The organism is Vibrio sp. 704 (assembly GCF_033339295.1).
This window is the reverse complement of the sequence record NZ_JAWOUH010000023.1, coordinates 1-57,671: the sequence shown is the minus strand read 5'-3', so window position 1 is coordinate 57,671 and position 57,671 is coordinate 1. Positions and strand designations below refer to the sequence as shown.

The following is a 57,671-nucleotide window of genomic DNA, read 5'->3' as shown; positions in this document are numbered from 1 at the left end:
ATTGTCGCAGGTGGCTTACCAGAAATGTCGTAAACAACACGAGAAATGCCATCAACTTCGTTGATAATACGGTTAGAAACCTTACCTAGGAAGTCGTATGGTAGGTGTGCCCAATGAGCAGTCATGAAGTCGATAGTTTCTACCGCACGTAGAGACACAACCCAATCGTACTTACGGCCATCGCCCATTACACCAACAGAACGAACTGGTAGGAATACCGTGAACGCTTGAGATACTTTGTCATATAGGTCTGCAGCGTGAAGCTCTTCAATAAAGATAGCATCAGCACGACGTAGCAAGTCACAGTATTCTTTCTTGATTTCACCAAGAACACGAACACCTAGACCTGGACCTGGGAATGGGTGGCGGTAAAGCATGTTATAAGGCAGGCCTAGCTCTAGACCAATCTTACGTACTTCATCTTTGAACAGCTCACGTAGTGGCTCAACAAGACCCATTTCCATGTCATCTGGAAGACCGCCCACGTTGTGGTGCGATTTGATCACGTGCGCTTTACCAGTCTTAGATGCAGCTGACTCGATTACATCAGGGTAAATCGTACCTTGAGCTAGCCATTTCGCGTTTTTCAGCTTCTTAGACTCTTCATCGAATACATCTACGAATACGTGACCGATAGTCTTACGCTTCTCTTCTGGGTCAGACTTGCCTTCAAGTGCTTTGAGGAAGCGTTCTTCAGCGTCAACTTTGATAATGTTCAAACCAAATTGGTCGCCGAACATATCCATAACTTGTTGACCTTCGTTTAGACGAAGTAGACCGTTATCAACAAATACACACGTTAGCTTGTCGCCGATTGCGCGGTGAACCAGCATCGCAACTACCGATGAATCAACACCACCAGATAGACCTAGGATAACTTCGTCGTCACCCACTTGCTCTTTAATACGAGCAACCGCATCTTCGATGATAGATTCCGATGTCCATAAACGCTCACAGCCACATACGCCAAGAACAAAGTTCTCAAGCATTTGTAGGCCACCTTTTGTGTGTGTCACTTCTGGGTGGAACTGAACACCGTAGTATTTCTTCTCTTCATTCGCCATCGCAGCGTAAGGACAAGTGTCTGTCTCACCAACTTTTACGAAATCGGCTGGGATCTCTACTACTTTGTCGCCATGGCTCATCCAAACGTCTTGAGTTGCTTCAAGGTCTTTAAATAGAGCACATTCACCAGAAACTTTAACCTGAGCGTAGCCAAACTCACGTTCGTTAGAGCCCGCTACTTTGCCTCCTAGCTGTTCCGCCATGGTTTGCATGCCGTAACATACGCCAAGCAAAGGAACACCAGAATCAAACACATATTGAGGCGCGCGTGGAGAGTTCTCTTCCGTTACGCTTTCTGGACCGCCAGATAGGATAATGCCATCTGGGTTGAATTCGCGAATATCCGCTTCTTCTACATCCCAGCTCCATAGTTCACAGTAAACGCCGATTTCACGTACGCGGCGTGCTACTAATTGAGTGTACTGAGAACCGAAGTCCAAGATCAGAATACGTTGGTCATGGATATTTTTAGTCATTTTGAGCAGTCTTTTTAAGGCTAAGTGATTAAAACCGAGGCGAGTGTACTCGCCTCTTCTTAATGCTTCAAGGAAAAAGCAAACGTTTCCGTTGGGTAATTAGTTCCCTAGACGGTAGTTCGGCGCTTCCTTAGTAATTTGAACATCGTGTACATGAGACTCTTGCATACCTGCACCAGAGATACGTACAAATTCAGCTTTCGTACGCATATCTTCGATAGTTGCAGAACCAGTTAGACCCATGCTTGAACGTAGACCACCCATTTGTTGGTGTACGATCTCTTTTAGACGGCCTTTGTATGCGATACGACCTTCAATGCCTTCTGGTACTAGCTTGTCCGCTGCGTTGTCAGACTGGAAGTAACGGTCAGAAGAACCTTGAGACATAGCACCAAGAGAACCCATGCCGCGGTAAGACTTGTAAGAACGGCCATTGTATAGAATCACTTCACCCGGCGCTTCTTCAGTACCAGCAAACATAGAACCAACCATCACACATGATGCGCCAGCTACGATTGCTTTACAGATATCACCTGAGAAACGGATACCACCGTCAGCAATAACCGGAATACCATAATCATTAGCCACTTCTGCCGCATCTGCGATTGCAGTGATTTGTGGAACTCCCACACCCGTTACAATACGAGTTGTACAGATAGAACCAGGGCCGATACCAACTTTCACTGCGCTTACGCCAGCTTCGATTAGTGCTTTAGCACCAGCACCTGTTGCTACGTTACCACCGATGATGTCTAGATCTGGGTAAGCAGCGCGAGTTTCGCGGATGCGGTTTAGTACACCTTCAGAATGTCCGTGTGAAGAGTCGATAAGTAGAATGTCAACGCCTGCTTCAACTAGAGCAGCAACACGCTCTTCGTTACCAGCGCCAGCACCAACGGCTGCGCCAACACGTAGGCGACCACGCTCATCTTTACATGCGTTTGGTTTACGTTCTGCTTTGTGGAAGTCTTTCGCAGTAATCATACCGGTTAGTTGGAACTCATCATTCACAACCAATACTTTCTCTACACGAGCTTCGTGCATTTTCTCTTGCACTTCTTCTCGTGTTGCACCTTCTTTAACTGCTGCCAACTTCTCTTTTGGCGTCATTACTGAAGATACTTTCTTAGAAAGGTCCGTCACAAAACGAACGTCACGACCAGTGATAATACCAACAAGCTCATTGCTCTCAGTGACAACAGGGAAACCTGCAAAACCATGCTTTTCAGTGAGTGCAACAACATCAGCGATGGTCGCGTCAGGGTTTACAGTAACCGCGTCAGTTACCATACCAGCTTCGAACTTCTTAACTTTACGAACTTCGGCTGCCTGCTGCTCAATAGACATGTTCTTGTGGATAAAGCCAATGCCACCCTCTTGCGCTAGCGCAATTGCTAGACGAGCTTCAGTAACAGTGTCCATAGACGCTGAAATCATTGGGATGTTTAGGGTGATGTTCTTAGTTAGCTGAGTGCGAAGATCAGCTGTGTTTGGGAGAACGGTGGAGTGTGCTGGCACAAGTAGTACGTCATCGAATGTCAGCGCTTCTTTGGCAATTCTTAGCATTTGCAATATCTCACAATTATAGGAGTAAAAAGAACAATCCAATCTCATCGTTTCGCATAATGAGGGTAACCTGCGTTAGCAACTAGCTACATTTGGATTAGATATTGCGGAGGGATTATACGGTTAACGCAATCGCTTGACCACAAATTTTTTAATTTTTTTCTTGCAATTACCCCCTTGCTATGTATTATATTGCCGCTAATTTCCATACTCACGTCTAAGAGATTAGCTGTGCTCTCCAAGACCAATCAAAACATCTTTACTGTTTCTCGTCTCAACGCGGAAGTTCGTTTACTCCTTGAAAACGAAATGGGGATCGTTTGGCTCGTCGGAGAGATATCCAACTTTTCAGCTCCTGTCTCTGGTCACTGGTACCTCACTCTTAAAGACTCTCGCGCTCAAGTTAAATGTGCCATGTTTCGTGGTAACAATCGCCGCGTTACTTTCAAACCCGCTAACGGTAATCAAGTCCTAGTAAAAGCTCGTCTGTCTCTTTATGAGCCTCGCGGTGACTACCAATTGATCATCGAAAGCATGCAACCGGAAGGTGATGGCCGTCTTCAACAAGAGTTTGAAGAGCTGAAAATGAAGCTTGCAGCAGAAGGGTTGTTCGCGCAAATCAATAAGCAATCTTTGCCTGAGCACCCTAAACGTGTTGGCGTCATCACATCGAAAACTGGTGCCGCGCTTTACGATATCTTAGACGTATTGAAACGTCGTGATCCTTCCCTACCTGTTGTGATTTATCCGACAGTGGTACAAGGTGAGGACGCAGCCATTCAAATTGCACAAGCCATTGGTCGCGCTAACAGCCGTGATGAATGTGATGTGCTAATTGTGGGCCGAGGTGGTGGTTCATTAGAAGACTTATGGTGCTTTAACAACGAGATATTAGCTCGCACGATTGCAGCAAGCCAAATTCCTATTATTAGCGCCGTTGGACATGAAGTTGACGTGACAATAGCTGATTTTGTCGCCGACGTACGCGCGCCTACTCCATCAGCAGCCGCTGAGCTAGTAAGCCGTGATAACAGCCACAAAGATCAAGCTTTAGTTACCCGCCAGCATAAGTTAGCGAGCGCGATGCGTTACTACCTAGCACAACAAAAGCAGCAATCTGCTCAATTAGTGCACCGTCTAGAGAGACAGCACCCAAGCTATCGCTTGCAACGTCAGACGCAACAGTTAGATGAGTTGGACATGCGCTTACAGCGAGCGATGAGTCGTTTTATTGCCTTGCGTCAACAGCGAATCGAGCGTCAACATTATCGGCTGCAATTGAATTCTCCTGTAACACGCCTTGCCGAGCAGAAGTCGAAGCTAGAACGTGTTGAGCAAAAGCTCATGGATGCAATGGATCGCAAGTTACTGACTATGCGCCATCAACTCGCGATTGCTGCAGAGAAGTTAGACACCGTCAGCCCACTAGCGACATTGAAACGAGGTTACTCAATTACTCAAACTGAGCAAGGTAAAGTAATTACGCAATCTTCAGATGTAAAATCGGGAGATGTATTGATTACTCGATTAGCCGAAGGCGACGTTCGCTCTACCGTTAACTGAATACAAACTCTGGTTAACTGATTTTCTGGAACTCAAATCGGACACGTGATTTTGACTTGAGTTCATTACACACATTGCAAAAGTAACTCGCAGCACCGCATGCTTGCAGCTTCTCCAGCTCCGCCTCACAATCAGGGCAAAAACCTACTTTTTTAAAATCCGATTCACACTGTTCACAATGGTATTGTCCTGTCCATTCCAGTTCGACATTGCAAGTCGGGCAAATGTTCTGCTGCATATCCCGTTCCTCTCTCTAAACTAAGCAATTTCGAGTAACGCATGCTACTCAAAATAACGAACAAGTATGTTGATCTTCATCACCGCCCTAACAAGTTTCACGAGGCGATAACCATACTTGATACGTAGGATCTTATACTGATCGTCTGATATTTACTCCTTGATCAGCGATCACCCCTTAAAAGAATATTTATATAACCACACACCGAAAGCATAAGTTACATATTCTGCATTCCAATTTAAGGCAGAATAAAAAACCTTATAGCAATTTAATTAAACGTAAAATTAGAATTTAATAAAAAGATCTTATTCAGAAAGCAGTGTTTACATTGGTGTGCATTTCGATAGTTTGAGCGTCGAGCTCAACGAGTTTAACTTGGATAAAAGCAAACTCATTTAAATGGCTCGCATGCGTTCCACCACAAGGGATTACCGCTAATTGACCTTCCCCTAAATCGCACTTCCAATAGCGAGAATCCGTTAATCTGTCACCGTGGCATTCCATGGTGATCATCGCATCTCGTCGAAGCCATTCCACAAGTTGGCTATTCACTTTTTTTGCAATCGCCTGGAGGTCATTCAGCATATCTGCACTGTTTAATCCTCTTTTACGGAGTGTTTTGCCTAAACGGTACGTATCGAGGCACTTGTCTGGAGTAACATAACTCGTAACTTGTGCATAGCTATTAAAGTCATAATAACCATGTGGGTCTTTGCGGTCTGCGTCTTTTCGCCAATAGTCTTCCGCTAGTACTTTATTCAACGCCAAATACGCTAAGTGTCCTGCAGTGTGGCCTCGACTCAAAGCGCGTTGGTAATCCTTATCTACCGCCAATGTCACCAAATCATCAGTAACAAGTGATTCCGTACGTGATAAAACATGCACGACGACAAACACCCAACCTTCAGCATCACGCTTTACAGGGATGTCACTACCCACATACAGAGCACCACTTTCCTGCTCCACTGCCCCAACTTGGCAATCTACTACGTCATGCTCAGCCCCATTCACCTTCAACGTTCCTTTGTCTGCAGGGTGATCCGGCCATATGTGACTAACGGGATGGAACGGCGTGACATCTGTAATAACGTAAGTCACTTCTTCCGTATATTGAACGAGCTGTATTTGTGCTTCTAATTGCCATGTTTGATGACAAAAACGAGTCTTTGTTGCTGTGATAGTCATTTTTACGATTACTTTTGATAAAAAAATACCCAAGTAGAAACTTGGGTATTCGAATTTCATTATTTATTGCGGTTTTTCACCATCGACATCATACGCTTACGTTTACGCTCTTGTGATAGCGTAAGCTTATTCGTACGGTTCTCGTATGGGTTATCACTGTTGTGGAAGTTAATGCGAATCGGTGTTCCCATAATTTCCAGAGACTTACGGAAGTAGTTCATCAGATAACGTTTATACGAATCTGGCAATTCACGAACCATGTTACCGTGGATAACAACGATCGGTGGGTTGTAACCACCTGCGTGTGCGTATTTGAGTTTGATACGACGACCACGAACCATTGGCGGTTGGTGATCATCCACAGCCATCTTCATGATACGCGTCAGTACTGACGTACCCACACGCGTTGTCGCCGAGTTATATGCTTCTTGGATAGATTCAAACAAGTGACCAACGCCAGTACCGTGCAGCGCAGAGATAAAGTGGATACGCGCGAAGTCGACGAATCCTAGACGGCGGTCCAGTTCTTTCTTCACGCTTTCTTTCACGTCACTGTCTAGACCATCCCACTTGTTAACGGCGATGACAATTGAGCGGCCAGCATTCAGTGCAAAACCAAGCAAGCTTAGGTCTTGGTCTGAAATATTTTCACGAGCATCAATCACCAGTAGAACGACGTTTGCATCTTCTACCGCTTTCAGCGTCTTAACAACAGAGAACTTTTCAACCGTTTCATTGATACGACCACGACGACGAACACCTGCGGTGTCAATTAGTACGTATTCGCGTCCATCACGCTCCATCGGGATGTAGATAGAATCGCGCGTTGTACCAGGCATATCGTATACAACCACACGTTCTTCACCCAGAATACGGTTAGTCAGTGTCGATTTGCCTACGTTAGGACGACCGATGATCGCCAACTTAATCGGCTGCTCTTGAAGGCGTTTGAATTCAGCTTCTGCGTCTTCTTCAGTGTAATCTTCAACAAGAGGCTCTTCGTCTTCGAATCCAGTCAGGTCTTCAATCTCACCTTCTTCAGATTCACTTGTTAGTAGATCATCAAAGAATGGAGATAAAGCACGCTCAAGCAAAGCGGTCACACCACGGCCATGAGCAGCCGCAATCTGGTACATATCATCCACGCCGAGCTGCCAAAAGTCAGCACACGCCGCATCGGCATCAATACCATCGATTTTGTTTACTACCAGCATCGCTGGCTTTTCAATTTTACGCAGATGCGCCGCAATTGCTTCATCTGAAGGTGTCAGACCAGCACGACCGTCAACAAGGAACAATACAACATCAGCCTCATCAATCGCGGCTAATGACTGTTCTGCCATCTTTGTTTCCACGCCTTCTTCTGTGCCATCGATACCACCAGTATCAATCACAATGAATTCGTGCTCTTCACCAAGTCTCGCCTGGCCATATTTACGGTCTCGCGTTAGGCCTGGAAAGTCCGCAACCAACGCGTCACGAGTGCGAGTCAATCGGTTAAATAGTGTAGATTTACCTACGTTCGGACGCCCTACTAGAGCTACAACAGGTACCATAACAACCTCTACAATAATCTTTCTTCTGTAGTTATAGGTAACGACTTGCTCGATGCCAAATCAAACCAGCTTTTTACCTATAACCACGTCAGGGTTAATAAATTCAAACAACAAAACGGCTCCTAGCTGTCACCAGCCAGGAGCCGAATGTGAATTATATCACGATATTATTCGTTAATGGTTAGTTTCTTTACATCGCCGTTGCGAGTTGTAATCACATAACCATCCGACAATAACGTCGGGCCAACTGCCAAGCCACTATCATCGACAAACTGCTGCGCAACAAATTCGCCCGTTGAACGATCCATCCAGTGAAGGTAACCAAGCGTGTCACCGACAACGAGATAATTGCCAACAATAACTGGCGCTGTAAGTTGTCGGTGCTCAAGCAAGCTGTTTTCCCACAACTCAGTCCCGCTTCGTGAATCAACGGCAACAACATGATCTTTTTCCGTTATCACAAAGATGCGACTACCATCTGTAGAAATGTCTGTCGCAGATGAGTAATTACGCTTCCAAATCGGGTTCGCTGAACGCAAGTCAATGGCGATAAGTTGACCATTGTATCCAATGGTGAAAAGAGTACCGCCTAGCACAATTGGCGATGAATCAACGTCAACCAAACGATCAATTTCTGTCGCGCCTTTTGGCGTACCAACAGGCTGTTGCCAAATCAACTGACCACGCTCAACGATAGCAGCTGCGAGTCGGCCATTTGCCGTTCCCCAAAACACACCGCCGCCAATTGCAGTCGGAGTACTGTCGCCACGTAAAGTTAAGTTCGGCACTTCTGTACTCAATGCCCAGCGTTGCTCACCTGTACTCTCATTAAGGGCAATCAACATGCCTCGGCTAGTATTGATGATAATAAGGCCTGAATCTGCAACTGGCTTCGCCAGTACCTCACCACCAACTTTTACACGCCAAACAATTTCACCTGTTTCTTGGTCAAGAGAGATGACTTCACCATTCTCAGAGCCAATGTAAAGGTTTCCGTATGCCGCTGTGATACCACCAGAGAGACGAGCAATGACATCTTCTTCTAGGTCCGTTTGCCAACGTTGTTTACCATTCTCAGGATCCAGCGCTTTTACTAAGCCATCACGACTTGCCACGAACAATGTATCATTCGCAAATACAGGGGATAGTTTTGAAAAGTAATGACCAACACCATCGCCAACCGATGTGCTCCACTCACTACTGGTTGTAAACTGACTGTCTACCTGAGGTAGTGGCGCCATTACAATGGTGTCTTTCTCACCTGCACAACCGGCAAGTACTCCCATTGTTAACGCCCCTAGCAAGGCTTTCTTAAAGACTCTTTTCATCCAATGCGGTCCTTATTTCGCCAGATCGTCCAATTTCATTTGTAGTGTCGGGCTTGCATCTGCCGCTTGCTGAGCTTCAGTATACGCAGCGTACGCAGCATCTTTGTCACCTTGGCGAATCGCAATATCGCCACGAAGTTCAGCAATACGACCTGTCCATGCTGTATCAGTGACGTTACTTAGCTCTGCCGTTGCAGCGTCGAAGTTACCCATTTCCGTCTCAATACGCGCAATGCGGTAACTAATCAATGGTAACAACGCAGCATCTTGAGTGTTGCTTTGCGCCCACTTCAGTTGCTCCAATGCAGCAGAAAGGTCTTGAGCTTCAACTTGTGCTTTAGCAAGTTGTAGTGCAGCCAATACTGAATATTCTTTTACTTCATTTGACTCAATGAAAGCTTTCACGTCAGCTTGAGCATCAGTGCCTTTGTCTTGCAAAGCATTCATTGCTGTCGTGTAGCTTTGAGAAGCTGCTTCACTCGCCTGAATCACAGAATCCTGGTAGTAACGCCAGCCAAATAGACCACCTAAACCAACAACCGCACCGATGATGACGGCTTTGCCGTTTTCCTTCCACCAGTCTTTAATGGCTTCAACTTGTTGTTCTTCAGTATCGTAAAGTTCCACTTCCTGTCCTCTTAAAACATGTAAATGGTAGCTTAGCTGCCATTGTTCCTATTTCGTTTAAAGGCTCCACATTTGGGAGCCTTAGCTTACGAACTAGGATGTAATTTTGTTAGATTACTAAAAGACTTAAATCAGTGCTGCGATCTTTTCTGCAACTTCTGCTTGGTTGTAAGTCTCTTGCTCACCACCAGCTAAGTCTTTCAGTACTACGGTATTATCCGCAACTTCGTTTTCGCCCAGAACCAATGCTACAACAGCACCAACTTTGTCTGCGCGTTTAAACTGTTTCTTGAAGTTACCGCCACCGAAGTGATTCATCACACGAACGCCTGGAACAGACTCGCGAAGCTGTTCTGCTAGCTTCATTCCTGCCATCATGGTGCCTTCACCCGCAGTGACTACGTACACGTCAACACTGCGACGAACGTCTGTCAGTTCCAACGTTTCTAGCATCAGTACTAGACGCTCTAGGCCCATTGCAAAGCCAACCGCTGGTGTTGGTTTACCACCTAATTGCTCTACAAGGCCATCGTAACGACCACCGCCACATACAGTGCCTTGAGCACCTAGGCTCTCAGTGATCCACTCAAATACCGTGCGATTGTAGTAATCCAGACCACGAACTAGACGTTCGTTAACTGTGTATTTGATACCTGCAGCGTCTAAAAGTTCACATAGACCTACGAAGTGTGCTTTAGATTCTTCACCCAAGTAATCTGAAAGGCGAGGTGCATCACCTAAAATAGCTTGAACATCTGGGTTCTTCGTATCCAGAACACGCAGTGGGTTCGTGTGCATGCGACGCTTACAATCTTCGTCTAGCACATCAATATGTTGCTCAAGGAATGCAACCAGTGCAGTACGGTAGTCTGCGCGGTCTTCTTGAGAACCGATAGAGTTCAGCTCAAGACGGACATGTTCATTGATACCTAGCTCACGCCATAAACGCGCCGTCATCATGATAAGCTCTGCATCAACATCTGGACCATTTAGACCAAACACCTCAACACCACACTGGTGGAATTGACGGTAACGACCTTTCTGCGGACGTTCATGGCGGAACATAGGCCCCATGTACCACAGACGCTGTTCATCACGGTTGATCAGGCTGTTTTGGATACATGAACGTACACAACCCGCCGTACCTTCTGGGCGAAGTGTTAGGCTGTCGCCGTTACGGTCATCAAAAGTGTACATTTCTTTTGAAACGACGTCTGTCTCTTCACCAACAGCGCGGCTGAATAGGTTTGTTTCCTCAACGATTGGCATGCGCACTTCGTTATAACCGTATGCGCTAATTACATTTTTCACTGTGTTTTCTAGTTTTTGCCACAGTGGCGACTGAGTTGGGAGGCAATCGTTCATGCCTCGAATTGCTTGAATTGTTTTTGCCACAATACTTACCGTAATTCTCGTTGAGATTAATCTTGTACTTTAACTTCGATGCGGTTTTCGCCATTCATCATAGCTGCTTTCGCACGGATCTTAGCTTCTAGCTTATTCACAAGGTCATCGTTATTAAAGCGCTCTTTCTGGCGTTTACCATCTTCGTAGAATGCGCTCTTCTTGTTACTACCTGCTAGACCTAAGTGAGAAACTTCTGCTTCACCAGGGCCGTTTACCACACAACCGATGATAGACACATCCATTGGAGTGATGATGTCTTCTAAACGTTGCTCCAGTGCATTCACCGTACCAATCACATCGAATTCTTGGCGTGAGCAGCTTGGGCACGCAATAAAGTTGATGCCTCGAGAGCGAATGCGCAGAGATTTAAGGATGTCGAAACCGACTTTGATTTCTTCAACTGGATCGGCAGCCAAAGAGATACGCAGCGTATCGCCTATTCCTTCAGATAACAGCATACCTAAGCCAACAGATGACTTAACAGCGCCAGCTCGAGCACCACCCGCCTCTGTGATACCTAAATGAAGAGGCTGATCGATTTTCTTCGCCAGCAGACGATATGAATCCACCGCAAGAAAAACGTCTGAAGCTTTCACGCTAACTTTAAATTGGTCAAAGTTAAGACGATCGAGATGATCTACGTGACGCATCGCCGATTCAACCAAGGCTTCTGGCGTAGGCTCACCGTATTTCATCTGTAGATCTTTTTCCAAAGATCCACCATTGACACCAATACGGATCGGGATATTTTTATCGCGAGCGCAATCAACAACAGCGCGAATGCGCTCTTCATTGCCGATGTTACCTGGGTTGATACGTAAACAGTCAACTCCGTACTCCGCAACTTTCAGCGCGATACGATAGTCGAAATGAATATCAGCCACTAATGGTACAGAAACTTGCTGTTTAATCAGTTTGAAAGCTTCTGCTGCGTCCATCGTAGGCACAGAAACTCGAACGATATCTGCGCCGACTTTTTCTAGTGCTCGGATTTGAGCGACTGTCGCTTCTACGTCAGTCGTGCGAGTGTTAGTCATTGACTGTACTGCAATTGGCGCACCATCACCAATTGGCACATCACCCACATAAATACGCGTCGATTTACGACGAATAATTGGAGATTCGTGTTGCATAATTTTTTATAACGGTAGAGTGAATCTAGCTACTTTGCCTGAAGTATACCCAGAAAGGTCGACAGGTTCACTTGCAAATGTCATTGTAACCCCTTCCGGTGCGCCTAATATCACTTTAAATGGCGCTTTTCCGGTAAGTTCTACATCTTGTCCTGGCTTATGAGTACCACTTACCAGCGTTTTACCATTGGTGTCTTTTACTTGAATCCAACAGTCCGCTTTAAACTTCATAGTAAGAAGTGTCATGCCTTCAGGTACTACTGGCGCAGGCTGTTCCTCTTCCGCCGCTTCAATCACGGCAACAGGTTCTTCAGAATCTACGCTTGTTGTATTTTCAGTTTCAGTCAGCAAAGGATCCGCCCCTTGCTCTACGGATGCTTCAGTCGATTCAGCAACGCCTTCATTAGTTGAAGCAACTTCTTCAGGAGTGCTTGCGATTAACTCTTCAGCCGTCATCAAATCGATATCAGCTAATTCTTGAGCAGTGGGCTGCGGCGCTTCAACACTTGAATCCGTTACTTCCTTAGTTAGGCTATTCTCTTGTTGGTTTTGCCACCACCATGCCGCTGAGATGCCAATAATGACCAGCCCGATAACCCAAGTAAGGAGCATAATACGGCTATTGTGCTTCTCGTCTTTTGTTTTACGAGAGAAGCTTTGCATTTCAATTTCTTGCTCTTGAGGCTGAGCATCTGCAGTCTGCTCTAACGCCGTCAAAACCACCTTCTCATCAAGACCTACGAATTTAGCGTAAGAGCGTAAGTAACCACGCGTAAATGTCGCGACTTGTTGAGATTCAAATCGGTTATTTTCAATATCTTCAATCACAGAAATGCGAAGCCTCAGGCGATCGGCAACTTGCTTTTGGCTCATTCCCAAGGATTCACGTTTGTTTTTCAGTAATGTGCCAGCTTCAATAGAGAGTGGCACTTCATTCGTATTTTCGTGTTCTGTCATAATGGCGGTATTTAATCTGTTTTAGTGGCTAACGTGGTCATGTATTTTCGTTATTGTTCTTAAGCCGCTTTAAAGATAGCTAGCCTAAACGCGTTAACCAAAAATAATAATTTTAAGAAACTCTCAGCGATCTGAGTGCGAATACCCGTTTTGCAAAAATCAGCAAAACGTATGTGAGAAAGTGCTGAGAATTATCGGTGTCATCGTTAGTGTTACATATCATGATAAGCGAATGCGCAACGAAGACAAAAACTCTTTACACTCAAACTAACAGATAGCTCAAGCTTTTGTCCAAACTTTGACAAAGGAATTCGAAATTATACCCAAATAACCTTAGGTTGAAGAGTGATAGTCCCAAATCTTGGCGAAAATGTCCTAAACAATAAACAAAATAGCCAGAGCGAATGGCTCTGGCTATTTTTGAATTCCGGTCGTTTATACAGCTTTCACTTCAATGGTATCGGCACCGCGTGACGCTTTCAGCATTGCCGTACGTTTAGTTCGGTCAATTACATCACCGACCAACTGACCACATGCGGCATCAATGTCATCACCACGTGTTTTACGAACCGTAACTGTGTGCTCGTATTGCATCAATGTTTTTTGGAAGCGATCAATACGTGAGTTACTTGGTTTCTTGTAAGGTGAACCTGGGTACGGGTTAAACGGAATCAAGTTAATCTTACATGGTGTGTCTTTCATCAGCTCAGCCAGTTCACGAGCATGGTCCATGTCATCGTTCACATGATCAAGCAACACGTACTCGACTGTTACCTTGCCACGGTTTGCATTCGATGAAGCAATGTAACGACGAACGGATGCTAGGAAATCTTGAATATCCCAACGATCGTTAATTGGCATGATTTCACTACGCAGCTTATCGTTTGGCGCATGAAGAGAGATCGCCAACGCAACGTCGATTTTGCCCGTCATCTGATCAAGACCAGAAACCACACCTGATGTTGATACGGTTACGCGACGCTTCGACAAACCAAAGCCAAGGTCATCCAACATTAACTCCAATGCAGGAATCAAGTTCTTCATATTAAGAAGCGGCTCACCCATGCCCATCATCACGACGTTCGTAATTGGGCGACGGCCTGTTTCTTTCTCAAGACCAATTTCACGTGCAGCACGCCACACCTGACCGATGATCTCTGAAACTTTCAAGTTACGGTTAAAGCCCTGCTGTGCTGTTGAGCAGAACTTACATTCCAATGCACAACCTACTTGAGAAGATACACAAAGCGTTGCGCGATCATCTTCTGGAATGTAAACCGTTTCTACATCCTGATCACCAACCTTCATTGCCCACTTGATCGTGCCGTCTGAAGAATGCTGAGCTTCTGCTACAGTTGGTGCTTTAATTTCACACTTGTGTAAAAGCTTTTCGCGCAGCTTCTTGTTGATGTTTGTCATTTTTTCGAAGTCATCTACACCGAAATGGTAGATCCACTTCATAACCTGATCGGCACGAAACGCTTTCTCGCCAAGTTCTTCCGCGAAAAACTGACGCATGCCTTTGCGATCAAAGTCGAGTAGATTGATTTTTTCAGTGGTCATGTTGCCTCTCAATGACTGAAACAAGAATAAGGGCGCGAATTGTACAGCCTTTATTCAGCTACAACAAGGGGTGTAAGACCCTGAGTTTGCTAAGGCATTAAAATAAAAACGTTTAAATTTTAATCAGACTTTACGGTGAGAATAATGATTAGACAACCGACAGCAAAAGCGTAGAAGTGATACAGAGAAAACAGTGAGAACAAACACACTTAACTAAGCTTTCCCCCCTGTAAGATGCTCAAATTAGCCAACGTCTTCGCGAATAATTACGAATGAACTCGCCGGGGAAATGGAGAACGCGGAATAAAAAACCTCGGACAAATCCGAGGTTATTACGAACTAGATCATCACGCAAAAGTGATGCATGAACGAGTTAGCGAGAGAAAACTTCTGATTCAGGGAAGAAAAACTCAATTTCACGAGCGGCAGACTCAGGGCTATCTGAACCATGAACTGAATTGTGACGCATGCTGAGTGCGTAATCAGCACGCAAAGTGCCACATGCCGCGTCCTCTGGGTTGGTTTTACCCATTAGCTCGCGGTAACGTGCAATCGCATTTTCGCCTTCCAATACCTGAACCATAATAGGACCAGATGTCATGAACTCTTTTAGAGGAGGGAAAAACTCTTTACCTTCATGCTCTGCATAAAAGCCGCTTGCCTGATCTTCTGTCAGGTGAACCATTTTGGCAGCGATGATACGTAGGCCAGCCTTTTCAATACGATTGTAGATTTCACCAATTAGGTTTCGCTCTACAGCATCAGGCTTAATGATTGAAAATGTTCTTTCTAGAGCCATAAAATTTCCTTTCTGTACTTGTAATAATAGTTGTGCTTTTAAAGTGACTTACTGGGTAAGAGCAGCACTCAAACAAGAGAGTGCTGCAATCAATCTTATTTTCCAGCTTGCTCATTGAGGAAACGAGCAAGTGTACGAACACCCATCCCCGTTGCTCCCGCAGCCCATTTATCAGAAGCGGCTTTACGATACGTACCCGCACAGTCGAAATGTAACCAGCCTTTCTTGTAGTCCTCAACGAAGTAAGACAAGAATGCAGCAGCAGTACTTGCACCTGGAGAATAATCACCAGAGCTGATATTCGATAAATCGGCAAAATTAGATGGCAACATTTCTCGATGGAAATCAGCAAGTGGTAGCGGCCACAAGCCTTCTTTTTCCTGGTTTGCCGCCGTGAGGGCTTGATGCGATAGCTCATCATCAAAGCTCATTAGCGCATGGTAATCGTTACCTAACGCATTCTTCGCTGCGCCTGTTAGCGTCGCGCAGTCAATAATTAACTCAGGCTTTTGCTCACTGGCGTAGATAAGACCGTCTGCAAGCACCAAGCGACCTTCCGCGTCGGTATTCATAATCTCAACGGTTTTGCCGTTTTTGTAAGTGATGATGTCGCCAAGCTTAAGGGCACGGCCAGAAACCATGTTCTCAGCACAACACAAGATCAGTTTTACGCGCTTGTTTAAACCGCGCAAGATAGCTAATCCTAGGCCACCAGTGATAGTACCCGAGCCACCCATATCTGCTTTCATTGCACTCATGAAGGTAGAAGGCTTCAAGCTGTAACCACCGGAATCAAAGGTGATGCCTTTACCCACAAGACATGCGAATACAGGTGCGTTTTCGTCACCAGTTGGGTTGTAGTCTAACTGAAGCATCGCAGAAGTACGCTCAGAACCACGGCCTACTGCGTAAATACCTTCCCAACCTTCTGCCAACAAGTCTTTGTCTTTGACGATACGTGCTGTCACAGTGCCTTTCGGCGCAACAGATTTAATGAATTCAGCAGCCATTGTCGCTAGCTGACGAGGAGCAACTTCTTCTGCCGTTTTGTTGATAATATCGCGGGTAAAATCAGTCGAAGTAATACGAGCTTGAAGCTCTGCTTGATCTTCATCAGACAATGCTGCCCACTCAACTGAGCCATGTTTTTTAGGGTTACGGAACCCTTGGTGGAAAGCCCATACGCTCTCTAGATCCCAGTTATCACCAGAAAGAAAAATAGAACGAATTCCTTGGCCATCTAGCTGACGAGCTGCACGTTGAATTGCGCCGAGATCATGACCTTCACCTAAGTGAATAGTTGCGCCGTTTTCAGCGAATGAAAGCAGTGCTTTTTCACCCCAATGTGGTGCTGCCGACTCTTGACTTAAAAATACAGACATCTGTGTAGACATGGTTTCTCCTTGTCTTATAGCAGCGTTGCCTACGCTGCTTCTTTTTAATAACTCACGGATGTTAGCATTATGTAGGGCAAAAATGTCAATTGGATAAAAAAACGGACCTAAAGGTCCGCTTTTTTTAGTAAGAATTGTTAACTAGGCTGTGTTTTACAGACTTAGTCCGCTTCGTCCATCCAGCACATGATAACGGCTTCTAGAATCTTTTCATTAGAACGGTTTGGCTCATCGTCAAACTCATCTAACTCCATGATCCATTGATGAAGATCGGTAAAACGCACTGTTTTTGGATCGACATCTGGAAACTTGTCACAAAGTTCAATCGCGATATCGCGAGAATCTGTCCATTTCATTGCTCATCTTCCTTTTGCTTCTTCCCTATATTGGGAAGATAGTTTTAGTGATCTTCTGAAGCGTGGTTTAGTGTGTATTTAGGAATTTCTACCACCAAGTCTTCATCAGCAATTCTCGCCTGACACCCTAGGCGTGACTCAGGCTCTAGACCCCACGCTTTATCTAGCATGTCGTCTTCTAGTTCTTCACTTTCTTCTAGTGAATCAAAACCTTCACGGATGATTACGTGGCAGGTAGTACACGCACATGACTTCTCACACGCATGTTCAATACCGATACCGTTTTTTAGCGCTACGTCTAGAACGGTGTCACCAGAGTTTGCTTCCAACACTGCACCTTCTGGGCACAAATCGTCGTGTGGTAATACAATAATCTTAGGCATAACTACTTATCTCTTATATATCGTCTACTGATTGACCTGACAACGCAGCTCGAATCGATTTATCCATACGGCGTGATGCGAAATCTTGGCTCGCTTTATCGGTATCTTTAATGCCTTGCTCTATCGCATCTGCATCATCACCATTACGCAGCTCAATCAAGGCTTCGATGGCTTTAATCAAGTTTTGTTTCTCTTGTTCTGATAGTAAGTCATCACCATCAGCTTGCATCGCTGCAATCAAACCTTCTATCACTCGGTCGGCTTCAACACGCTGCTCAGCTAAGGCACGAGCTTGCATGTCTTCTTTTGCGTGCGTCATTGAATCACGCAACATATCCGCCACTTCATTGTCACTTAAGCCGTAAGAAGGTTTTACTTGAATCTCTGATTGAACACCAGTGCTCTTCTCCATTGCCGTAACAGAAAGAAGGCCATCAGCGTCAACTTGGTAAGTCACGCGAATATGTGCCGCACCCGCTGCCATCGGAGGAATACCTTTTAACGAGAAGCGAGCAAGTGAACGACAGTCATCAACCATTTCACGTTCACCTTGTACCACATGAACACTCATCGCCGTTTGGCCATCTTTGAATGTGGTAAATTCTTGCGCACGCGCAACGGGAATCGTAGTGTTGCGGGGGATGATCTTCTCGACCAAACCACCCATGGTTTCAATACCGAGCGACAGTGGAATCACATCAAGAAGCAACATTTCAGAGTCAGGCTTGTTACCCGCGAGAATGTCTGCTTGGATACCCGCGCCGATTGCAACAACTTCATCAGGGTTAATGCTTGTCAGGGGTGTGCGACCAAAAAACTCGCCTACCATTTCACGAACCAGCAATGTACGGGTTGAGCCACCAACCATGACGACCTCGAGTACTTCATCTGCGTCGACATCCGCATCTTTTAATGCGCGACGACAAGACATCAGTGTTTTCTTCACTAGCGGACGAATCAGATCTTCGAACTGCTCGCGAGTCACGGTGCCTTTCCAACCAAAAACGTCAACGTCAACACTGTCTTGCTCAGAGAAAGCAATCTTAGCTTCAGTAGCAATGTTCAACAGTGTACGGTTCTTTTCTGCAGAAAGCGGCGCTTCTAGACCCGCTTGCTCCATTAAATAATCGGCAAATAAATGGTCGAAGTCGTCACCGCCTAATGCAGAGTCGCCACCTGTTGCTAATACTTCAAATACGCCTTTCGATAAACGTAGGATAGAGATATCAAAAGTACCGCCACCTAGATCGTAAACCGCAATCACACCTTCTTGACCTGAGTCTAGGCCATAAGCAATTGCCGCAGCGGTTGGTTCGTTAAGTAGACGGAGAACATGAAGACCAGCTAATTTCGCCGCATCTTTTGTACCTGCACGTTGCGCGTCATCAAAGTAAGCAGGAACGGTAATAACGACACCTGCTAACTCACCACCTAACGTATCTTCAGCTCGCTTACCCAATACTTTTAGGATGTCCGCAGATACTTCAATCGGGTTTTTGTCACCTTGAGGTGTTTGCAAAATTGGCAGGCCGTTTTCACTCTCTTTAAAACGATAAGGAAGTGAAGAGTAACGGGACTGAATGTCCTTTAATGAACGACCGATCAAACGTTTTACAGAGATAATCGTGTTCTCTGGTTCAAACTCTGCTTTGGCTTTGGCTTCGTGGCCGACCGTTAACGTTTCCTCAGCGTAATTAACGACTGAAGGTAAAATAGTACGGCCCTGCTCGTCCGCAAGTGGAGTTGCATCGCCGCTACGTACAGAAGCAACCAAAGAGTTGGTAGTACCTAAGTCGATACCCGCTGCTAACTTATGCTCATGAGGTGCCGAGCTTTGGCCCGGTTCTGCGATTTGAAGTAGTGCCATGATAGGTCCTTGTCACGCTTACTAGCCGAGGAGTTTGTCTTCGACTAGCTCAATTTCGTTCTTTAGTTTGGCAATGAATTTTAGCTTACGAACTCGGTCTGCGGCTTCAGCCCATAGACCATCATCAAGCTCTTGCTCGACGCTTGCCAGATGCTGTTTGTACATTTTGCTGACCTTAGAGTCGAAGTCAAAAAGCGCCGATTCAGGATCGGACTTGTCAGCAATCTCTTCCAGTTCTTCGCGCAGTTCCATTTGCTCCATTAAGAACATCGGATCTTGCATTGTTTGCTGTTCACCTCGGATCTCAACACCTTGCTCTGCGAGGATATACTCGGCGCGAGAAATAGGATTTTTCAGAACTTGATAGGCATCGTTGATTTGCGCCGCCTTTTGCACCGCCATCAAACGGTCACGTTCTGAGCCCGTTGCAAAGTTATCCGGGTGGAAGCGTTTTTGTAGTTCTCGGAACTGAGAAGAAAGAAGGCTACCATCCAGCGTAAACTGACTTGGTAGCCCAAATAATTCAAAGTGATTCATTAAGTTCGGGTCCTAGTAAAGCCTTCCGGACTCGTTTGCCCAGAAGGACAATCAATTAGACGTTGAAGCTTTCACCACAACCACATTCACTTTTCGCGTTAGGGTTGTTGAATTCAAAACCTTCATTCAACCCTTCTTTCACGTAATCCAATTCAGTACCATCTAGGTACACTAAGCTCTTTTGATCGATGATAATTTTCACTCCAGAGAGTTCAAATACTTCGTCTTCTTCATTGAGCTCATCAACAAACTCAAGTACGTATGCCATGCCGGAACAGCCAGTCGTCTTCACTCCAAGACGTAAACCGATACCTTTGCCTCGGTTATCTAGGAATGCTCTTACGCGACTTGCCGCTGATTCTGTCATTGTGATGGCCATACTGCACCTTAGTCTGTCTAAATTTCGATTGGAATGGGAGCGTCAAAGCTCCCATTATATTACGGAATAATTATTCTTGGTGTTTTTTCTTGTAGTCAGCAACCGCTGCTTTGATTGCATCTTCAGCAAGAATAGAACAGTGAACTTTCACTGGTGGAAGCTCTAGCTCTTCAGCAATCTCAGAGTTTTTAATTGCTGCCGCTTCATCAACTGACTTACCTTTTACCCACTCAGTTACTAGTGAGCTTGATGCGATTGCACTACCACAACCGTATGTTTTGAACTTCGCATCTTCGATGATACCTTCAGGTGTCACTTTGATTTGAAGCTTCATTACGTCACCACACGCAGGAGCGCCAACCATGCCGCTACCTACTGATGGATCTTCTTTATCGAATGAACCAACGTTACGTGGGTTCTCGTAGTGATCAATTACTTTTTCGCTGTATGCCATGATAAATTACCTCGAATCCTCTATTTCAATCCCTGAGATTAATGGTGAGCCCATTCAACAGTGCTCAAATCAATCCCTTCTTTGTACATATCCCATAGAGGAGACATGTCGCGTAGCTTAGTCACTGCAACGCGGATTTGTTCAATTGCGTAATCAATTTCTTCTTCAGTCGTGAAACGACCAAACGAGAAACGAACCGAGCTGTGAGCCAATTCGTCATCCATGCCTAGGGCACGAAGAACGTAAGAAGGCTCAAGGCTTGCAGACGTACAAGCACTACCAGAAGATACCGCTAGATCTTTAAGCGACATTAGTAGTGATTCACCTTCTACGAATGCGAAACTGATGTTTAGGTTGTGTGGTACACGCTGCTCAAAGTCACCGTTTACCGTCACTGCTTCTAAGTCTTTCACGCCATCAAAAAGACGGTTACGAAGCGCTAAAGCATGATCGTAATCTTTTTGCATGTCTTCTTTTGCAATGCGGAATGCTTCACCCATACCTACGATTTGGTGAGTAGGAAGTGTACCAGAGCGGAAACCACGCTCATGACCGCCACCGTGCATTTGCGCTTCAAGACGAATACGAGGCTTACGACGTACGTAAAGTGCACCGATACCTTTAGGGCCGTATACTTTGTGAGCAGAAAGTGAAATTAGATCAACTTTCATCTCTTGAACGTCGATTGGTAATTTACCTGCAGATTGCGCAGCGTCCACGTGGAAAACAATTTTACGCTCACGGCACAGTTCGCCGATCGCTGTAATGTCTTGAACCACACCAATCTCGTTATTTACATGCATAATAGACACAAGCACGGTGTCATCACGCATGGCTGCTCTAAGCTTCTCTAGATCGATCAAGCCATTTGATTCTGGCTCAAGGTAAGTCACTTCAAAGCCTTCACGCTCAAGTTGACGACATGGGTCAAGAACGGCTTTGTGCTCTGTTTTACAAGTGATTACGTGCTTGCCTTTCTTCGAGTAAAAGTGCGCTGCACCTTTAATCGCAAGGTTGTCTGATTCCGTCGCACCAGATGTAAATACGATTTCGCGAGGATCTGCATTTAGAAGGTCAGCAATTTGCTCACGAGCAGTATCGACCGCTTCTTCTGCCTGCCAGCCGTAACGGTGCGAACGTGACGCTGGGTTGCCAAATGTGCCATCCATTGTCATGTACTGAACCATTTTTTCAGCAACACGTGGATCAACTGGACATGTAGCGGAATAATCAAGATAAATCGGCAGTTTCATTCTCTACTCCAATGTAAAAAGCTGACCGCTAAGAGCGGACGTTTACACCGATGGGCGCGGCGGTTGTATTTTTGTTTGATAGCCCATGGGTTACCGCCAGATCAATGTCCTGACGATCAGAAATTTCGAGTACTTCATTGTCTGTCATCAACTCACCAAGAGTGATGTTATTCAAAAAGTCACTAATGCGAGAGCTTAGGTCACGCCACAGCGTGTGAGTAAGGCAACGTGTTCCACCTTGGCAATCTCCTTTACCTTGGCATTTGGTTGCATCTACTGACTCATCAACGGCAGCAATCACGGTACCAATAGCGATACTGTGAGCGTCGGCACCAAGTCGGTAACCACCACCAGGACCACGAACGCTGGCAACGAGACCTGCTTTACGCAATTTTGAAAATAGCTGCTCTAAGTAAGAGAGCGAGATCCCTTGACGCTCTGAAATATCAGCCAGAGGTACAGGGTTTTGTTGCGAATGCAGTGCCACATCCAGCATGGCTGTCACCGCATATCTTCCTTTAGATGTAAGTTTCATACCACACCGTATCCACATGGTTTGTAATGGTTAAGATTTTTCCATACCTGAGTAATTTGGTCAAGTATTTATTTGACCATTTTACTCAGGTATTCATCCTTACACCTAAAGTGGTTATTGTTTACTCAGAACTTCTTTTCTATCGAAGTCAAAACGCCTCGTAGAATATTAAGTTCTTGGGTTTCTGGTCGAGCACGAGAGAACAAACGGCGCAACTTATTCATCACCTGTCCAGGTTGCTCTTTGTTAATAAACTGGGTCTCAACCATCACCTTTTCAAGATGCTCAAAGAACATTTCGAGTTCTCGATGACGCGGGTATTCTTCCGATTCATTTGGGGAAAACTGGCTTTGCTCTAAGTTCAAGTGTGCAACTCGCACTTCGTAACTGAGAGTTTGTACAGCCATTGCTAGGTTAAGCGAGCTGTACTCAGGATTAGCGGGAATACAAACATGGTAGTGGCACTTTTGTAGCTCTTCGTTTGTCAAACCAGTTCTTTCTCGGCCAAACACGAGCGCAACCGGATGCTTTCGGCCTTCAACTGCAAATTTCTCACCGCATTCACGTGGCTCGAGCATTGGCCATTCTAATGTACGAGAGCGGGCGCTAGAACCCACAACAAGGCCACAATCTTCAACCGCTTCTTCTAATGTGCCGACAATCTTTGCATTTTGAGCAATATCACCAGCACCCGCAGCTAAAGCAAGAGTTTGTTCATCCACTTCACATTGTGGATCGACTAATACTAGTTGGTTTAAACCCATCACTTTCATTGCTCGAGCTGCTGAGCCAATATTGCCTGAATGAGAGGTACCTACGAGTACAATTTTTACTTGATCCAACATCTGTGTTTGCTACCTAAATTAAAACCGCAGAATGTTATCATAGTTTTTTAAGACACCCTAGAGGCAAGCAGACCTCTCTTCTCATTCTTGGTTATTGTTCTCGTCCGCAGTATGCTCTGTACACTCAACTAGCCGCATTTAGAACAAAAAATAACCACTTCCCTTTTTAATTATCTCTGGTATACTCGCCGCCGCTTTCATTTGTTCTTTAACATCCGTTGGGAAATTCGTATGCATCCAATGCTAAACATTGCTATTCGCGCTGCGCGAAAGGCAGGCAATCATATTGCTAAATCATTAGAAAACACTGATAAAGTAGAATCTACTCTTAAAGGCACTAATGACTTTGTCACTAACGTAGACAAAGAAGCAGAATACATCATCATCGATACTATCAAGCAGTCTTACCCTGAGCACTGTATCGTTGCTGAAGAACAAGGTCTTATCGAAGGTAAAGATAAAGACGTACAATGGATCATCGACCCACTGGATGGCACCACTAACTTTGTAAAAGGTTACCCAACTTTCGCGGTTTCTATCGCTGTTCGTATTAAGGGCAAAACTGAAGTTGCTTGTGTTTACGATCCAATGCAAAACGAGCTATTCACTGCACAACGCGGTGCCGGCGCTCAACTAAACAGTGCACGTATTCGTGTTGCTCAACTAAAAGACCTTCAAGGTACTGTTCTAGCAACAGGCTTCCCATTCAAGCAGAAACAACACGCTGAGTCTTACATCAAGATCGTTGGTGCGCTATTCACTGAGTGTGCTGATTTCCGTCGTAGCGGCTCTGCTGCTCTAGACCTTTGTTACGTGGCTGCTGGCCGTGTTGATGGTTACTTCGAACTAGGCCTAAAACCTTGGGATATGGCAGCAGGTGAGCTTATTGCTCGTGAAGCTGGCGCAATCCTAACAGACTTTGCTGGCGGCACTGACTACATGAAGTCTGGTAACATCGTTGCTTCAAGCGCTCGTGGCGTAAAATCTATCCTTAAGCACATCCGCGAAAACGGTAACAGCGCGATCCTTAAGTAAGATTTGAAAGTCATATTTAGCCCGTCACGCTGATGACTTTAGAAAGCCCCGCTCATTGAGCTGGGCTTTTTTGTATCTACTGCTCCGTATCGACTTAGCTGTAGCTGAAGGCTCTTCATACAGAGATGCTCTACAAGCTCACTACTCTATTCAGATACAAAAAAACCGCTGATTGTTCAGCGGTTTTTGTTTTCGGTTTTCAATCTGCCTTATGGCATTTCGTCGAACTCTGCACCTTCTTTTTCTACTTGAGGTGGCATCAAGTGCTCTTTCTGGATACCCAGTTTTAGAGCCAGTGCTGATGCTACGTAGATAGAAGAGTAAGTACCTACAGTGATACCGAGTAAAAGTGCGGTTGCAAAGCCGTGAATCATAGCACCACCCTGCATGAACAGTGCAATTACCACGAACAACGTCGTACCAGATGTAATCAATGTACGGCTCAACGTTTGAGTGATTGAGGCGTCCATAATGTCTGAAGGTTCGCCCTTACGCATCTTACGGAAGTTTTCACGAATCCGGTCAAATACAACGATGGTATCGTTGAGTGAGTAGCCCACAACCGTCAGTAGCGCAGCTACGATGGTCAGGTCAACTTCAATTTGTAGAAACGAGAAGACACCTAGCGTGATAATAATATCGTGAGCCAATGCCATTACCGCACCAGCCGCTAGACGCCATTCAAATCGCATCGATACATAAAGCAGGATACAGATCAGCGATACCAAGATCGCTAGACCACCAGCTTCTGTTAGCTCATCACCAACGTTGGGACCTACGAACTCAATACGACGCATTTCTACGCTTTCGCCAGTACCATCTTTGATAGCACCAATGATTTGGTTACCTAGCGTTTCACCAGAAACGTCATCACGTGGACGAAGACGAACCATGACTTCACGAGCACTGCCGAAGTTTTGTACTGTCGCATCGCCAAAGCCTTTTGAATCTAGTGCTGCACGAATCTCTTCAAGGTTTGCTGGCTGTTCAAAACCGACCTCGATAAGCGTACCGCCAGTGAAATCTAGACCCCAATTAAGCCACTTGGTTGACAAAGTGAAGATAGAAGCAGCAATCATTATAATTGAAAAAACGAATGCTACTTTCGACCAACGCATAAAGCCGATCGTCTTCTCTGCTTTTAGAATTTGAAACATATTAATTCCCAGCCTTAGATCGACAATTTATCAACGCGTTTGCCACCGTAGATCAGGTTCACGATACAACGTGTACCAATAATGGCGGTGAACATTGAAGTTAAGATACCGATAGATAGAGTAACTGCGAAACCTTTCACCGCACCTGTACCGACCGCAAATAGAATGATTGCAGTAATTAGTGTTGTGATGTTCGCATCAGCAATCGTGCTGAATGCATTCGCATAACCTTGGTGAATCGCTTGTTGTGGACTACGTCCATCACGAATTTCTTCACGGATACGCTCGAAGATCAGTACGTTCGCATCAACCGCCATACCGACTGTTAACACAATACCGGCTATCCCTGGAAGCGTCATGGTAGCGCCTGGAATCATCGACATAACACCAATGATAAGCACTAAGTTTGCCATTAGAGCAATGTTTGCAATCAAACCAAAGCCGCGGTAGTAAAGCAGCGTAAATAGCATTACGGCAACCATACCCCAGATACATGCTTGGATACCCATATCGATGTTTTGCTGGCCCATTGATGGACCAATGGTACGTTCTTCAACGATAGAGATAGGTGCAATCAGCGCACCAGCACGTAGTAAAAGTGCTAGGTTGTGTGCTTCTGCAGCAGAGTCGATACCTGTGATACGGAAGTTACGACCAAGAGCCGATTGAATCGTTGCTTGGTTGATGACTTCTTCATGCTTATCCAGAATAACTTTGCCTTCAGGCGTACGACGGCCACTGTCTTTGTATTCTGCAAACACGGTAGCCATTAGCTTACCAATGTTCTTCTTAGAGAACGCAGACATCTTATTACCACCTTCGCTGTCTAGCGAGATGTTAACTTGTGGACGACCATATTCATCAACACTTGAGCTTGCATCTGTGATGCTTTGACCGCCAAGAATAACGCGCTTCTTAAGCACAACTGGGCGACCATCACGGTCCATCTTGATTTCACTACCTGCTGGCGCACGACCATTTGCCGCTGCCGATAGGTCAGCTTTATCATCAACTTCACGGAATTCAAGCGTTGCCGTAGCTCCGAGAATTTCTTTTGCACGAGCAGTATCTTGAACACCAGGCAGTTCAACTACAATGCGACTAGCACCTTGACGTTGAACCAATGGTTCCGCAACACCTAGTTCGTTGACACGATTACGTAAAATCGTAATGTTTTGCTCAACAGCATAGTTACGGATCTCTTGTAAACGTTGCTCAGTAAAGGTTGCAGTAAGAGCGTAACGGCCATTTGAATCAGAATCGACAAAAATCATGTCCGGGTGATTCTTTTCTAGCGTTGCTTTCGCTTCTGCTAATTGCTCTTCGTTACGCAACAACACTTCTACCGCTTCTTTTCCAGAAGGGCGGATTGCACGGTAACGAATCTTGGCGTCACGAAGTTCGCTACGGAAAGCTTCTTCTTGTTGACCAACAAGCTTTTCCATCGCTGCATCCATATCCACTTCCATTAAGAAGTGAACACCACCGCGAAGGTCAAGACCTAGCTTCAATGGTGACGCGCCAATCGCTTCTAGCCAATCGGGTGTAGAAGGTGCAAGGTTAAGTGCAACAATTGTGTCTTTGCCTAGCGCTTCGCTGATGACATCACGAGCACTGATTTGTGTGTCAGTGTCGTTAAAACGAACAAGAATTGATCCATCTTCGAGAGCAATGGATTTATGAGAAAGTTGCTCTTTGTTAAGAGCGGTAGTGACAGCATCCAGCGTTGACATATCTACAGAGGCGCCACGCGCCCCTGTAACTTGAATAGCCGGATCTTCACCGTAGATATTTGGAAGTGCGTATAACGCAGCGGTGATGATGGCAAAAAGCACCATCAAGTACTTCCATAATGGATAACGGTTTAGCACAGCGAGGATCCTTTAGCTGTTTTATAGAGACTTAAGCGTACCTTTTGGTAGCACTGCAGTGATGAAGTCTTTCTTGATTACTACTTCATTGTTCGCGTTAAGCTCAATTGAAATGTAGTCATTGTCTTCAGCAATCTTAGTGATTTTACCCACTAGGCCACCGCTAGTTAAAACTTCGTCGCCTTTGCCCATAGAAGCCATTAGGTTTTTGTGTTCTTTTACGCGTTTCGCTTGTGGGCGGTAAATCATGAAGTAAAAGATCACTGCGAACATGCCAAGCATGATTAGCATTTCAAAACCACCGCCTGCTGGCGCGCCTTCTGCTGCTGCGTGAGCCTGAGAAATAAACATTAAAACATCCTCATTATATTTTATTGATAATCAAACAAATTGGGCTTTCGCATTTTAGATTCAAGTCTGAGAGTAACTAATAGAGATCGCTCTCTCAAAAATAACGTGCGTTAGCCTACTTTATTAGCAAAAGCCTCTGGCGACATGCCAAAGGCTTTAATTCTTTTAGTTTTTCAATTACTGCTCTTTTGCTAGTGGTGGCACTTCACGGCCACGACGATCATAGAACTCAGTAACAAATTCATCGAAGCGATCTTCATCAATTGCTTTACGAATGCTTTCCATCAGACGCTGGTAGTAACGCAGGTTATGGATTGTATTCAAGCGAGCGCCTAAGATTTCATTACAACGCTCTAAATGGTGAAGGTACGACTTGCTGTAGTTTTGACAAGTGTAACAGTCACAATGCGGATCCAATGGTGTTGTATCCGTTTTATGTTTCGCATTACGGATCTTGATCACACCACCAGTCACAAATAAGTGACCATTACGTGCGTTACGCGTTGGCATTACACAGTCAAACATGTCGATACCACGACGAACACCTTCAACCAAGTCTTCTGGCTTACCTACGCCCATCAAGTAGCGAGGTTTGTCTTCAGGAAGTTGAGGACAAGTATGCTCAAGAATACGGTGCATGTCTTCTTTAGGCTCACCTACTGCCAAACCACCAACCGCGTAACCGTCAAAACCGATTTCCGTTAGACCTTTTACCGACACATCACGTAAATCTTCGTAAACACCACCTTGAACAATACCAAATAGGTTGTTCGGGTTTTCTAGCTTCTCGAAATGGTCACGTGAACGCTGTGCCCAGCGTAATGACATTTCCATCGATTTCTTCGCTTCATCGTGTGTCGCTGGGTAAGGCGTACACTCGTCAAAAATCATAACGATGTCAGAGCCCAGGTCTTTTTGAATTTCCATCGACTTTTCTGCGTCCATGAAAATCTTGTCACCGTTTACTGGGTTACGAAAGTGAACACCCTCTTCAGTGATCGTACGCATCTTACCAAGGCTGAATACTTGGAAGCCGCCTGAATCAGTAAGAATAGGACCGTGCCAGTTCATAAAATCGTGCAGGTCACCGTGCATTTTCATCACTTCTTGACCAGGACGTAGCCACAGGTGGAACGTATTACCTAGCAGAATTTCTGCACCAGTACCTTTTACTTCTTCTGGTGTCATACCTTTAACGGTACCGTAAGTACCTACTGGCATGAACGCAGGAGTTTGAACAGTGCCGCGTTCGAAAGTCAGTTGACCACGACGTGCATTGCCGTTTTTCTTCTTAAGATCGAATTTTAATTTCACGATGCCTCCGGGTGTCAGAGAAACAGTCTGACTGAGTGTTTAGGGCTCTACCCTACTTTAAGGAGCGGTCGCTTTTCCTTGCGAGAGACAAAGCAATGGATGCTTTATTTCCTAGCTTACTGCTAGCACTCGTAAATCTATTTTTAACTACGCCGTTTTCTTCTTGATGAACATTGAATCGCCATACGAGAAGAAACGGTATTTGTTTTCCACCGCATGTTTGTAAGCATTCATGGTGTTCTCGTATCCAGCAAATGCACTCACCAACATGATCAGTGTTGATTCAGGCAAGTGGAAGTTTGTGATCAAGCAATCCACCAACTGATATTCGTAACCAGGGAAAATAAAGATTTCTGTATCGCCAAAGAATGGGGCCAGCTCAGTCCCTTTTTGCAATGCGTCTTGCGCTGCACTTTCAAGTGAACGCACAGATGTGGTACCAACAGCAATAATTCGTCCGCCACGCGCTTTCGTCGCTTTAATTGCTTCGACGACTTCTTGTGGTACTTCTACGTACTCGGCATGCATGTGGTGATCGTTGATATTTTCCACTTTTACTGGCTGGAATGTACCCGCCCCAACGTGCAAAGTAACGTAAGCAAACTCTGCACCTTTCGCTTTGATTTTCTCCAAGAGAACATCATCAAAGTGAAGGCCCGCCGTCGGTGCCGCAACCGCACCTGGCTTTTGATTATATACCGTTTGGTAACGCTCTTTATCTGCATCTTCGTCTGGACGGTCGATGTAAGGAGGAAGCGGCATATGGCCGATTTCTTCCAGAATTTCTAGTACCGTCTTATCAGAACTAAATTTCAGTTCAAATAAAGCATCATGGCGTGCAACCATTTCTGCTGAATATTCATCATTCTCGCCAACAATAATGGTTGTACCTGGTTTTGGTGATTTAGAGCAACGAACGTGCGCTAGGATGCTTTTCTCATCCAACATGCGCTCCACCAGCACTTCTAATTTACCGCCCGATTCCTTGCGGCCAAAAAGACGAGCAGGAATAACACGAGTATTATTAAACACCACTAAGTCACCGGGTTGCACTTGGCCCAATACATCAGTAAATGTGCCATCAATGAGCTCTCCGGTATTGCCGTCCATTTGCAGCAGTCGGCTAGCGGTACGCTCTGGTTGAGGGTAGCGAGCGATGAGTTCATCTGGAAGGTCGAAATGGAAATCTGATACTTGCATGTTACTTGTCTTATCTATTGGTCAAATCACGTCTAGGCGACGATAAAATTGCGACGAGTTTTTCGCAGCAGACTAGTATATGTTTACATGCTGCAATAGCAAGCAAATCACCAGAATATAGCAGTAAAAGCCATGGTGAAGAGTGTAATAAAACGTGAAAAGCCTCGATTACTTGGCACTATTTTTAATTTGAGCCCAAAAGAGAGAACATGAAAAAAGCAAAGCAGCGTATACCGCTGCTTATTAGTTTGGCATTCCAATCGCCCTATCAAACCTCACGCTTTCGCCACAAGAATAACGGCACGAATAAACCCAATAACCAAAACCCTAGACTGCCACCTTCATCATCTGAGCCTTTGAAATCACAGTTATTGGTCGCAATGCCATCGTGACACTCTTTATTGTCACCACTTTCATTGTTAGCACTTTTGATAAAATTCGGCGCAATGATGTAACGACTTGGTGGCGCATCGGCAGTGATGTAAGACTGTACCCAGTCGTAATAGTGGCTCACCTTGGTGTAGAAACTTGGGATCGTCAAAGAGCCACACGTTGGTAGAATAAGGGGGCCGCCACTAACAATACCAATTTGTTTGCCGGTCGCCACATCGACCAACGGGCCACCACTGTCACCTTTACATGCAGAGTTGCCATATTGAGTATGGCTATCTGGCTCCAATACATGGTTTTGTGTTGGTAGCGTACAAATTTTGGTTTGGTTGTCTCTTGAATCAATGATCCCCGGAAAACTGCTGCCAATTTCTAAACGCTCATAACATTTGTCGATGGGTAAAAATGTGCTAATGGTGGTTTTGAGCGTATTAGAAGGTTCAGAAGCATCCGGCTGAGTAGTCCCCCATCCAAACACTTGCACATTTTCGACACGTTGATTGGTCAGGTAATTATCATTCCAATCCGCCACCAAACGTGCTTCGATACTCTCCATGTCAACTTTACTCGCTAGGTCAGCAAAGCTCGCGTTTGCCACTGGGCGCGTGAGATACAGCAACGCGATGTCTGAATCTAAACCGGTTTGGATAGGTTTCACGTTGCCATTACTGTCGGTCTCAGCTTTTGAAATCCGAGTGTAATCCGGATGAACCACAACGTGAGACACCGGATAGAAGTTATCAAGCCCTGCAGAATTAAGTTCATACACATTCGCATTCACCGACAGCTCACCCGGCGGGGTCACATAGTAGGTTGCTTCATTGGTTCCTTGTCCCATCACCACACAGTGCGCCGCAGTCAGTACCCATTGCTCTGTCAGCATCGTTCCCCCACACAGCGGAAACTCTGCCATATTACTTGCTCGCAAAGTAACGCGGTCAACAGGATCGGTTTGTTCATCTCCTAACACAATCGCCTGTGTTGATGGCACACTGAATGCCGCCACTGCCAGCGCAATAAGTTTGTTACACGTTGTTCGTTTCATCTAGGTTGCTGTCTTCAATTTGGTAAGCCTGGACGTATCTTCTTCGAGAGAAGAATCTTGGAAAATCCAGCGAATAAAAATGTGCGATTCAATTCATTGGATTACCTTGGGGACACATTCAATATCAACTAAAAATGCCAACTGACTCGCACACAAACCGACTTATTCAAATTAATAAAAACACCAATAAAACACAGATTACGCAGCCCATCAGCATTGTGCTATTTAATTGATGAAAAACGAGTTAGCTCCCAGATATACAGAAAAATATTCTCTATATTTAAGAGAAGGACGATGCCGCTGGAGGTCTCTATGATCAAGGTTGAAGACATGATGACTCGTAATCCTCATACCTTACTGCGCACGCACACCTTGCGTGATGCAAAAAGCATGATGGATGCGCTTGATATTCGACACATTCCGGTTGTTGATGCCAATAACCACTTACAAGGCTTGGTGACTCAACGCGACATTCTTGCTGCTCAAGAATCGAGCTTGCACCCAGATGAGGCTGAACAATCTTTTACTTTAGACACACCGCTCTACGAAATGATGCACACCAATATCATGACGGCAGAGCCTATCGCGGGGCTCAAAGAGAGCGCTATCTATATGCAAAAGCATAAAGTTGGCTGTCTACCTGTTGTCACCAAAGGTCGATTGGTCGGCATTATTACTGATAGTGACTTCGTGACGATTGCGATTAACTTATTGGAACTACAAGAAGAAGTGGAACCTGAAGAAATCGAGCAGGAAGAGTAGTACGCAAGCGTATTCTCTTTGTTGTAAGTTTCGTTTTTACACCGGTTAAACGAAAAAAGAGCGGCAGGGTTGCCGCTCAAAATGCCATTACTGACGCTGATTAAGGAAGTGTTTCTCTGCCAATTAGAATTGGTCTTCTTCGGTCGAACCTGTCAATGCTGTCACTGAAGAGTTACCACCTTGGATAGTATTGGTCATTCTATCGAAGTAACCTGTACCTACTTCTTGTTGGTGCGCAACAAACGTATAGCCTTTTTCAGCTGCTTGGAATTCAGGACGCTGAACTTTCTCAACATAATGACGCATACCTTCACCTTGAGCGTAAGCGTGCGCCAGTTCAAACATGTTGAACCACATGTTGTGAATGCCTGCTAGCGTGATGAATTGGTACTTGTAGCCCATGTCTGCAAGCTCTTGTTGGAACTTAGCAATAGTTTCTGCATCTAGGTTTTTCTCCCAGTTGAATGAAGGCGAGCAGTTGTACGCCAACAATTGATCTGGGTATTCAGCGTGAATTGCTTCTGCAAACTTACGTGCTTCTTCCAAACATGGCGTAGCCGTTTCACACCAAATCAAGTCTGCATATGGTGCGTAAGCCAGGCCGCGAGAGATAGCTTGGTCGATACCCGCGCGAACGCGGTAGAAACCTTCTTGAGTACGCTCACCTTCAATAAAGTCTTTATCATATGGGTCGCAATCTGAAGTAATGAGATCCGCCGCATTCGCATCAGTACGAGCAATAACTAATGTTGTTGTACCCGCTACGTCAGCAGCCAAACGAGCTGCAACGAGCTTTTGTACCGCTTCTTGCGTAGGAACTAATACCTTACCACCCATATGGCCACACTTTTTCACCGATGCTAACTGGTCTTCAAAGTGAACGCCCGCGGCACCGGCTTCGATCATCGATTTCATTAGTTCGTAAGCGTTAAGCACACCACCAAAGCCCGCTTCAGCATCCGCTACGATAGGTAGGAAGTAATCAATACCACCTTCATCTTCAGGCGTCTTACCAGCAGCCCACTGAATTTGGTCTGCACGACGGAATGAGTTGTTGATACGCTTGACTACTGACGGTACAGAATCTACTGGGTAAAGAGATTGGTCTGGATACATCGTCGAGGCGGTGTTGTTATCCGCCGCTACCTGCCAGCCTGACAAGTAAATCGCTTCAATACCTGCTTTAGCTTGTTGAACCGCTTGACCACCCGTTAGCGCACCAAGACAGTTTACGTAACCTTTTTTCGCACTACCGTTGACCAGTGACCAAAGTTTGTCTGCACCACGTTGTGCAATTGTGTTTGCAGGCACCATAGAGCCACGCAGTTCCACCACTTCCTCGGCAGTGTAAGTACGCTTCACATTTTTCCAGCGTGGGTTAGTTGCCCAGTCTTTTTCCAGAGCTTCAATTTGTTGGCGGCGAGTTAAGTTAGTCATTGGTCTATCCCTCTTTATAATTTGCACTTTATGCGTGTGCGTTGAGTTTCCGTTCTCAGGCAGTACTTCCCTATCTGCCTTGAAAATCCTTCACGTTATTGGTGTTACAGTTATTCTTTATTAATCCAGGTAGTCATAACCAGGAACTGTCAAAAAGTTGGTCAGTTCATCGCTCGTCGTCAGCCTTGCCATTAAGTCTGCTGCTTCTTCAAATCGACCCGCATGGTAGCGCTGCTCGCCAATTTCTTGCTTCACGACTTCAATCTCCTCTTTGAGATAGAGCTCGAACAGCTCTTTAGTGACCTTTAATCCGTTGTCTAGCGACTTGCCGTGTTGAATCCATTGCCAGATAGAGGCGCGTGAGATTTCTGCCGTTGCTGCGTCTTCCATCAGTCCGTAAATCGGCACACAACCATTGCCAGAAATCCAAGCTTCGATGTATTGCAGCGCAACGCGAATATTGTGGCGCATTCCGCCTTCAGTGCGCTCGCCTTCACAAGGCTCAAGCAGTTCAGCGGCTGTAATAGGCGCATCCTCTGCACGGCTCACATCCAACTGGTTGGTGCGTTCACCCAGCACAGCACTAAAGACTTCCATAGCAGTGTCAGCCAAACCTGGATGAGCCACCCAAGTACCGTCGTGGCCGTTGTTAGCTTCTAACGATTTGTCAGTCTGGATCTTGTCTAATACTTTTTGATTCTCTTTCGGGTCTTTAGCTGGGATAAATGCGGCCATTCCTCCCATCGCGAAAGCACCTCGTTTATGGCAAGTACGTACCAATAATCGCGAGTAAGCGTTTAAGAATGGCTTGTCCATCGTTACCACTTGGCGATCTGGCAGTACTCGGTCTGAGTGTTTTTTCAATGTTTTGATATAGCTAAAGATGTAATCCCAGCGACCACAGTTCAAACCAACGATGTGTTCTTTAAGCGAGAACAGAATCTCGTCCATTTCGAATACCGCTGGTAAGGTTTCAATCAGCACAGTCGCTTTGATGGTGCCTGTATCCAAACCGAAGTAGTCTTCCGTGAAATGGAACACTTCGCTCCACCACTTCGCTTCGTGATGCGATTGCAGTTTTGGAAGGTAGAAATAAGGGCCACTGCCTTTTTGAAGTAACGCTTTGTAGTTGTTATAGAAATACAGAGCGAAATCGAATAGCGCACCTGGAATGATCTGACCGTGCCACGTAACGTGTTTTTCTTTTAAATGAAGGCCGCGAACACGGCAGATCAACACCGCTGGGTCATCTTCCAGCTGATAATGTTTGCCATTGCCAGGATTGGTGTAACTGATGGTGCCATTAACAGCATCGCGCAAGTTAATTTGACCGTCCAGCACTTTACTCCATGCAGGAGACATTGAATCTTCGAAGTCTGCCATGAACACTTTTACATTCGCATTCAGTGCGTTAATCACCATCTTGCGGTCAGTTGGTCCGGTAATCTCCACACGGCGATCTTGCAGATCTTGTGGGATTCCTAGGATCTTCCAACTTCCTTCACGGATGTCTTGTGTCTCTGGTAGAAAATCTGGTAGCTCACCAGCATCAATACGTGCTTGCTTCTCTTCTCTTGCTTCCAGCAACTGTTCAACGCGTCCGGCAAATTTTTCACACAGTAGAGATAAAAAGGTTTGGGCTTCAACAGGGAAAATTGCTTGATGTTCTGGAGCAACGACTCCATTCACCTCAAGCATGCCTTGGGTTTGCTTTAGTTGTTGTGTTTTTTGTTCTGTCTGAGCAAGCATAATCATTCATCCTTAACGTGCTTTATCAATCTTGGGCAGTCAGCGTAAAGCTACATTTGTAAGTTATGAACAACAAATTACATCCTTTAACTTTGTGTTCAACTCGTCTAGCCATGCCGATAGATTGCGTAATGCTACGTGTATTTTCAATCTAGACATAAGTCGTATCGGCCTTTAAATAAGCTATATCAACAAAGGGTTTAGTGAAACCCCCAATATAAACAAAACAGAAAATTCAAAGTTTTATCCCGCAAGGTAAAAACCATCTATCAAGCGCCTTATTTTGTAAGTTATTACGTAATAAAATTACATTAAATTTAAAGTCGTTTTATCATTTCAAACAAGCGTATGAATATAGACTGGTAAACAAACACCTTGTATTCACAAGGGCTGAAGAGATGGATTTAAACAGGGGTCAAACAAGGTATGCAGGGCTTTGTGTAAAATTAACATTGTGAAATTTCACTATTTTATGAAAGCTTCATCAAAGAAGAGCTGTAAAATTTTACAAGTCAAAGTTTACCAACAGAATAAAATACTAGAAAGCGCACTGTTTCCAGTGCGCTTTTAGATAAATAATGGAGAAGTAAGGGCTAATACTAATAGCTAAAGCAGCTCTGAAACGACTTCTGCAAGTTGATTAAATGTTTTCGTTCTTGACGAGCTCGGACGCCAAACTAAGCCGATTTCGCGATAAGCTTGTTTACCTGGAGGATCGATCACGACTAAATTCTGGTTATGCAGCAAGCCATGGTCGATAGCCATTTGAGGAATGAACGTTGTTCCCAAACCATTCGCAACCATTTGCACCAGTGTATGGAGGCTGGTTGCCGTAAACGGATTGATTTTTTCTTTGTCTGTTAATTTACACGCTGATACCGCATGTTCCGTTAAGCAATGTTCTTTCTCTAGTAGAAAGACGGATTCGTCAGGTAAATCCGCGTAACGAATCGGCACAGGGACCGATTGGGCTTGATTAGCGCTTATAACCATTCGAAACGGATCCTTACCCACTACTCGGCTTTCCATCCCATCAATTTCGACTGGTAACGCTAAAATAAGCACATCCAGCTCACCATGTCTGAGCGCTTGAAGTAAGTTTGTCGTCGTGTCTTCTCTTAATAAAAGATTCAGTTGTGGAAAACGGTAGTTCACCTCTTGTACCAAATCACACAGTAAAAACGGAGCAATTGTTGGTATACATCCTACTTTTAGCTGGCCTTGCATATCGTCGCCTTGGCACATACGTCCAAGCTCGACCAAATCTTGCCCTTTTGCTAACAGCTCTCGCCCCTGCTTTACTACCATTTCTCCTGTTTGGGTAAAAACCAGTGGACTTTTCTTATCTTTCTTTTCATATAAGGGACAACCTATCAATTCCTCTAAGTTTTGAATACCCTTACTTAAAGTCGACTGACTGACAAAACAACGCTCTGCAGCGTCACTAAAATGTCTTGTTTCATGCAGTGTGACTAAATAGTGTAACTGCTTCAAACTGGGCCATTTATTCATAATTGTATTTGTATCTACCGCCGTTCCAGTGATCGAGTTAAGAGTTTTGTTATTATCGTTTTTTTCGATTAACTCAATCTATTTATTTCGCTTTTTTCAATACTACAATCTGTACTATAGTTTGTCTCGTACAAACACGAACCAAACCGACACAACTGAATTCGGTTTGGAGCTAACCATACTTTTTAGGAGCAAAAAAATGGTACTAGTAGGTCGTCAAGCCCCTGATTTTACTGCAGCAGCTGTTCTAGGTAACGGTGAAATCGTTGAAAACTTCAACTTTGCAGAGTTCACTAAAGGTAAGAAAGCAGTAGTATTCTTCTACCCACTAGATTTCACTTTCGTTTGCCCATCTGAGCTAATCGCATTCGACAACCGTCTAGCTGACTTCCAAGCTAAAGGTGTTGAAGTAATCGGTGTTTCTATCGATTCTCAGTTCTCTCACAACGCATGGCGTAACACTGCTATCGAAGATGGCGGTATCGGTCAAGTTAAGTACCCACTAGTTGCTGACGTTAAGCACGAAATCTGTAAAGCTTACGACGTTGAGCACCCAGAAGCAGGCGTTGCTTTCCGTGGTTCTTTCCTAATCGACGAAGAAGGCGTTGTACGTCACCAAGTAGTTAACGACCTACCACTAGGCCGTAACATCGACGAAATGCTACGCATGGTTGACGCTCTTAACTTCCACCAGAAGCACGGCGAAGTATGTCCTGCACAATGGGAAGAAGGTAAAGCAGGTATGGACGCATCTCCAAAAGGTGTTGCAGCGTTCCTATCTGAGCACGCAGCTGACCTAGGCAAAAAATAATAGACCTTCACCCTAGCTCAACGGGTGTGATGGTTGGATGTATATAAAGCAATAAGCTAATGCGGAAAACCGCAAACGCCAATCAGTCTAAGTAAAGTCCTATCAAAGCCCAGAGCCTCTGCTCTGGGCTTTCTTTTTCCTTCAGATAAACCGCCAAAATGAGGTAACGCTTTAGCGTAAACTTTACCTCTATTTATCATCCCCTCCATACAGATTCTGCTTACTGGCCCTGTTAATATCTTAGCCACAACACTTATTTGTAACGTTAGCAGGATGAATGAACGTGGTTACTCACCTAGAAGTCTGTATTGATAATATTGAATCTCTGCACTACGCCATTGCTGGCGGCGCCACTCGGATTGAACTTTGCTCCTCTTTGGCTTTAGGCGGACTAACACCCAGTTATGGCTTTATGCAGCAAGCGGCTAAGCTTTCTAGTGTTCCAGTTTATGCCATGATCCGCCCACGCCAAGGTGACTTCTTCTACAATGAAGAAGAGATCGAAATGATGCGTTGGGATATTGAAGCAGCTCACCAATCAGGCTTGAGCGGTGTCGTGTTCGGCGTGCTCACTCAAGACGGTGATATTCATATGCCTTACGCGGCTGCGCTGTGTGAATTTGCTCAAGCGCTTGGCTTAGGCGTGACCTTCCATCGTTCCTTTGACCAGTGTCGTGACGCTGAAAAAGCTTTGGAAGAAGTGATCAGCTTAGGTTGTGAACGTATTTTAACCTCCGGTCTTGCGCCTTCAGCACCACAAGGGATCGATGTGCTTAGAGCTTTGGTTAAGCAAGCCCAAGGACGCATAGCAATCATGGCGGGTGCTGGCGTTAATGCGAGTAACGTACGTGAGCTAGTAGAAGACACTCAAGTTCCTGAAATCCATCTGTCAGGCAAAACCACACGCCCTAGCCAAATGACCTTTGTTGCTGAACAAAGCAAAATGGGCGCATCCGATGTCGATGATTTTTTAATCCCCATCACAAGTACACAAGCCATTACCGATGTCGTAGCAGCTCTCAAATAGACCACCGTAACCTCACGCGCATAGCTTTTGAGTGCTAACATATTGTTTATCAAGGAGTGAGGAAATGTGTATGTCTAAATTGAAGAAAAAGGAATACGAAAAGGAGCTCAAAAACCTTCAAGTTGAGCTCGTAAAACTTCAAGAGTGGGTCAAACACAAAGGGTTAAAAGTGGTGGTTCTGTTTGAAGGACGTGATGCTGCGGGCAAAGGCGGAGTGATAAAGCGAATTACAGAAAAGCTAAACCCGCGTGTTTGTCGCGTAGTGGCTCTGCCTGCACCGACAGAAAAAGAAAAAACGCAATGGTACTTCCAACGTTACGTCGCTCATTTACCATCTGCTGGTGAAATCGTTTTATTTGACCGAAGTTGGTATAACCGAGCAGGTGTCGAAAAAGTCATGGGGTTCTGTACTCCAGACGAATACGAGGAGTTTTTACGCTCTTGCCCTGAATTCGAGAGAATGTTGCAACGATCTGGGATTATTCTGATTAAGTATTGGTTTTCGGTTTCAGACGAAGAGCAGGAAAAACGTTTTCTAGGTCGAATTAATACGCCGATCAAACGTTGGAAATTCAGCCCAATGGATTTAGAGTCACGTCATCGCTGGGCGGAGTATTCGGAAGCAAAAGATAAGATGTTTGCCTATACAGACACGAAAAACTGCCCTTGGTGGGTCGTCCCTTCTGATGACAAAAAGAAAGCGCGCTTGAACTGTATCAGTCATTTACTAAGCCAGATTGACTACAAAGCACTTGAGTACTCACCCATCGAATTACCTGAACTCAATAAAGAAGGTTACGTCAGAGCGCCCATTGATGATCAGACCTTCGTTCCTGATAAATATTGACGTGCTTTCCTTCTCTCTAATAAATAGGCCAGCCTAAAAGCTGGTCTATTTGTTGAAGTCAGTTACTTCAGTACGTCATCAATACTTTGATCACCTAGGTGGCGTACATCTTTCCCTTTCACAAAGTAAATAATGTATTCACAGATGTTCTGGCAGCGGTCCCCCACGCGTTCAATCGCGCGTGCAGACCACATCACTTGCAGAATATTAGGGATATTTTTTGGATCTTCCATCATGTAAGTCATCAACTGACGAATCACCGCTTCATACGCGGCGTCTAGTTTGTCATCTTGTTTGTGCACCTCTGCTGCCGCTTCTACATCCATACGGGCAAACGCGTCTAAAACCTGATGCAGCATATTAATTGCCTGACGGCAGAGAGGCTCTAACGACACTTGGAATTGTCGTTCTTTTGATGATGGGCTTTCAATGGCAACGTAAGCAATGCGTGTCGCCACATCACCGATGCGTTCTAAATCCGTGATCGTTTTGATGATAGCCATGATTAAGCGCAAGTCTTTTGCCGTTGGCTGACGCTTAGCAATAATGCGTGTACAGGCGTCATCGATCGAGACTTCCATCGCATTCACTTTATGATCGTCACGCACAACCTTACGCGCCAGTTCGATGTCTTCTTTATGCAAGGCTTGAATAGCATACGAAAGCTGCTGTTCTACCAAGCCACCCATGGTTAATACATGAGTACGAATCGATTCTAGCTCTACGTTAAATTGTCCTGAAATATGACGTCCAAAGTGCATGATGTTCCTTATTCCGTATAGAGTCGCGACTTAACCGTAGCGACCCGTAATGTAATCTTCGGTCTGTTTCTTCATTGGCGAAGTGAAGATCGAGTCCGCGTCAGAGTATTCAATTAACTTACCCATATGAATGAATGCAGTATGATCGCTCACTCTCGCCGCTTGTTGCATGTTATGGGTAACGATAACGACAGTATATTGAGTCTTCAGCTCATTGATAAGCTCTTCAATAGTTAAAGTTGAGATTGGATCCAACGCTGATGTTGGCTCGTCCAATAACAGGACTTCCGGCTCAATCGCCACCGCACGCGCAATGACCAAGCGCTGTTGCTGACCACCAGATAAACCAAATGCGTTCTCATGCAAGCGGTCTTTTACCTCATCCCACAACGCCGCCGAGCGCAAGGATCGCTCCACTGCGTCATCTAAACTGCGGCTGTTTTTTACACCTTGTAAGCGTAAGCCATAAACTACATTTTCATAAATAGACTTAGGAAATGGATTGGGTCTTTGAAACACCATCCCCACTCGGCGTCGAAGTGTCGCAACATCGACATTAGGATGATAAACATTCTTGCCATGGAGACGCACTTTGCCTGTGACTCGACACCCTTCCACTAAGTCGTTCATGCGATTGATGCAACGTAATAACGTCGACTTTCCACACCCTGAAGGACCGATAAAAGCGGTGACTCGCCCTTTGGGAATTCGCATCGAAATATCATGCAGCGCCTGAGTTTGACCATAGAACAGATTAAGGTTCTCGATTGAGATGGCTGTTTGTTCATCCGTTAAATTATGAACATCCAATGGTGGCTCATAACCTAATGTACTATCAAAATTAAACATACTTAATCTTGTCCTAACGTTCTGTATTTTTCTCGTAAATTATTGCGAATACTGATTGCTGTTAAGTTTAGCCCGACAATCACTGTCACGAGTAAGAAAGAGGTGGCATAAACTAATGGTCGCGCCGCTTCGATGTTGGAGGTTTGAAAGCCAACATCGTAAATGTGAAAACCTAAATGCATGAACTTTCTATCCAAATGCACATAAGGGAATTGTCCGTCAACCGGTAAACTGGATGCCAATTTCACGACCCCCACCAGCATCAGTGGCGCTACTTCGCCAGCTGCACGTGCAATCGCAAGGATCAAACCTGTGATAATAGCTGGCGTCGCCATAGGTAAAACCACACGCCATAGTGTTTCGAACTGAGTTGCACCAAGTGCCAGAGAGCCATGTCGTACGGAGCTCGGAATTCGAGTTAAACCTTCTTCTGTCGTCACAATCACAACTGGAAGCGTCAGCACGGCAAGAGTTAGTGCTGACCATAACAAACCCGGCGTACCAAAGGTTGGTGCCGGTAGCTTCTCCGCATAGAATACGTTGTCGATAGAGGCACCAATCGTATAAACGAAGAAACCTAAACCAAACACGCCATAAACAATCGATGGAACACCCGCTAGGTTTATAACCGCAATACGAATAACTCTGGTTAGAGCGTTATTCTTAGCGTATTCATGTAGATAGATAGCGGCGATCACCCCGAGTGGCATCACAATGATCGACATGATGAGTACTAAGAAAACCGTACCAAATATCGCAGGGAACACGCCTCCTTCGGAGTTAGACTCTCTTGGATCTTCAGATAAAAACTTCCAAACCTGTTTTCCCCAATGCATGACTTTATCAGGCAGTGACATTTGGTTTGGATACCAGTAGTCCAAAATATCTTCGAGCGGAATCGATACTTGTGACCCCGTCATATCCTCGGCAATCAAGGCATAGTCAGAGAGCTGAAGTCGTAAACCATCAAGTTGCAAATCTAACGTCGCAAGCGCTTTTTCTATCTGCTCTTTTTTCGTCTGATTTTCCTTTAAGAAGCTTTCTGTCAGCGTGTCATTCAATTCATGCTTGCGCTTTTCTAATCGCAACTGCTCTAGCTTCCAACCAAGCTCTTTAAGCTGATCGACCACCAAAGAATCAATCTCATGGCGCAGAGTTTCTGCATCATCAAGCTTTTTATTTAGTATCGATTGAATATCACTGGTGTATATATTATCGCCATCTTGAAACGCCACCAGCTTACCAAAGAAATAACCACCGCTACTGCGCTCTATCACCGCCCACTCTTTTGGCGTCGTGGGCTCATCCAACTGCATTTGCAATACGGAGATAAAATCGGCGGGATACAACTCTCGGTTAGCGATTTTGATACTGAGTCGCGTGGCAAAATCTTCATCGTCTTCTAACTGTTGTGCTGCGCTTTCAGGCAAATAACTCTTCGGTACAAAGCTGCGCTCATACACTTGACCAATCAGAATAGTATTTTCATGTAGCACTTCGCCTTGTACAGGAGTCAGCGCTGCAACATTCCACTGATACAAAGGCGCTGGCCAAAAGTAAGTCAGGCCTTTCCAGCCGATAAGGAGTAACAACCCTAATACCGACAACAAACTGATGCTGACTGCACCGCCTGTTAGCCATATCCACGGTGCGCCAGAACGAATCCAATTTAACACGTTATTACTCGCTCTTTATTCAAACCATTATTACAACGCACGGTACTTATCTCTCAGTCTCTGACGAACCCACTCCGCAAGCGCGTTTACTGCAAACGTAAACACAAATAAAATCAATGCAGCTAGGAACAGCAGGCGATAATGCGAACTTCCAACTTCCGACTCTGGCAACTCAACGGCGATGGTCGCCGACAGGCTGCGCAATCCTTCCAAAATATTCCAATCCATTAATGGCGTATTGCCCGTTGCCATTAACACAATCATGGTTTCGCCAACAGCGCGTCCCAGGCCCATCATAATGGCAGAAAAAATACCTGGGCTTGCAGTAAGCAAGACAACATAGATTAAAGTTTGCCAAGGCGTGGCCCCTAATGCCAAAGAGCCATCCGATAAATGCTTCGGTACAGAGAAAATGGCATCTTCGGCAATGGTAAAAATCGTCGGGATAACAGCAAACCCCATCGCTAACCCCACCACCAATGCATTGCGTTGATCGTAACCAATACCATGCTCGGTTAAGAATAAGCGCATATCGCCACCAAAGAACGTCTGCTCAATCGTAGGCGAAATCCACACTCCAAGCCCAATCAGTACCAATATGACAGGCATGAGCACTAAAGCATGCCAACCATTAGGCAGACGATTCCGCAAAGGTTGCGGTATTAATGCCCATAGCCCGCCCATAATCATGGTGCTCAAAGGCAAAACAAACAGCATAACGACGATCGTAATCAAATGATCTTCGACAATAGGCGCGAACCACAATCCCGCGAGGAAACCTATGATCACCGTCGGCAGTGCTTCCATTAGCTCAATCGACGGTTTTACTACACGACGCATGCGTGGCGACATAAAGTAAGCCGTATAAATAGCACCTAGCACTGCGAGCGGTACTGAAAACAGCATCGCAAACATCGCCGCTTTTATCGTTCCAAACGCAATAGGTACTAGGCTGAACTTAGCCTCAAAGTTATCGCTCGCCGAAGTCGATTGCCACACAAATTCAGGCTCAGGATACCCTTCGTACCACACTTCTTGCCATAATGAAGACAATGAAATTTCCGGATAGGCATTGTCCACTTCCGCAACATTTAACGCATTATTTTGCCAAGTGATTAAGTAGCGTTCATTGTTAGACATTGCTGCGATTGCGGGCGCTTGATTGTACGCACGCTTAAACAACACCAGTTTTTCACTGGTTGTATAATGGCTTTGCAACGTGCCGTTGGTGTAAAAGCTATAAAATCCTTTTCGATGAGAATCCGGCAACAAATACTTAAGCTCTGATGCCAATTTAAAATCACGAATATGCGTTAACGTGCGTTTTTCTTCTTGCAGCGTATCAAACCATTGCGACACCCGACCATCGTTGTGCGTCACCAAAAGCGAGTAAGCACCAGCCAATAAGTCTATCGTACGAACGGAATGCTTCTTATCACCTTGAGTGAGATCGACCACCTCTCGCACAGCAAATTTACGTGCGGTTTTCTTTAACACGATCAACTCAGAGCCATCGCGCAAATAAAGCGTTTCACCGTCAGGTGTCAATAACATTTGCTGAGGCGTATCAAAACCTGAAGAGAACGTAAAATCAATCGTTGTAGGAGACGTACCCAAAGACGAAGCCACTTGCCAGCGAGCTTTCACTTCACCACTTTGCGTCTGCCAAACAACCGTTGGTAAGGGCGTCGAAGCTGCAAATACAAACTGAGTCACAGGATCTTGAGGCGTACTTAGTGTCAGATCCATGCTGGTGTCTAGCTCAATCACTTCCGGAGGACGTGTATTTTCTCTCAATGTGGCATTAAATTCTGGCTTGAAAAGGTTCGCTTTACCCTGCCCATCAACAAATCCATACCAACCTAGCCCAGGAGCAGATTGAGAGAAAGCGACGGGTTTCTGGACGATTTGCTGTGTATACACCGCAGGTTTCGTAGGATCGTCCATCGACAAATATTGAATCTCACCACTTTGGGTTAGAACGAACGCGAGCTGAGCGTAATCATCCACTGAAATCGCAAGTGGTGTTTCAATATGAGTGGCTCGAATGGCTTGGTTGGTTTTGATCTCCGCATCAGAAAAAAGCGGAATGATCACCATGGCGAGGTAGACAAAGATCAAAACAAGCGCCGCGAGTACGCCGACACCACCGGATGTCACTGCAAGTCGAACTAAACGATCTTTTATCAGTCGTTTCTTATCTTTTTCCTGCAATGAAAACTCGGCTTGTGCCATTTAAATCTCTACCTTTTTTGACTTAGTACTAGAATATGTCGTTAAGATGACAATTATATTACAGATCACATTAAACACCTGAAAAGAATACAACTCTTATGCAATGCGTGGTATGAAATAAATCTGTAATGAAAATCTCATAATGTTCTCACTCATCCATTTTTCCAAGATGAGTACGTAATACTTCACTTTTGGCTAGGTAAGGTTATGAGCGCAGAAAAACTATATATAGAAAAAGAACTGAGTTGGTTGTCTTTCAACGAACGAGTATTACAAGAAGCTGCCGATAAAACCGTCCCTTTGATCGAACGTATTCGCTTTCTTGGGATCTTTTCCAACAATTTAGATGAATTTTACAAAGTACGCTTTGCGGACGTGAAGCGCAGAATCCTAATCAGCCAAGAGCGCGGTGGCAGTGATAGCCCTAAACGACTGTTAACCAAAATGCAGTCGAAAGCACTAAAGCTTAACGAACAATTTGATGAGCTTTACAGCGAGTTGATTCGAGAAATGGCGCGACGTCGCATTTTCTTGGTCAACGAGCAACAACTGGATGAATCGCAACAAAAGTGGATCGCGAAATACTTCCGTAGAGAGGTAATGCCGCATATCACTCCCCTCCTAATGAAAGACGAGATCGATGTTCTGCAATTTCTCAAAGACGAGTACGCTTACATCGCCGTAGAACTGCGTAAAGAAGAACATTACCAGTACGCTCTGATCGAAATTCCGACCGATCACCTTCCCCGCTTTGTGATGGTACCAGAACAGAAAGGAAAGCGTCGAAAAACCATCATCTTACTTGATAATATTATCCGCCACTGTTTGGACGAGCTGTTCAAAGGCTTTTTTGATTATGATGAGCTTAGCGGCTATGCGATGAAAATGACGCGTGACGCTGAATACGATTTACGCAATGAAATCGAGTACAGCTTGCTTGAACAAATGTCAGAGGGTGTCAATCAGCGACTGACAGCAAAGCCCGTTCGCTTCGTCTACGAACGCGATATGCCGCCTCAAATGTTAGAGTTTCTGTGTAACAAACTTAATATCTCTAACTACGATAACCTTATCCCCGGCGGACGCTATCACAACTTTAAAGACTTCATCGGCTTTCCAAATGTTGGACGAGAATATCTTGAAAATAAACCTCTCCCGCCAATGAAATGTGCCGATTTCGAAGGTTATGCCAACAGCTTTGACGCGATTAAAGCGAAAGATATTCTGCTCTATTATCCCTACCACACTTTTGACCACATTAGTGAGTTAGTGCGCCAAGCCTCCTTCGATCCCAAAGTACTTAGTATCAAGATTAACATTTATCGCGTCGCGAAAGATTCTCGCTTGATGAACTCTTTAATTGATGCGGTGCACAACGGCAAAAATGTCACTGTGGTCGTCGAACTGCAAGCTCGCTTTGATGAAGAAGCCAATATCGAATGGTCAAAAGTATTAACCGAAGCGGGTGTGCACGTCATCTTTGGTGCGCCTGGTCTTAAGATTCACTCAAAGCTACTGATGATTAGCCGCCGCGAAGGTGAAGAAATTATTCGCTACGCACACATCGGCACAGGCAACTTCCATGAGAAGACGGCACGAATTTATACCGACTTCTCCCTGCTTACGGCAGATCAAGAAATCACTAATGAAGTCCGTAATGTCTTCGGTTACATTGAGAATCCATACCGACCAGTGAAGTTCAATCACCTTATGGTATCTCCTCGTAATTCTCGAACCCAAATCTACCGCTTAATTGATAATGAAATTGCGAATGCCAAGCTAGGGAAAAAAGCCGCTCTTACGATCAAGGTCAATAACCTAGTCGATAAAGGCATCGTCAATAAGCTTTATGGAGCAAGTACTTCCGGTGTAAAAATAAACATGATCATTCGAGGTATGTGCTCATTAGTACCGGGCATTGAGGGGATCAGCGACAATATTCGCATCATCAGTATCGTTGACCGCTTTCTTGAGCACCCTCGCGTGGTGATCACCCACAATGATGGCGATCCGCAAGTTTATATCTCCTCCGCAGACTGGATGACAAGAAATATTGATCACCGTATCGAGGTAGCAGTACCAGTCCGTGATCCACGTTTGAAACAGAGAATTATTGATATAACGAATATCCATTTTACCGATACAGTAAAGGCTCGTTTGATAGATAAAGAAATGAGTAACGCTTACGTACCACGAGGTAATCGCAAAAAAGTTCGCTCTCAAATCGCTATCTATGACTATCTTAAAAATATAGAAAAGCAAACTAGAAAACAAAATTCAGATGCCTCAAATTCTTGAACAAGATACTCGCTACATTGCCGCGATAGACCTCGGCTCAAACAGTTTCCATATGGTGGTGGCCAAAGTTGTCGGCAGTGACCTACAACTGGTTAGTCGTCATAAACAACGTGTTCGCTTAGCATCAGGACTCGACAGTGAATTGAACTTAAGTCACGCCGCAATGGAGCGTGCGCTAGAATGCTTAGCCATGTTCGCTGAGAGGCTGCAAGGGCTTGATGAGTCAAATGTACGTATCGCCGCCACACACACACTAAGACGCGCTAAAAATGCCCACCTTTTCATTGAGCGTGCGAAAGAAGTGATGCCTTTCCCGATAGAAATTATCCCTGGAGAAGAAGAAGCCCGCCTGATTTACTTAGGCGTCGCGCACACTCAAGTAGAATCCAACTCCAAACTAGTCATCGATATCGGAGGCGGCAGTACCGAGATGATTATTGGACAAGAATTTGAGCCTGAGCTTCTCAACAGTAAACAGATGGGATGCGTCAGTTTTACAGAGCAATACTTTAAAAACGGCAAACTGTCAGGAAAAAACTTCAGCAAGGCGATGTTAGCGGCCGAACAAAAACTCGAGTGCATCGCTTCAACATATCGTAAAAAGGGCTGGGATATTGCTCTCGGCTCATCAGGAACCATCAAAGCGATTCAAGAAGTGCTAGTAGGATTAGGTTTTGAAGATGGCCTGATCACGGCGAGTCGACTGGATACACTGATCGAAACTCTGTGTAAATTTGATTCCATTGAAGATATTGAACTGGCGGGTCTAACAGAAGAACGTAAACCCGTATTCGCAGCAGGCGTAGCGATTTTGTCCGCGATTTTCAAAGCGCTTCGCATTGAGCAAATGTTTTTCTCCGATGGTGCTCTACGCGAAGGCCTGTTGTACGAAATGGAAGAGCGTTTTGCGCGCTCCGATATTCGTATGCGCACCACAGAAAATTTAGCCAACAAGCACCGGGTCGACTTAGAGCATGCCGCTCGTGTGAAGGGGCATGCACGTGAGATGTTATGTCAGGTACGCTCTGAACTAGGCATTAAGAAAAAGAGTGAGTTATTTGACTTACTAGAGTGGGCAGCGTTGCTTCATGAAGTCGGATTAAGTATCAACTTGCGTAGTTTCCATCGCCACTCTTTTTATATTCTGTTGCACTCCACCCTACAAGGCTTCAACCGTGAGCAGCAATTAGTGCTCGCAACATTAGCTCGCTTCCAGCGTAAAGCGCTCAAATTGCAAGAACTACCAGATTTCAACCTCTATAAACAGAGTGACGTTATAAGCCTCATCAAAATATTACGACTTTCTATCGTATTAAATGGGCAGCGTAATGAAGATCCATTGCCTGATATCACCTTATCTATCAAAAATGACGAATGGATTCTCACATGCACAGATGAAGCATGGCTAGAAAACAATAAATTACTTCACGCGGATTTACAGGAAGAACAAGAACGTTGGGACAGCGCGAAGTGGACACTCACTTTCTGATCTCGTACAGTCCATACCTAAATAAAAAGTCGGCTTACAGGCCGACTTTTTTTAACTCTTCTTCTGCAAAGTCTGCCGTAATGGGCACATAACCATCTTTCTCAACCAACGCTTGTCCCTGAGCAGAAAAGATAAAGCGAATAAACTCAGCTTCAATTGGTGTTAATGGGTAATCAGGGTGCTTATTCACGTAAACATATAAGTAACGTGATAGTGGGTACTTACCACTAACAATATGTTCTCGCGTTGGAGTCACGTAGTCATTTCCCATTTTAGCCACAGGGACTAAGCGCACGCCTGCCACTCGATAACCGACACCGGAATAACCAATTCCACTGATGGTTGACGCTACAGCTTGCACAACTGACGCGGAGCCTGGCTGCTCGTTAACTCGAGTCTTGAAATCGCCGCCACACAAGGCATTGCTTTTGAAGTAACCATAAGTTCCAGAAACGGAGTTACGACCAAACAACTGTACGTTTCGCTTTGCCCACTGTGATTCAAGACCGAGTTGCTGCCAGTTTGTGACAAATTGACTTTCACCACAGCGCAGAGTTGCAGAAAACAAAGCATCTAACTGACTAAAGTTGAGCCCTTGAATTGGATTGTCTTGATGGACAAAAATACCGATAGCATCGATGGCTACCCTAAGCGCCGTTGGCTTGTAACCATGTTCACGTTCAAACGCTTCAACCTCTCTTAAACGCATAGGACGGCTCATGGGACCAAACTGAGCTGTTTGTTCGGTCAATGCTGGGGGAGCAGTGGAAGAGCCAGACGCTTGGACTTGCGCATTAATATTCGGGTAAATGGATTTAAACTCTTCCACCCAAAGTGTTGTCATGCCTGCAAGTGTATCGGATCCAACAGAGAGCAAATTCCCGACAATCCCAGTCGTTTTATGATAATTCGGCAATGGTTTATCTTGAGCGATAGCCATACCGGAACAAGCAAGAGCCAGGAGACTGAACACTTTTGCGACTCTTAATGCCATTATTTCACCACCAAACGTTCAGGCAATACAAAAGAAAACTTACTGCCCACGCCCACTTCACTGTGAATTTCCAAATGAGAATCATGGTGGCTCAGCGCATGTTTCACAATAGCCAACCCTAACCCACTCCCTCCGGTATCGCGTGATCTTGCTTTATCGACGCGATAAAAACGCTCAGTAAGTCGATGGAGGTGCTGAGGTTCAATACCATCACCGCTATCTTCCACCTCTAAGCATGCGCCTTGAGAGGTCTGGAACCAACGAACATTAATGTTCGCACCAGGCGGTGTGTATTTGACGGCGTTATAAACGAGGTTAGAGATAGCACTACGTAACTGGTCATCATCGCCCAGCACGCGTAGGCTAGCATCAACATCAAATTTCAATTTATGTTGGTTGTCCCCACTAAGGCTAACCGCCTCTTTTTCTAACACTTCAAGCATCGCGGGCACATTCACGACTTCCTCAAGCTCATGCATAGGTGCCGCTTCAATTTTAGATAGTGTCAGTAGTTGGTTCACCAAACTGTTCATGCGGTTGAGCTGCTCCGTCATGACACCATGAGCTTTGCTCCACATTGGACCTACGACCATATCAGGGTCTTCTGTCATCTCAAGATAACCTTGTAGCACCGTCATTGGTGTACGTAGTTCATGAGATACGTTGGCGAAGAAGTTGCGACGCATTCCCTCAAGTTGTTTTAACTGGCTCACATCACGCACTACCATCAAGTGCTCACCCTCGGTATACGGTACGATACGTAATTCCAGCATGCGTTCGACGTTGAGTGGTGAACGCATTTCTAATGGCTCAGAAAAGTCTTTCTTGTTGAGGTACTTGATAAAATCAGGTGTACGAATGAGATTCGAGATAGGTTGACCTGAATCTTCTGGCCAATGGAAGCCCAGTAAGTGCTGAGCCAGCTTGTTGCACCAAACAATATTGCCTTCAGCACGGAATACCACTACCGCATCGGGTAGCGATTCTGCACCATTTCTGAATCGACGAATAAGATTAGTAAGCTCTTTTCGTTTGCGGCGTTGGCGCTGTTGTAAGCGATACAACCCATTGAACAAAGATTCCCAGTTACCGCTACCAGATGGTGGCGTGAGGCGTTTTTCATCCCATAACCAAGAAGATAAACGTACTTGGTTATGCAAATGCCACACAAGCTGCAATGCCGTAGCAGCCAAAAGCAACCACGGCATATAACCGAATATCCAACCTACTATCACCCATGGGGTGTAAAAAAAAGCCAGCTCCCAGGCCAGCTTTTTCCACGTTAATCTTTCAACCACTCATAACTCCAGAAATGGTACCGATAAGCTGCGTGTTAATTTATGCCTTCGTCGAGAAGCGGTATCCAGCACCACGAACAGTTTGGATCAGCTTATCATGCCCTGCAGCTTCCAATGCTTTACGCAGGCGGCGAATGTGAACATCAACCGTACGGTCTTCGACATACACGTTAGTGCCCCAAACATTGTTTAATAGCTGCTCACGACTGTATACGCGTTCTTGATGCGTCATGAAAAAATGAAGCATCTTAAATTCTGTTGGGCCCATGTCTAATGGCGCATCATTAGCCGTAACACGGTGCGATACAGGGTCAAGCTTCAATCCCTGTACATCAATTACATCTTCTAGTGCAGTCGGGGTAACGCGACGAATCACCGCTTTTAAGCGTGCAACCAACTCTTTAGGAGAGAATGGCTTAGTAATGTAGTCATCCGCACCGACTTCTAAACCGCGCACTTTATCTTCTTCTTCACCACGAGCGGTAAGCATCACAACTGGAATGTTGCGCGTTAATTCCTCTCGCTTCATATGTTTGATGAAGTTAATGCCACTACCGCCTGGTAACATCCAATCCAGTAAAACTAAATCAGGGAAGGGTTCAGCCAGTTTGGTTACTGCAGTATCATAATCTTCCGCTTCTACCGCTTGGTAACCTTTCTGCTCAAGTACGAAGCACAGCATTTCGCGAATAGGAGCTTCGTCTTCAACAACCAGAATCCTTCTAGACATAATTGAGTAACCTTATGTTCGTTGAGCTAATGAATTTAAGAGACAAAGCGCCTCTCTATGCATAAGCATTATCACTACCAATTATGACACTTTTGTGACCTTTGAAAACAAATTTTCATATAACTTTCTTTTGAGGTTCATTCGGATATTTTTCATTTCTATTAAGACATCAGCACAAAAATTCCCTATGATTAGTCCCTTGTCATCAAGCCTAGAGAAGATTTATGTGGTTTAAAAACTGTCTGGTATACCGCGTTAACCGCGAGGTTACTTTTAACGCCGAACAACTAGAAACTCAGCTGTCTGAATTCCGATTCACCCCGTGTGGCAGTCAAGACAAACAGAAATTTGGCTGGGTCAGTGCAATGGGTAGACATGGCGATATGATGACTCACGTGTCAGAAAACCGCATTCTGATTTGCGCCAAGAAAGAAGAGAAAATGCTACCTGCCTCTGTGATCAAAGAATCATTGAATGCAAAAGTAGAAGCAATGGAAGCGCAAGAAGGTCGTCCTCTGAAGAAGAAAGAGAAAGACAACCTGAAAGATGACATCGTAATGGATTTACTGCCGCGCGCATTCAGCCGCAGCAGCCACACTCACGTGCTCATCATGCCAAAAGAAGGTTTTATCCTTGTTGATGCAAGCAGCTATAAAAAAGCAGAAGATGTATTAGCATTGCTTCGTAAAACCATGGGTAGTTTACCTGTTGTTCCTGCTATTCCAGAAGTGGCGATTGAAACTACGCTAACCGAGTGGGTGAAAAGCGGTGACACACCTCAAGGTATCAGCATGATGGACGAAGCTGAGCTAAAATCCGTACTTGAAGAAGGTGGTGTGATTCGCTGTAAGAAGCAAGAGCTAACCACTGATGAAATCCGCAACCACATCGCTGCGGATAAAGTCGTGACGAAACTTGCGCTTAATTGGCAAGATCGTATTGAGTTCATTATGACGGAAGATGCAGGCATCAAACGTCTAAAATTCTCTGATGAATTGAAAGATCAAAACGATGATATTCCACGTGAAGATCAAGCAGCTCGATTTGATGCAGACTTCTCTCTAATGTGTGGAGAGTTCAGTGCTTTCCTTCCCAACCTATACGATGCGCTAGGCGGCTTACCGAATCCTAACGCTTAATTTTGTATAAAGGTTAACCATAACGCCCTCACTTTTTTTGAGGGCGTTTTTCTATCTGAAGCACAATTACCCTAGTCACAGTTCACATTTTGACGTAAAATTTGCGCCCCATTTCCATTAGGTGGAATTGGCCTGACTTGTGATCAGATAAAAGAGAATTGAGCAATGACAACTGAGAAAGCATTCGTGCCTGAGCTACTATCTCCAGCGGGCAGCCTGAAAAACATGCGTTACGCATTCGCCTACGGGGCAGATGCAGTTTACGCTGGCCAACCTCGCTACAGCCTTCGCGTACGTAACAACGAGTTTAACCACGAGAACCTAAAAATCGGTATCGATGAAGCCCACGCCCTAGGCAAAAAGCTTTATGTGGTATGTAACATTCAACCACACAACTCGAAGCTAAAAACCTTCATCCGTGATCTTAAGCCAATCGTAGATATGGGTCCTGACGCATTGATCATGTCAGATCCAGGCCTAATTATGATGGTTCGTGAAGCTTTCCCAGAAATGCCAATTCACCTTTCTGTACAAGCAAACGCTGTAAACTGGGCGACCGTTAAGTTCTGGGCAGCGAATGGCGTGGAACGTGTGATCGTTTCTCGCGAGCTGTCTCTAGAAGAAATCGAAGAAATTCGTGAGCATTGCCCTGAAACTGAGCTTGAAGTATTCGTTCACGGTGCATTATGCATGGCTTACTCAGGTCGTTGCCTACTTTCTGGCTATATCAACAAACGTGACCCTAACCAAGGCACTTGCACTAACGCATGCCGCTGGGAATACAAAGTTGAAGAGGGTAAAGAAAACGACGCTGGTGATATCGTAGAGAAATTCGACCCGACTGAAGCACAGCCTGTCGAAGTACAAGACGAGCGCCCTGAAACCACAATTGGTCGCGGTAAACCAACAGATGAAGTCGTTCTGCTTTCTGAAGCACACCGTCCAGAAGAAAAAATGGCAGCTTACGAAGACGAGCATGGTACTTACATCATGAACTCTAAAGACCTACGTGCGGTTCAGCACGTTGAACGCTTAACTAAGATGGGTGTTCAATCATTGAAAATTGAAGGTCGTACTAAATCGTTCTACTACTGCGCACGTACCGCTCAAGTTTATCGTAAAGCAATTGATGATGCTGTAGCAGGTCGACCATTCGATGAAAGCCTAATGGGTACACTAGAAAGCCTAGCTCACCGTGGCTACACTGAAGGCTTCCTACGCCGTCATACACACGATACTTACCAAAACTACGATTACGGTTACTCAGTCTCTGATGCTCAACAGTTTGTTGGTGAATTCACTGGCAAACGTCGTGGTGACATGGCTGAAGTAGAAGTAAAAAATAAGTTTCTTGTCGGTGATAGCCTTGAACTAATGACGCCAAAAGGCAATATTGTTTTCACGCTAGAGGCAATGGAAAACCGCAAGTCAGAGTCTATTGAAGACGCGAAAGGAAACGGTCACTTTGTATTCATTCCAGTACCAGCAGAGCTAGATTTAGAATATGGCCTATTAATGCGTAATCTAAACTCAGGGCAGGACACCCGTAACCCGACTGGTAAGTAACCATGGCCTTGCTCATTACTGATAAATGCATTAACTGCGACATGTGTGATCCCGAATGCCCCAATGGGGCAATCAGTATGGGAGAGAGCATTTTCGAAATTGATCCAGCGCTATGTACAGAGTGTAAGGGGCATTACGAAAAGCCGACCTGTCAGTCAGTGTGTCCAATTACAAAATGCATAATCACTGATCCGAACCATGTCGAAACTGAAGAGCAGTTGCTTGAAAAATTCGTGATTATTCAAGGGTTAGCATAAGAGCAATTAGGTTCAACTTTGGCATCAAAGTTGAACCTTTTCTCAACCTGATTTTTCAATAGGGATAATATTGCAGAACAGCTCTTTTTCAAAATGATACTCTAGTCTCTCACGCCAATTTTCCGCTTGAGAAACAGGTATTAAATAAAAGTTTTCTCGGCTCGTATCAGTAACGAAAGCCATTCCATATTGCATCAGCTCATAATGCACATCATTAACAAAACCCGGATCAAGGCGTTGACGCCCAGTCAGGTGATTCACATCCTCTCGAGTCAAAGAGACTCCTTTAGTATCACTGCTAAATCTGTGTCTTAACCACTCTGCAAATTCTTTTGCACAAATCATAGTCATGGTTTTGTCCTTGATTTACTCTTCTAACAGGAAAAGGGTATATCCCTGCCTTACACACTTGTCTGCGTTGTTATCGCTTTTTAGCCAACTGACAGACATATTGCTAAGAAACCAGAGTATCGTGACGAAAGATCTTTTTCTAAACAGAGAAGTTACAACTTACCCATACTACAACTCTTTGTTTAATTTAGATTTCTATAATATGTCCCCAAAACTGATTGGGTTAGTTTTTGTATTGGTACTATTCAATGTAGACAAAAGTATGATGTTTCTCCAGTTTCATAAAAGAGATCACCAAGTACAGATAAACCTGAAGAGTAACACTAATTAGGATTGATAAGCGGCAAGCATTGAGGTGGAACGACTTTTTTTCGTTTGGGCTTAGAGGTTGTTTTTACCCGTTGAGGGGTATCAGTAGGTTTTGCTTTTGGGGCCCAACTTGCAAGCTCAGCACCGCAACCATCACCTACTGGAGGTGGTGCTTGATCAACACAATAGTCGCTCGAATCAGGACAAGATAACCTGACGTGAAAGTGGTAATGATGCCCCCACCATGGACGTACTTTACGTAACCAAGAACGATCTTTGCCGTTTTCTTGCAAGCAAAGTTGCTCCTTAATAACAGGATGTACAAAAATTCGTGCAACATCCTTACTTTTTGAAGCGTACCGAATTAGCTTAAAGTGCCGTTCTTCCCAGCGATGATTAAGTATGGAATAACCTTTTAAATCCACCACACTCATGGGCTTAGGAAGTTGTAATTCGTTATAAGAAAGCGGTTGGTCAGCAAGTCTTAACCAGATATCTATATCTAACCCGGTTTGATGACTAGAATGACCAGAGGAGAACCTTCCACCTCTAGGTAAAGATAAATCACCAATTAGCAGAGTGGTGTTGAGATTTTGATGAGTTTTAAGCGCCAGATTTTCAATAAACTCTATCGTTTTAGGGTGCCCATAGTAGCGCTTCGTTTTACTACGTAAGACTTGATAACCAACGCCATCGAGAGGCAAGGGTAATGCACCATCTAAACAACCGTTAGCATAACTACCAATAGAGGAGGAAGAGTTTCGGGTAGGATTAACCGCGGACTCCCAAGGAGTAGAACATACTGAAGCTGAGAAACATAAACCCAAAGTTACAATGAAACTCAGCCTCATAACCTTTAACCTTTAGTAGTGTTCGCCATTATCGTAATAAGCTTTAGGAGATAAGGCGGAAAAGATAACTGCAACATCAATGTCGGCACCAGCGATACCGCGCACTTGTTGCGTAATAAGCTTGGCAACTTCATCTTGCACTTCCTGGCCACGGTCGAACCAAAGTACTTCGACAAAAGGATATGCAGCACTCACCTCACCCTCATTGAAAAACGTAGTGTAGATATACTCAAAAGTAAAATCCTCACGCGGACAGTCCATTAGAGGCTGAAGTTCATCCGTAAGGGGTTTTGATAATGCCTGAACAGCTTGTGGCTCTACAGCACGGAATCGAAAATGTGGCATAAACTTACTTCCTAATTATTAGCATCAATGCATGATGATAACAGGAACCAAGTCAGTAATCATCCAAGCCAATGTAACCACTGACCTTTCAATAGATTGTGAATCAGATGTGCTCGATAACGAAGAAAAAGCGTTATGAAAATTCGAAGGTAAAACAGAAAGAGCAAAGCGATACATCAACATTTAATAATTACATTACTAGAAAATAAAACTATCTGAAGCAAAGGTATGCCATATTCGTTGGATAAACATACACCTGACGCCGAAACTATACGTTAGGAATAAAAGAGCCCCTGACCTAAGCCAGAGCTTATGAACATGGGGGATAGGTGAAGTGGACCAATATCCCGGAGATATGAACTTTCAATCCCCCGATACTTTGGTATCAGAGGAATCGACAGCTCTCCAACTAGTCAGATTCTCTTTTCTTCAGATGCAAAAAAGCCCCAGCATTACTGCTGAGGCTTTAGAGTATGGCAGGGGTGGAGAGATTCGAACTCCCAACACGCGGATTTGGAATCCGCTGCTCTGCCAATTGGAGCTACACCC

General features: G+C 44.9%; 51 protein-coding genes and 1 pseudogene (1 of these 52 running past the window's edge). 11 read left to right on the top strand and 41 right to left on the bottom strand.

Translation table 11 applies throughout. From position 1 onward, the window contains the following. Positions 1-1,541, bottom strand: partial view of a glutamine-hydrolyzing GMP synthase gene (guaA, locus tag R7R24_RS21385; RefSeq protein ID WP_005383721.1) — the 5' portion only. 13 nt of this gene lie to the left of the window's left edge; the window shows 1,541 of its 1,554 coding nt (coding positions 1-1,541); the start codon lies at positions 1,539-1,541; its stop codon lies beyond the left edge, outside the window. 99 nt (positions 1,542-1,640) lie between these two features. Beyond that, entirely contained in the window at positions 1,641-3,107 is a 1,467-nt protein-coding gene (gene guaB / locus R7R24_RS21380; RefSeq protein ID WP_017633908.1) for an IMP dehydrogenase, read from the bottom strand. Between the two features lie 231 nt (positions 3,108-3,338). On the opposite strand from guaB, the gene xseA reads away from it, so the two are divergent. After that, entirely contained in the window at positions 3,339-4,670 is a 1,332-nt protein-coding gene (gene xseA / locus R7R24_RS21375; protein WP_017633909.1) for an exodeoxyribonuclease VII large subunit, read from the top strand. Between the two features lie 13 nt (positions 4,671-4,683). Here the strand turns inward: xseA and R7R24_RS21370 are convergent, their stop codons facing one another. The 20 genes from R7R24_RS21370 to trmJ form a co-directional block, all read right to left on the bottom strand. Next, complete coding sequence (locus R7R24_RS21370) at positions 4,684-4,908, bottom strand: zinc ribbon domain-containing protein (RefSeq protein ID WP_031780210.1); 225 nt, start codon at positions 4,906-4,908, stop codon at positions 4,684-4,686. 309 nt (positions 4,909-5,217) lie between these two features. Further along, a complete protein-coding gene (locus R7R24_RS21365) occupies positions 5,218-6,093 on the bottom strand; it encodes a metal-dependent hydrolase (protein WP_047102174.1) in 876 nt (291 codons plus the stop codon). Positions 6,094-6,152: 59 nt separating this feature from the next. Then, positions 6,153-7,649, bottom strand: a complete 1,497-nt coding sequence (gene der / locus R7R24_RS21360; protein ID WP_017820569.1) for a ribosome biogenesis GTPase Der — start codon at positions 7,647-7,649, stop codon at positions 6,153-6,155. Positions 7,650-7,816: 167 nt separating this feature from the next. After that, positions 7,817-8,977, bottom strand: a complete 1,161-nt coding sequence (gene bamB / locus R7R24_RS21355; protein WP_005381696.1) for an outer membrane protein assembly factor BamB — start codon at positions 8,975-8,977, stop codon at positions 7,817-7,819. A gap of 12 nt (positions 8,978-8,989) precedes the next feature. Next, positions 8,990-9,604: a YfgM family protein gene (locus R7R24_RS21350; RefSeq protein WP_005381697.1), complete on the bottom strand. Its 615-nt coding sequence runs from the start codon at positions 9,602-9,604 to the stop codon at positions 8,990-8,992. Positions 9,605-9,730: 126 nt separating this feature from the next. Next, positions 9,731-10,999, bottom strand: a complete 1,269-nt coding sequence (hisS, locus tag R7R24_RS21345; RefSeq protein ID WP_054579028.1) for a histidine--tRNA ligase — start codon at positions 10,997-10,999, stop codon at positions 9,731-9,733. A gap of 26 nt (positions 11,000-11,025) precedes the next feature. Beyond that, positions 11,026-12,144 (bottom strand): flavodoxin-dependent (E)-4-hydroxy-3-methylbut-2-enyl-diphosphate synthase, encoded by a 1,119-nt coding sequence (gene ispG / locus R7R24_RS21340; protein ID WP_005383709.1) that lies wholly within the window; start codon positions 12,142-12,144, stop codon positions 11,026-11,028. A 6-nt stretch (positions 12,145-12,150) separates the two neighbouring features. Continuing rightward, positions 12,151-13,101, bottom strand: a complete 951-nt coding sequence (rodZ, locus tag R7R24_RS21335; RefSeq protein WP_005381700.1) for a cytoskeleton protein RodZ — start codon at positions 13,099-13,101, stop codon at positions 12,151-12,153. A gap of 435 nt (positions 13,102-13,536) precedes the next feature. After that, complete coding sequence (locus R7R24_RS21330; RefSeq protein WP_017633913.1) at positions 13,537-14,664, bottom strand: bifunctional tRNA (adenosine(37)-C2)-methyltransferase TrmG/ribosomal RNA large subunit methyltransferase RlmN; 1,128 nt, start codon at positions 14,662-14,664, stop codon at positions 13,537-13,539. 373 nt (positions 14,665-15,037) lie between these two features. Then, positions 15,038-15,463, bottom strand: coding sequence for a nucleoside-diphosphate kinase (gene ndk, locus R7R24_RS21325; RefSeq protein ID WP_005381702.1), 426 nt, complete (start codon positions 15,461-15,463; stop codon positions 15,038-15,040). Between the two features lie 95 nt (positions 15,464-15,558). Next, positions 15,559-16,857 (bottom strand): aminopeptidase PepB, encoded by a 1,299-nt coding sequence (gene pepB, locus R7R24_RS21320; RefSeq protein WP_005381709.1) that lies wholly within the window; start codon positions 16,855-16,857, stop codon positions 15,559-15,561. A 161-nt stretch (positions 16,858-17,018) separates the two neighbouring features. Next, on the bottom strand, positions 17,019-17,213 hold the full coding sequence (iscX, locus tag R7R24_RS21315) for a Fe-S cluster assembly protein IscX (protein WP_005381711.1): 195 nt from the start codon (positions 17,211-17,213) through the stop codon (positions 17,019-17,021). 44 nt (positions 17,214-17,257) lie between these two features. After that, the gene (gene fdx / locus R7R24_RS21310; RefSeq protein WP_005381713.1) at positions 17,258-17,596 is read right to left on the bottom strand and encodes an ISC system 2Fe-2S type ferredoxin; all 339 of its coding nucleotides are present in this window, start codon (positions 17,594-17,596) and stop codon (positions 17,258-17,260) included. A 13-nt stretch (positions 17,597-17,609) separates the two neighbouring features. Beyond that, positions 17,610-19,463 carry a Fe-S protein assembly chaperone HscA gene (gene hscA / locus R7R24_RS21305; RefSeq protein ID WP_017820567.1) on the bottom strand — a complete coding sequence of 618 codons (1,854 nt, stop codon included), beginning with the start codon at positions 19,461-19,463 and terminating at the stop codon, positions 17,610-17,612. A gap of 21 nt (positions 19,464-19,484) precedes the next feature. Beyond that, positions 19,485-20,000, bottom strand: a complete 516-nt coding sequence (hscB, locus tag R7R24_RS21300; RefSeq protein ID WP_054579027.1) for a co-chaperone HscB — start codon at positions 19,998-20,000, stop codon at positions 19,485-19,487. Positions 20,001-20,055: 55 nt separating this feature from the next. Continuing rightward, entirely contained in the window at positions 20,056-20,379 is a 324-nt protein-coding gene (gene iscA / locus R7R24_RS21295; protein ID WP_005381717.1) for an iron-sulfur cluster assembly protein IscA, read from the bottom strand. A 70-nt stretch (positions 20,380-20,449) separates the two neighbouring features. Then, on the bottom strand, positions 20,450-20,833 hold the full coding sequence (gene iscU / locus R7R24_RS21290) for a Fe-S cluster assembly scaffold IscU (RefSeq protein WP_005381718.1): 384 nt from the start codon (positions 20,831-20,833) through the stop codon (positions 20,450-20,452). Positions 20,834-20,871: 38 nt separating this feature from the next. Beyond that, entirely contained in the window at positions 20,872-22,086 is a 1,215-nt protein-coding gene (locus R7R24_RS21285) for an IscS subfamily cysteine desulfurase (RefSeq protein WP_005381719.1), read from the bottom strand. 28 nt (positions 22,087-22,114) lie between these two features. After that, positions 22,115-22,621 carry a Fe-S cluster assembly transcriptional regulator IscR gene (iscR, locus tag R7R24_RS21280; protein WP_005381720.1) on the bottom strand — a complete coding sequence of 169 codons (507 nt, stop codon included), beginning with the start codon at positions 22,619-22,621 and terminating at the stop codon, positions 22,115-22,117. 125 nt (positions 22,622-22,746) lie between these two features. Further along, positions 22,747-23,466, bottom strand: coding sequence for a tRNA (cytosine(32)/uridine(32)-2'-O)-methyltransferase TrmJ (gene trmJ / locus R7R24_RS21275; RefSeq protein ID WP_005383693.1), 720 nt, complete (start codon positions 23,464-23,466; stop codon positions 22,747-22,749). 231 nt (positions 23,467-23,697) lie between these two features. Here trmJ and suhB point away from each other — a divergent pair, with 231 nt between their 5' ends. Then, positions 23,698-24,501, top strand: coding sequence for an inositol-1-monophosphatase (gene suhB, locus R7R24_RS21270; protein ID WP_005381722.1), 804 nt, complete (start codon positions 23,698-23,700; stop codon positions 24,499-24,501). Positions 24,502-24,710: 209 nt separating this feature from the next. On the opposite strand, the gene secF is transcribed toward suhB, so the two are convergent. The 6 genes from secF to R7R24_RS21240 all read right to left on the bottom strand — a co-directional run bounded on the left by secF (position 24,711) and on the right by R7R24_RS21240 (position 31,829). Further along, on the bottom strand, positions 24,711-25,658 hold the full coding sequence (gene secF, locus R7R24_RS21265) for a protein translocase subunit SecF (RefSeq protein ID WP_005383689.1): 948 nt from the start codon (positions 25,656-25,658) through the stop codon (positions 24,711-24,713). A 14-nt stretch (positions 25,659-25,672) separates the two neighbouring features. Further along, positions 25,673-27,529 (bottom strand): protein translocase subunit SecD, encoded by a 1,857-nt coding sequence (gene secD / locus R7R24_RS21260; RefSeq protein ID WP_005381724.1) that lies wholly within the window; start codon positions 27,527-27,529, stop codon positions 25,673-25,675. Positions 27,530-27,550: 21 nt separating this feature from the next. Then, positions 27,551-27,880: a preprotein translocase subunit YajC gene (yajC, locus tag R7R24_RS21255; protein WP_005381725.1), complete on the bottom strand. Its 330-nt coding sequence runs from the start codon at positions 27,878-27,880 to the stop codon at positions 27,551-27,553. Between the two features lie 177 nt (positions 27,881-28,057). After that, complete coding sequence (gene tgt, locus R7R24_RS21250) at positions 28,058-29,194, bottom strand: tRNA guanosine(34) transglycosylase Tgt (RefSeq protein ID WP_054575095.1); 1,137 nt, start codon at positions 29,192-29,194, stop codon at positions 28,058-28,060. A gap of 147 nt (positions 29,195-29,341) precedes the next feature. Continuing rightward, positions 29,342-30,394, bottom strand: a complete 1,053-nt coding sequence (queA, locus tag R7R24_RS21245) for a tRNA preQ1(34) S-adenosylmethionine ribosyltransferase-isomerase QueA (RefSeq protein WP_005381728.1) — start codon at positions 30,392-30,394, stop codon at positions 29,342-29,344. 268 nt (positions 30,395-30,662) lie between these two features. Continuing rightward, the gene (locus tag R7R24_RS21240; protein WP_053302967.1) at positions 30,663-31,829 is read right to left on the bottom strand and encodes a trypsin-like serine protease; all 1,167 of its coding nucleotides are present in this window, start codon (positions 31,827-31,829) and stop codon (positions 30,663-30,665) included. Positions 31,830-32,141: 312 nt separating this feature from the next. Here R7R24_RS21240 and R7R24_RS21235 point away from each other — a divergent pair, with 312 nt between their 5' ends. Beyond that, on the top strand, positions 32,142-32,591 hold the full coding sequence (locus R7R24_RS21235; protein WP_017820562.1) for a CBS domain-containing protein: 450 nt from the start codon (positions 32,142-32,144) through the stop codon (positions 32,589-32,591). A gap of 123 nt (positions 32,592-32,714) precedes the next feature. Here the strand turns inward: R7R24_RS21235 and aceA are convergent, their stop codons facing one another. The 3 genes from aceA to R7R24_RS21220 form a co-directional block, all read right to left on the bottom strand. Further along, positions 32,715-34,028 (bottom strand): isocitrate lyase, encoded by a 1,314-nt coding sequence (gene aceA, locus R7R24_RS21230; protein ID WP_005381733.1) that lies wholly within the window; start codon positions 34,026-34,028, stop codon positions 32,715-32,717. Positions 34,029-34,148: 120 nt separating this feature from the next. Beyond that, positions 34,149-35,777: a malate synthase A gene (gene aceB, locus R7R24_RS21225; protein WP_017820561.1), complete on the bottom strand. Its 1,629-nt coding sequence runs from the start codon at positions 35,775-35,777 to the stop codon at positions 34,149-34,151. 606 nt (positions 35,778-36,383) lie between these two features. Next, the gene (locus R7R24_RS21220) at positions 36,384-37,289 is read right to left on the bottom strand and encodes a hydrogen peroxide-inducible genes activator (protein WP_005383681.1); all 906 of its coding nucleotides are present in this window, start codon (positions 37,287-37,289) and stop codon (positions 36,384-36,386) included. Positions 37,290-37,488: 199 nt separating this feature from the next. Here R7R24_RS21220 and R7R24_RS21215 point away from each other — a divergent pair, with 199 nt between their 5' ends. From R7R24_RS21215 to ppk2, 3 genes are all read left to right on the top strand, one after another. Next, positions 37,489-38,100: a peroxiredoxin C gene (locus R7R24_RS21215; RefSeq protein ID WP_005381738.1), complete on the top strand. Its 612-nt coding sequence runs from the start codon at positions 37,489-37,491 to the stop codon at positions 38,098-38,100. A 283-nt stretch (positions 38,101-38,383) separates the two neighbouring features. Continuing rightward, positions 38,384-39,127 carry a copper homeostasis protein CutC gene (locus R7R24_RS21210; protein WP_148299889.1) on the top strand — a complete coding sequence of 248 codons (744 nt, stop codon included), beginning with the start codon at positions 38,384-38,386 and terminating at the stop codon, positions 39,125-39,127. A gap of 70 nt (positions 39,128-39,197) precedes the next feature. Beyond that, positions 39,198-39,974, top strand: a complete 777-nt coding sequence (gene ppk2 / locus R7R24_RS21205; RefSeq protein WP_005381743.1) for a polyphosphate kinase 2 — start codon at positions 39,198-39,200, stop codon at positions 39,972-39,974. A gap of 62 nt (positions 39,975-40,036) precedes the next feature. Here the strand turns inward: ppk2 and phoU are convergent, their stop codons facing one another. The 4 genes and pseudogenes from phoU to R7R24_RS21185 all read right to left on the bottom strand — a co-directional run bounded on the left by phoU (position 40,037) and on the right by R7R24_RS21185 (position 45,495). Next, complete coding sequence (phoU, locus tag R7R24_RS21200) at positions 40,037-40,735, bottom strand: phosphate signaling complex protein PhoU (protein WP_025768856.1); 699 nt, start codon at positions 40,733-40,735, stop codon at positions 40,037-40,039. A 30-nt stretch (positions 40,736-40,765) separates the two neighbouring features. Beyond that, positions 40,766-41,584, bottom strand: a complete 819-nt coding sequence (gene pstB / locus R7R24_RS21195) for a phosphate ABC transporter ATP-binding protein PstB (RefSeq protein WP_005381745.1) — start codon at positions 41,582-41,584, stop codon at positions 40,766-40,768. 2 nt (positions 41,585-41,586) lie between these two features. Continuing rightward, positions 41,587-42,555 (bottom strand): annotated as a pseudogene (gene pstA / locus R7R24_RS30985) (phosphate ABC transporter permease PstA); the annotation flags it as partial. Positions 42,556-43,290: 735 nt separating this feature from the next. Next, positions 43,291-45,495 carry an ABC transporter permease subunit gene (locus R7R24_RS21185; RefSeq protein WP_226083904.1) on the bottom strand — a complete coding sequence of 735 codons (2,205 nt, stop codon included), beginning with the start codon at positions 45,493-45,495 and terminating at the stop codon, positions 43,291-43,293. Between the two features lie 207 nt (positions 45,496-45,702). Between R7R24_RS21185 and ppk1 the strand changes: the two genes are divergently transcribed. Beyond that, positions 45,703-47,793, top strand: coding sequence for a polyphosphate kinase 1 (ppk1, locus tag R7R24_RS21180; protein WP_054579026.1), 2,091 nt, complete (start codon positions 45,703-45,705; stop codon positions 47,791-47,793). Continuing rightward, a complete protein-coding gene (gene ppx, locus R7R24_RS21175) occupies positions 47,777-49,282 on the top strand; it encodes an exopolyphosphatase (protein ID WP_054579025.1) in 1,506 nt (501 codons plus the stop codon). Before ppk1 ends, ppx begins: the two co-directional genes overlap by 17 nt. A gap of 34 nt (positions 49,283-49,316) precedes the next feature. Here ppx and R7R24_RS21170 read toward each other — a convergent pair whose 3' ends face one another. From R7R24_RS21170 to phoB, 3 genes are read right to left on the bottom strand one after another with little or no spacing between them, the layout of a single operon-like run. Then, positions 49,317-50,276: a PstS family phosphate ABC transporter substrate-binding protein gene (locus R7R24_RS21170; RefSeq protein ID WP_054579024.1), complete on the bottom strand. Its 960-nt coding sequence runs from the start codon at positions 50,274-50,276 to the stop codon at positions 49,317-49,319. After that, positions 50,276-51,574, bottom strand: coding sequence for a phosphate regulon sensor histidine kinase PhoR (gene phoR, locus R7R24_RS21165; RefSeq protein WP_005383667.1), 1,299 nt, complete (start codon positions 51,572-51,574; stop codon positions 50,276-50,278). The genes R7R24_RS21170 and phoR overlap by 1 nt, the downstream gene beginning before the upstream one ends. A gap of 40 nt (positions 51,575-51,614) precedes the next feature. Then, positions 51,615-52,304, bottom strand: a complete 690-nt coding sequence (phoB, locus tag R7R24_RS21160) for a phosphate regulon transcriptional regulator PhoB (RefSeq protein WP_005381752.1) — start codon at positions 52,302-52,304, stop codon at positions 51,615-51,617. Positions 52,305-52,528: 224 nt separating this feature from the next. Between phoB and rdgC the strand changes: the two genes are divergently transcribed. From rdgC to R7R24_RS21145, 3 genes are all read left to right on the top strand, one after another. Next, complete coding sequence (rdgC, locus tag R7R24_RS21155; RefSeq protein WP_005381753.1) at positions 52,529-53,443, top strand: recombination-associated protein RdgC; 915 nt, start codon at positions 52,529-52,531, stop codon at positions 53,441-53,443. Between the two features lie 165 nt (positions 53,444-53,608). Further along, on the top strand, positions 53,609-55,009 hold the full coding sequence (gene yegQ / locus R7R24_RS21150; protein WP_054579023.1) for a tRNA 5-hydroxyuridine modification protein YegQ: 1,401 nt from the start codon (positions 53,609-53,611) through the stop codon (positions 55,007-55,009). Positions 55,010-55,011: 2 nt separating this feature from the next. Beyond that, the gene (locus R7R24_RS21145) at positions 55,012-55,266 is read left to right on the top strand and encodes a YfhL family 4Fe-4S dicluster ferredoxin (RefSeq protein WP_005381763.1); all 255 of its coding nucleotides are present in this window, start codon (positions 55,012-55,014) and stop codon (positions 55,264-55,266) included. A gap of 42 nt (positions 55,267-55,308) precedes the next feature. Here R7R24_RS21145 and R7R24_RS21140 read toward each other — a convergent pair whose 3' ends face one another. The 3 genes from R7R24_RS21140 to R7R24_RS21130 all read right to left on the bottom strand — a co-directional run bounded on the left by R7R24_RS21140 (position 55,309) and on the right by R7R24_RS21130 (position 57,122). Continuing rightward, the gene (locus tag R7R24_RS21140; protein WP_005381765.1) at positions 55,309-55,617 is read right to left on the bottom strand and encodes a hypothetical protein; all 309 of its coding nucleotides are present in this window, start codon (positions 55,615-55,617) and stop codon (positions 55,309-55,311) included. A gap of 323 nt (positions 55,618-55,940) precedes the next feature. After that, entirely contained in the window at positions 55,941-56,777 is an 837-nt protein-coding gene (mepA, locus tag R7R24_RS21135) for a penicillin-insensitive murein endopeptidase (RefSeq protein WP_053350233.1), read from the bottom strand. A 12-nt stretch (positions 56,778-56,789) separates the two neighbouring features. Further along, complete coding sequence (locus R7R24_RS21130; RefSeq protein ID WP_005381768.1) at positions 56,790-57,122, bottom strand: DUF1904 domain-containing protein; 333 nt, start codon at positions 57,120-57,122, stop codon at positions 56,790-56,792. Positions 57,123-57,671 lie beyond the last annotated feature (549 nt).

What these genes read in the sequence shown, in the direction of transcription:
- guaB (WP_017633908.1), bottom strand. Translation starts at nt 3,107, where the DNA reads ATGCTAAGAATTGCCAAAGAAGCGCTGACATTCGATGACGTACTACTT.
- R7R24_RS21370 (WP_031780210.1), bottom strand. Translation starts at nt 4,908, where the DNA reads ATGCAGCAGAACATTTGCCCGACTTGCAATGTCGAACTGGAATGGACA.
- R7R24_RS21365 (WP_047102174.1), bottom strand. Translation starts at nt 6,093, where the DNA reads ATGACTATCACAGCAACAAAGACTCGTTTTTGTCATCAAACATGGCAA.
- der (WP_017820569.1), bottom strand. Translation starts at nt 7,649, where the DNA reads ATGGTACCTGTTGTAGCTCTAGTAGGGCGTCCGAACGTAGGTAAATCT.
- bamB (WP_005381696.1), bottom strand. Translation starts at nt 8,977, where the DNA reads ATGAAAAGAGTCTTTAAGAAAGCCTTGCTAGGGGCGTTAACAATGGGA.
- ispG (WP_005383709.1), bottom strand. Translation starts at nt 12,144, where the DNA reads ATGCAACACGAATCTCCAATTATTCGTCGTAAATCGACGCGTATTTAT.
- rodZ (WP_005381700.1), bottom strand. Translation starts at nt 13,101, where the DNA reads ATGACAGAACACGAAAATACGAATGAAGTGCCACTCTCTATTGAAGCT.
- R7R24_RS21330 (WP_017633913.1), bottom strand. Translation starts at nt 14,664, where the DNA reads ATGACCACTGAAAAAATCAATCTACTCGACTTTGATCGCAAAGGCATG.
- ndk (WP_005381702.1), bottom strand. Translation starts at nt 15,463, where the DNA reads ATGGCTCTAGAAAGAACATTTTCAATCATTAAGCCTGATGCTGTAGAG.
- pepB (WP_005381709.1), bottom strand. Translation starts at nt 16,857, where the DNA reads ATGTCTACACAGATGTCTGTATTTTTAAGTCAAGAGTCGGCAGCACCA.
- iscX (WP_005381711.1), bottom strand. Translation starts at nt 17,213, where the DNA reads ATGAAATGGACAGATTCTCGCGATATCGCGATTGAACTTTGTGACAAG.
- fdx (WP_005381713.1), bottom strand. Translation starts at nt 17,596, where the DNA reads ATGCCTAAGATTATTGTATTACCACACGACGATTTGTGCCCAGAAGGT.
- hscA (WP_017820567.1), bottom strand. Translation starts at nt 19,463, where the DNA reads ATGGCACTACTTCAAATCGCAGAACCGGGCCAAAGCTCGGCACCTCAT.
- hscB (WP_054579027.1), bottom strand. Translation starts at nt 20,000, where the DNA reads ATGAATCACTTTGAATTATTTGGGCTACCAAGTCAGTTTACGCTGGAT.
- iscA (WP_005381717.1), bottom strand. Translation starts at nt 20,379, where the DNA reads ATGGCCATCACAATGACAGAATCAGCGGCAAGTCGCGTAAGAGCATTC.
- iscU (WP_005381718.1), bottom strand. Translation starts at nt 20,833, where the DNA reads ATGGCATACAGCGAAAAAGTAATTGATCACTACGAGAACCCACGTAAC.
- R7R24_RS21285 (WP_005381719.1), bottom strand. Translation starts at nt 22,086, where the DNA reads ATGAAACTGCCGATTTATCTTGATTATTCCGCTACATGTCCAGTTGAT.
- iscR (WP_005381720.1), bottom strand. Translation starts at nt 22,621, where the DNA reads ATGAAACTTACATCTAAAGGAAGATATGCGGTGACAGCCATGCTGGAT.
- trmJ (WP_005383693.1), bottom strand. Translation starts at nt 23,466, where the DNA reads ATGTTGGATCAAGTAAAAATTGTACTCGTAGGTACCTCTCATTCAGGC.
- suhB (WP_005381722.1), top strand. Translation starts at nt 23,698, where the DNA reads ATGCATCCAATGCTAAACATTGCTATTCGCGCTGCGCGAAAGGCAGGC.
- secF (WP_005383689.1), bottom strand. Translation starts at nt 25,658, where the DNA reads ATGTTTCAAATTCTAAAAGCAGAGAAGACGATCGGCTTTATGCGTTGG.
- yajC (WP_005381725.1), bottom strand. Translation starts at nt 27,880, where the DNA reads ATGTTTATTTCTCAGGCTCACGCAGCAGCAGAAGGCGCGCCAGCAGGC.
- queA (WP_005381728.1), bottom strand. Translation starts at nt 30,394, where the DNA reads ATGCAAGTATCAGATTTCCATTTCGACCTTCCAGATGAACTCATCGCT.
- R7R24_RS21240 (WP_053302967.1), bottom strand. Translation starts at nt 31,829, where the DNA reads ATGAAACGAACAACGTGTAACAAACTTATTGCGCTGGCAGTGGCGGCA.
- R7R24_RS21235 (WP_017820562.1), top strand. Translation starts at nt 32,142, where the DNA reads ATGATCAAGGTTGAAGACATGATGACTCGTAATCCTCATACCTTACTG.
- aceA (WP_005381733.1), bottom strand. Translation starts at nt 34,028, where the DNA reads ATGACTAACTTAACTCGCCGCCAACAAATTGAAGCTCTGGAAAAAGAC.
- aceB (WP_017820561.1), bottom strand. Translation starts at nt 35,777, where the DNA reads ATGCTTGCTCAGACAGAACAAAAAACACAACAACTAAAGCAAACCCAA.
- R7R24_RS21220 (WP_005383681.1), bottom strand. Translation starts at nt 37,289, where the DNA reads ATGAATAAATGGCCCAGTTTGAAGCAGTTACACTATTTAGTCACACTG.
- R7R24_RS21215 (WP_005381738.1), top strand. Translation starts at nt 37,489, where the DNA reads ATGGTACTAGTAGGTCGTCAAGCCCCTGATTTTACTGCAGCAGCTGTT.
- ppk2 (WP_005381743.1), top strand. Translation starts at nt 39,198, where the DNA reads ATGTCTAAATTGAAGAAAAAGGAATACGAAAAGGAGCTCAAAAACCTT.
- phoU (WP_025768856.1), bottom strand. Translation starts at nt 40,735, where the DNA reads ATGCACTTTGGACGTCATATTTCAGGACAATTTAACGTAGAGCTAGAA.
- pstB (WP_005381745.1), bottom strand. Translation starts at nt 41,584, where the DNA reads ATGTTTAATTTTGATAGTACATTAGGTTATGAGCCACCATTGGATGTT.
- R7R24_RS21185 (WP_226083904.1), bottom strand. Translation starts at nt 45,495, where the DNA reads ATGGCACAAGCCGAGTTTTCATTGCAGGAAAAAGATAAGAAACGACTG.
- ppk1 (WP_054579026.1), top strand. Translation starts at nt 45,703, where the DNA reads ATGAGCGCAGAAAAACTATATATAGAAAAAGAACTGAGTTGGTTGTCT.
- ppx (WP_054579025.1), top strand. Translation starts at nt 47,777, where the DNA reads ATGCCTCAAATTCTTGAACAAGATACTCGCTACATTGCCGCGATAGAC.
- R7R24_RS21170 (WP_054579024.1), bottom strand. Translation starts at nt 50,276, where the DNA reads ATGGCATTAAGAGTCGCAAAAGTGTTCAGTCTCCTGGCTCTTGCTTGT.
- phoB (WP_005381752.1), bottom strand. Translation starts at nt 52,304, where the DNA reads ATGTCTAGAAGGATTCTGGTTGTTGAAGACGAAGCTCCTATTCGCGAA.
- rdgC (WP_005381753.1), top strand. Translation starts at nt 52,529, where the DNA reads ATGTGGTTTAAAAACTGTCTGGTATACCGCGTTAACCGCGAGGTTACT.
- yegQ (WP_054579023.1), top strand. Translation starts at nt 53,609, where the DNA reads ATGACAACTGAGAAAGCATTCGTGCCTGAGCTACTATCTCCAGCGGGC.
- R7R24_RS21145 (WP_005381763.1), top strand. Translation starts at nt 55,012, where the DNA reads ATGGCCTTGCTCATTACTGATAAATGCATTAACTGCGACATGTGTGAT.
- R7R24_RS21140 (WP_005381765.1), bottom strand. Translation starts at nt 55,617, where the DNA reads ATGACTATGATTTGTGCAAAAGAATTTGCAGAGTGGTTAAGACACAGA.
- mepA (WP_053350233.1), bottom strand. Translation starts at nt 56,777, where the DNA reads ATGAGGCTGAGTTTCATTGTAACTTTGGGTTTATGTTTCTCAGCTTCA.
- R7R24_RS21130 (WP_005381768.1), bottom strand. Translation starts at nt 57,122, where the DNA reads ATGCCACATTTTCGATTCCGTGCTGTAGAGCCACAAGCTGTTCAGGCA.